Raw genomic sequence first — 57671 nt, 5'->3', positions numbered from 1 at the left:
TAGTTGCTCAATATGGCCTGTTTTTGGCCAAAATCGCGACCATCGTTGTCGCAATTGCGGTTATCGTCGCCATTATTGTTAACCTGACTCAGCGCAAAAAACAGCGCGGCGAGCTGCGGGTAACCAATCTTAGCGAGCAATATAAGGAGATGAAGGAAGAGCTGGCGGTTTCGTTGCTCGATGCGCCGCAGCAGAAGCTGTGGCATAAAGCGCAAAAGAAAAAGCTTAAGCAGGAAGCTAAGGCGTCTAAGGCGCGGGCGAAGCTGGGAACGCCTGAGCCGGACGCCAAACCGCGCGTCTGGGTGATCGATTTTAAAGGCAGCATGGATGCGCATGAAGTCAGCAGTCTGCGCGAAGAGATCACCGCGGTCCTGGCGGCGGCAAAGGCGCGCGATCAGGTGGTCATTCGCCTCGAAAGCCCCGGCGGCGTGGTTCACGGCTATGGTCTTGCCGCTTCACAGCTGCAGCGTCTGCGCGACAAACAGATCCCGCTAACGGTGGCGGTAGATAAAGTCGCGGCCAGCGGCGGTTATATGATGGCCTGCGTGGCGAACAGAATCGTCTGTGCGCCGTTTGCTATCCTTGGCTCTATTGGCGTCGTCGCGCAAATCCCGAACCTTCATCGCTTCCTGAAGAACAAAGATATCGATATCGAGCTGCATACGGCAGGCCAGTACAAACGTACCCTGACGATGCTGGGCGAAAATACCGAAGAAGGGCGACAGAAGTTCCGCGAAGACCTCAACGATACCCATCGACTGTTCAAAGATTTTGTTCACCAGATGCGTCCCGAACTCGATATTGAACAGGTAGCCACTGGCGAACATTGGTACGGCGTTCAGGCGCTGGAGAAGGGGCTTGTGGATGCGGTGGAAACCAGCGATGAGCTACTGTTGGGTCTGATGGATAAACACGAGGTGATCGGCGTGCGCTATCAGCAGCGTAAGAAAATGCTCGATCGTTTTACCGGTAGCGCCGCGGAAAGCGCTGATAAACTCCTGCTGCGCTGGTGGCAGCGCGGGCAAAAACCGCTGATGTAATCCAGACAACGCGAGGCTTCGGCCTCGCGTTTTCGTCAGGGTCGGGCAGAAGTGTTAATCCGCCAGGTGATACTTATCAGACAGTTCGTGCGCGAGGTATTTAAACATATTAAATACCGCCGTACTTTTCGCCGTGGGCAGTCCTTGCTCATCAAGATAAAACTCGCCGCTGAACACCAGCACGCCGTTACGCTGCACGACGTCGGTGGCCTCGATCCCGGCTAACGTATCTTCATGTTCGCGAATGAGTTTGTTGGCTTTTTCCAGAAGCGTCTGGCGATCGATGGGTTGGGTTGTACCTTGCATAAATGCCTCCTGTGATTCTTCGCGGGTAGTCTACGCCGCACGACGGCGAGGGGCAAATTTTCCATTGATCTTACAGGGGTAATTGCAGGCACCGAATAAACATCAGTTAGTGGCGGGATTTGCTTTTGCATGCTAATAAAGTTGCGTAACGAATTTTATCAGGTACAGTGTGACGCTTTCAGCGATCTGGCAACAGATTTGCTTGACATTCGGCCAAAAATTATTCGTGCTATGTCGCCTGGCAAGAAAAAGCCAGCAAACTCAGCTATCTGGTTTTATGGATGTGAAACCGGTGCAAAGGGTTGATATCCATCGACAACGACGCAACATAGGTTGTGACGTGTCGCCAGTGGATGGTGAATCAATGTGCGATGTATTCCTGGATGAATCAAATTAGGTAAAGGTGAATATGGGTAAAGCTCTCGTTATCGTTGAGTCCCCGGCAAAAGCCAAAACGATCAATAAGTATCTGGGTAATGACTACGTGGTTAAGTCCAGCGTCGGTCATATCCGCGATTTGCCGACCAGTGGCTCAGCATCTAAAAAGAGCGCCGACTCTACCTCCACCAAAGGGGCTAAAAAGCCTAAGAAGGATGAACGCGGCGCTCTGGTCAACCGTATGGGCGTAGACCCATGGCATGACTGGAATGCGCACTATGAAATACTCCCGGGTAAAGAAAAGGTCGTTTCTGAACTCAAACAGTTGGCGGAAAAAGCCGACCACATCTATCTCGCAACTGACCTTGACCGCGAAGGGGAGGCCATTGCATGGCACCTGCGGGAAGTTATCGGTGGTGATGAACAGCGCTATAGCCGCGTGGTGTTCAACGAGATTACCAAGAATGCTATCCGTCAGGCTTTCGAAAAGCCGGGCGAACTGAATATTGACCGTGTTAACGCTCAGCAGGCGCGTCGCTTTATGGACCGCGTGGTGGGCTATATGGTTTCTCCGCTGCTGTGGAAAAAAATTGCCCGCGGTCTGTCCGCAGGCCGCGTCCAGTCGGTTGCGGTACGTCTGGTGGTCGAGCGCGAGCGCGAAATTAAAGCGTTCGTTCCGGAAGAGTACTGGGAAGTTGACGCCAGCACCACCACCCCAGGCGGCGATGCATTGCCGCTGCAGGTAACGCACAACGGCGATAAGCCGTTCCGTCCGGTAAGCCGTGATGAAACCATGGCGGCCGTCGCGCTGCTTGAAAAAGCCAGCTACAGCGTGCTGGAGCGTGAAGACAAACCGACCAGCAGCAAGCCGGGCGCGCCGTTTATCACCTCCACGCTGCAGCAGGCCGCCAGCACGCGTCTTGGCTTCGGCGTGAAGAAAACCATGATGATGGCCCAGCGACTCTATGAAGCGGGACACATTACCTATATGCGTACCGACTCGACGAACCTGAGCCAGGATGCGCTGAGCATGGTGCGCGGCTACATTGGCGATAACTTCGGCAAGAAGTATCTGCCGGAGAGCGCGAATCAGTACGCCAGCAAAGAAAACTCGCAGGAGGCGCACGAAGCTATTCGTCCTTCCGACGTCAACGTGCTGGCCGAAACCTTAAAAGATATGGAATCTGATGCGCAGAAACTGTATCAGCTGATCTGGCGCCAGTTTGTCGCCTGTCAGATGACTCCTGCGCAGTACGACTCCACCACGCTGACGGTAAAAGCCGGCGATTTCAAACTGAAAGCCCGCGGCCGTACGCTGCGCTTTGACGGTTGGACTAAGGTGATGCCAGCCCTGCGTAAAGGCGATGAAGATCGTACTTTACCGCTGGTCAATAAGGGCGACAGCCTGAGCCTGGTCGAACTGACGCCAGCGCAGCACTTTACCAAGCCGCCGGCGCGTTTTAGCGAAGCCTCGCTGGTTAAAGAGCTCGAAAAACGCGGCATCGGCCGTCCGTCTACCTATGCGTCAATCATTTCGACCATTCAGGATCGCGGCTACGTACGAGTGGAAAACCGCCGTTTCTATGCGGAAAAAATGGGCGAAATCGTCACCGATCGACTGGAAGAGAACTTCCGCGATCTGATGAACTACGACTTCACCGCGCAGATGGAAGACCGTCTTGACCAGGTGGCGAACCATCAGGCCGAGTGGAAGCAGGTGCTCGACAGCTTCTTCGGGGACTTCACTTCGCAGCTGCAAACGGCAGAGAAAGATCCGGAAGAGGGCGGCATGCAGCCGAACCCTATGGTGCTGACCAGCATTGACTGCCCAACCTGCGGGCGCAAGATGGGGATCAGGACCGCCAGCACCGGCGTGTTCCTTGGCTGCTCGGGCTATGCGCTGTCGCCGAAAGAGCGCTGCAAAACCACCATTAACCTGGTGCCGGAAAACGAAGTTCTCAACGTGCTGGAAGGCGATGACGCCGAAACCAATGCACTGCGCGCCAAACGTCGCTGTAAAAAATGCGGCACGGCAATGGACAGCTACCTTATCGATCCGAAGCGCAAGCTGCACGTCTGCGGTAATAACCCGACCTGCGATGGTTACGAGATTGAAGAGGGCGAATTCCGCATCAAGGGCTATGACGGTCCGATCGTTGAGTGTGAGAAATGTGGCTCCGAAATGCACCTGAAAATGGGGCGTTTTGGTAAGTACATGGCCTGCACCAACGACGAGTGTAAAAACACCCGTAAGATCCTGCGTAATGGGGAAGTGGCTCCGCCGAAAGAAGATCCGGTGCCGCTGCCGGAACTGCCGTGCGAGAAGTCAGACGCCTATTTCGTCCTGCGCGATGGCGCGGCGGGCGTATTCCTTGCCGCCAATACTTTCCCGAAATCCCGCGAAACTCGCGCGCCGCTTGTGGAAGAGCTGTTCCGCTTCCGCGATCGTCTGCCTGAGAAGCTGCGCTATCTGGCCGATGCGCCGCAGCAGGATCCGGAAGGCAACAAAACGCTGGTGCGCTTTAGCCGCAAAACTAAACAGCAGTACGTTGCTTCTGAGAAAGAGGGTAAAGCGACCGGCTGGTCAGCCTTCTATATCGACGGTAAATGGACCGAAGCGAAGAAATAACCTCTCCTGAGGGCCGCGTTGCGGCCCTTCATTCATTTCCCAGGTGACTGATCTCCCACGTTAATCTGCTTTTTTATCTCCCGCCTTATAACTGTCTTATTATTTTTTGTTAGTATCTATACATAGTAGATATAAATGATATAGTGGTTATAGCTAATCTCTTTTTTATTATCAAATCGTCTTATACATCATCGTCTTCAGGATACGTTGTGGCGTCTAAATGGCGAGTCGCAGAGAGGCAGAGCCAGACTGGATTGCCAGCCGGATCGTCGCCTGAACGTAAAATGTATTAAGCGGGTTCATTTTACGCGCTATCGGATATCAGCCATGAAACTACAGCAGCTCCGCTATATCGTTGAGGTTGTTAACCATAATCTGAACGTCTCCTCTACTGCCGAAGGTCTGTATACCTCACAGCCGGGCATCAGCAAGCAGGTTCGCATGCTGGAAGATGAGCTGGGAATTCAGATTTTCGCCCGCAGCGGCAAACATCTGACCCAGGTTACTCCTGCGGGCCAGGAGATCATCCGCATCGCTCGCGAAGTACTGTCGAAGGTGGATGCGATTAAATCGGTGGCCGGAGAGCACACCTGGCCTGACAAAGGTTCGCTGTACGTGGCGACCACGCATACCCAGGCGCGCTACGCGCTGCCGGGGGTTATCAAAGGTTTTATCGAACGCTATCCCCGCGTCTCGCTGCACATGCATCAGGGCTCGCCAACGCAAATCGCCGAGGCGGTGTCGAAAGGCAATGCCGACTTCGCTATCGCTACGGAAGCGCTTCATCTCTATGATGATTTGGTCATGCTGCCGTGCTATCACTGGAACCGTTCCGTGGTCGTGACGCCTGAACATCCGCTGGCGTCGCGAGAGTCGGTATCGATTGAAGAGCTGGCGCAGTACCCATTGGTGACCTACACCTTCGGTTTCACCGGTCGTTCTGAACTGGATACCGCCTTTAATCGCGCTGGTTTAACGCCGCGCATCGTGTTTACCGCGACTGACGCCGATGTGATTAAAACCTATGTCCGCCTGGGGCTTGGGGTAGGGGTAATAGCCAGTATGGCGGTCGACCCGGTTTCCGATCCGGACCTGGTCAAGCTGGACGCCAACGATATATTCAGCCACAGCACCACCAAAATAGGCTTCCGGCGCAGCACCTTCTTACGAAGCTATATGTATGATTTTATTCAACGATTTGCACCGCATCTGACCCGAGACGTGGTCGATACCGCGGTCGCTCTGCGCTCAAATGAAGATATTGAGGCCATGTTCAAAGATATTAAGTTACCGGAAAAATAACCGCAGAAAAAATGATGGCATCCTCACGGGGATGCCAAAACCTATAATGACCTGAATTTGAATATCTAAACGTTGTCTGAATCACAATTTTCGTTAACTCCTCATACCAGATTTGCAAATATACCTGTCGCGATCAAAATAATGATTAAAGATATCTGCCGGGAAGCGAATTCGCTGGATTAATAGCGCATCCATAATTAAGATTTATCTGTGGTTAGCAATTCTTAGCGATTGGTGGTGAAAAAATGATTAGTGATATCGATTATATGAAGTTTACGATGTCACAGGAACGTGACAAGACTGAGATAGATCCGGTTTTGAGAAGTAAGGCCTGGAGCGCCGTTATCCTTGGGCTTGCGATGTTCTGGAGCGTCATTGCTCTGGTTATCTGCAACGTTTGGTTTCTAAGCTAGAGCACCTGCCAGTCAAAATGGTTGTGTCAGTTTTATGACAAGTGAAATATTGAGAATAATTTCCATCTGATAAAAATAGCGGCAATAAGGAGGATATAATCTTTCTCTTTTTAGATTCGCTCAATAAATTTTCTCTATTGGACTAATCGGCAAAATAATGGCGATTAGTCCTTCTTTGTACTGGCGTACTAATACACCTCGGTTGTTGAAGTAAACGCACCTTCTTCAATGCTTCTCAATATTACCACCCTCTATTATTCAAATTTCCTGTCTTAATCCGCTTAACCAATTTTAGCAATTTGAGTTGTTATCAAAGTGTTACATCAAAGATGTGTTATCTTTAATAATGACCCTGAGGAGGATCAGGGGATGCTATCCCTAAGGTAAAGGAGGAGCTATGTCGTCAACCCTACGAGCAGCCAGCAAGGATACGCTTCAGGTTAAAGATAAAACCTGGCATTACTACAGCTTACCGCTGGCCGCCAAAGAACTGGGCGATCTCTCGCGCTTGCCCAAATCACTTAAAGTGCTACTGGAAAACCTGCTGCGCTGGCAGGACGGTGATTCCGTCACCGCCGAAGATATTCATGCCCTTGCCGGATGGCTGCAGCATGCCCATGCCGACCGGGAAATTGCCTACCGTCCAGCGCGCGTTCTGATGCAGGACTTCACCGGTGTTCCCGCCGTCGTCGATCTGGCGGCGATGCGCGAAGCGGTAAAACGCCTGGGAGGCGACACCGCCAAAGTGAACCCGCTTTCTCCTGTCGACCTGGTCATTGACCATTCGGTTACGGTAGACCGTTTCGGCGATGATGATGCCTTTGAAGAAAACGTCCGGCTTGAGATGGAGCGTAACCATGAGCGTTATGTCTTCTTACGCTGGGGACAACAGGCTTTCAGCCGCTTCAGCGTGGTGCCGCCGGGCACCGGGATTTGCCACCAGGTTAACCTGGAATATCTCGGTCGGGCGGTATGGGGCGAACAGCAAAACGGCGAGTGGGTAGCCTTCCCGGACACGCTGGTCGGTACCGATTCACATACCACAATGATTAACGGTTTAGGCGTACTCGGCTGGGGCGTGGGCGGTATCGAAGCGGAAGCCGCCATGCTTGGACAGCCGGTATCCATGCTGATACCGGATGTCGTCGGCTTTAAGCTGACCGGCAAGCTACGTGAAGGCATCACCGCGACGGACCTGGTCCTGACGGTCACTCAGATGCTGCGTAAACATGGCGTAGTAGGTAAGTTTGTTGAATTCTACGGCGATGGCCTCGATTCCCTGCCGCTGGCGGACCGTGCGACTATCGCTAATATGTCGCCGGAGTATGGCGCAACCTGCGGCTTCTTCCCGATTGATGCGGTCACGCTTGACTATATGCGCCTGACCGGGCGCAGTGAAGAGCAGGTGGCGCTGGTGGAAGCCTATGCGAAAGCCCAGGGGATGTGGCGTCAGCCCGGAGATGAACCGGTCTTCACCAGTACGCTGGCGCTGGATATGGGTAGCGTCGAAGCCAGTCTGGCAGGGCCGAAGCGTCCCCAGGATCGCGTGGCTCTCGGCGATGTGCCTCATGCCTTTGCTGCCAGCACCGAACTGGAGGTGAACCACGCGCAGAAAGATAAACGACCAATCGACTATACCTTAAACGGGCAGCAGTACTCGCTACCGGACGGGGCGGTGGTGATTGCCGCGATCACCTCCTGTACGAATACTTCCAACCCCAGCGTGCTGATGGCCGCTGGCTTGCTGGCGAGGAAAGCTGTCGAGCTGGGCCTCAAACCGCAGCCGTGGGTTAAAGCATCGCTGGCGCCGGGATCGAAGGTGGTTTCCGACTATCTGGCCCATGCAAAGCTGACGCCCTATCTGGATGAGCTGGGATTTAACCTGGTCGGTTACGGCTGTACCACCTGTATCGGTAACTCTGGGCCGCTGCCGGATCCCATTGAGCGGGCAATCAAGCAGGGCGATCTGACCGTCGGGGCCGTGCTTTCCGGCAACCGCAACTTTGAAGGACGTATTCATCCGCTGGTAAAAACTAACTGGCTGGCTTCACCGCCGCTGGTGGTCGCCTACGCTCTGGCGGGTAATATGAATCTTGACCTGACGCGTGAACCATTAGGGACCGGTAAAGAGGGTCAGCCGGTGTATCTGAAAGATATCTGGCCGAGCGGCAGCGAAGTGGCCCAGGCGGTTGAGCAGGTCTCAACGGAGATGTTCCGCAAAGAGTACGCTGAAGTATTTGAAGGGACCGCCGAGTGGAAGGCGATTAAAGTGGATCGCTCTGATACCTACGACTGGCAGGATGATTCGACCTATATTCGTCTGTCGCCCTTCTTTGATGAAATGGGCGTTGAACCTGAACCGGTGGAGGATATTCATGGCGCGCGCATTCTGGCCATGCTGGGCGACTCGGTTACCACCGACCACATCTCACCGGCGGGCAGCATTAAAGCCGACAGTCCTGCGGGGCGTTATCTGCAGAATCACGGCGTCGAACGCATCGACTTTAACTCCTACGGCTCACGTCGCGGCAACCATGAGGTGATGATGCGCGGCACCTTTGCCAACATCCGTATACGTAACGAAATGGTGCCCGGCGTGGAAGGGGGAATGACCCGCCATCTTCCGGATAGCCAGCCTATTGCTATCTACGATGCTGCAATGCTCTATAAAGCGGAGGGCACGCCGCTGGCGGTCATTGCCGGCAAAGAGTACGGTTCCGGCTCCAGCCGCGACTGGGCGGCTAAAGGCCCGCGTTTGCTGGGCGTCAGGGTGGTGATTGCCGAGTCATTCGAGCGTATCCACCGCTCCAACCTGATTGGTATGGGGATTCTGCCGCTGGAGTTTCCGCAAGGGGTAACGCGCAAAACGCTGGGGCTGAACGGCGAGGAGCGGATTGATATCAGCAACCTGCAGGCTCTACAGCCAGGTATGACGGTACCGGTCAAGCTCACCCGCGCGGACGGTAGTCAGGAGGTCATTGAGTGCCGCTGCCGTATCGATACCGCGACTGAGCTGACCTACTATCAGAACGACGGTATTTTGCACTATGTGATCCGCAATATGCTCTAAACCTGCGTCTGATATAAAAAGGGCCAGCATATGCTCTGGCCCTTTTCTTATTAATGCGGCGGATTATTTACTCAGCAGGTGGCCCATTTTCGCCGCCTTGGTATCGAGATAGTGGGCATTTTTCGGGTTGCGGCCCACGATCAGCGGCACGCGTTCGACAATGTTGATTCCGGCTTCGGTAAGGATCTCAACCTTCTTCGGATTGTTGGTCAACAGACGCACCTGTTCAACGTTGAGCAGCTTAAACATATCCGCGCACAGGGTAAAATCACGCTCATCGGCGGCAAAGCCCAGCTGATGATTAGCCTCGACGGTGTCATAGCCTTGATCCTGTAAAGCGTAAGCGCGAATTTTATTCAGCAGGCCGATATTGCGCCCTTCCTGCCGGTGATACAGCAGGATACCGCGCCCCTCTTCGGCAATATGCGACAGCGCCGCTTCCAGCTGAAATCCGCAATCACAGCGCAGGCTAAAAAGGGCATCGCCCGTGAGACACTCAGAGTGTACGCGGGCCAGCACCGGGGATTGCCCCGAAATATCGCCGAAAACCAGCGCGACGTGATCCTGCCCGGTTGCCAGTTCTTCAAAACCCACCATGAGAAAATCGCCCCATGGGGTTGGCAGTTTGGCTTCTGCCACACGTTTAAGCTGCATGTGATTCTCCAGATTCTATCAGCACCTGACTGTGCTTCTGTTTGCCGCTATTTTGCCACAACGGCGCGACGTTCTCCTAATTGCGTACGGTTACCTGCGCGCAAAGCGCACAAACGAACTACTTTCCGTTATGATATTGAGGTCAAAGAATAAGGAGATGAAATGCTGTTGATTGCCAGACGAACCGCCGTTGGCGCGGCCCTGCTATTGATTATGCCTGCTGGGGTGTGGATTTCCGGCTGGAAATGGCATCCGGAACTGTCGGCAGGCATGATGAAGCTGCTGTACTGGGTGACCGAGACGGTGACGCAACCCTGGGGCATCATCACGCACGTTATTTTATGCGCCTGGTTCCTGTGGTGTCTGCGATTTCGTCTGCGCGCCGCGGTAGTCCTGTTCCTGATTCTGGGCGCCGCGATCCTGCTGGGCCAGGGTATGAAGTCGTGGATTAAAGACCGCGTTCAGGAGCCTCGCCCCTTTGTCATCTGGCTGGAACAGGCCCGGCAGGTGCCGGTCACCCAATTCTACACCTTGAAACGCAAAGAACGCGCTAAACTGGTGCATGAGCAGCTGGCCCAGGAGCAGCAAATTCCGCACTTTTTGCGTAAGCACTGGCAAAAAGAGACCGGCTTCGCTTTCCCTTCTGGTCACACCATGTTTGCTGCCAGCTGGGCGCTGCTTGGCGTAGGTCTGCTGTGGCCCCGGCGTCGTTGGGTAACCATGGCGCTGCTGCTGACGTGGGCCGTAGCGGTGATGGGGAGCCGCCTGGCGCTGGGCATGCACTGGCCGCAGGACCTGATCGTCGCGACGCTCATTTCCTGGCTGCTGGTGACCCTGGCGACCTGGCTTGCCCAGCGGTTCTGCGGTCCGCTATCGCCGCCGGGTGAAGAGGCGCAGGATATTAAAAAAAGGGCGGCAGCGCCGGAATAGTGTTGATATTGCCAGCTTCAGGCCGCATATCCTGTACTGGCGTCATGCATTTCCATTTCACCGCTGCGGCGAAAATGATACTTTATAGGGCTGAACGCGGGATTCTTACGCGCAACCCACATAACGGGAAGTCATGTGAAATATTTTCTAATTTTATTATTGGTGTTAGCAATCTTCGTCATTTCAGTGACGCTGGGAGCGCAGAATGACCAGGTGGTCACGTTCAACTATTTGCTCGCGCAGGGTGAATTCCGTATCTCAACGCTGCTGGCCGTGCTTTTTGCTGCCGGTTTTGCCATCGGTTGGTTGATTTGCGGCCTTTTCTGGCTGCGCGTCCGCGTCTCTCTGGCGCGTGCCGAGCGCAAAATTAAGCGTCTGGAGCATCAGATTGCGCCAGCCGGCGCTGCGCCCGCTGAAGCCGGTGTTCCTGCGGTGAAGGAATAATCATTTATGCTGGAGTTGTTGTTTCTGCTTTTGCCCGTTGCCGCAGCATATGGCTGGTATATGGGGCGCAGAAGTGCACAACAGTCCAAACAGGACGATGCGAGCCGTCTGTCGCGTGACTACGTTACAGGGGTTAACTTCCTGCTGAGCAATCAGCAGGATAAAGCCGTCGATCTGTTCCTCGATATGCTGAAAGAGGATACCGGCACCGTCGAAGCCCACCTTACGCTGGGCAATCTGTTTCGCTCGCGCGGCGAAGTTGACCGCGCTATCCGCATTCACCAGAGCTTAATGGAAAGCGCCTCGTTAACTTACGATCAGCGCCTGCTGGCGGTTCAGCAGCTGGGGCGCGATTATATGGCAGCCGGGCTGTATGACCGGGCGGAGGGGATGTTTAAACAGCTGGTGGATGAAACGGATTTTCGCCTTGGTGCATTACAGCAGCTGCTGCAGATTTATCAGTCAACCAGCGACTGGCAGTCGGCGATTGAAGTGGCGGAACGCCTGGTTAAGCTCGGTAAAGAGAAGCACCGCGGCGAAATCGCCAACTTCTGGTGCGAGCTGGCGCTGCAGCAAATGGCGGGCAATGACCTGGATAAGGCCATGGGGCTACTGAAAAAAGGGGCCGCTGCGGACAAGAACAGCGCTCGCGTCTCCATCATGATGGGCCGGGTGTGGATGGAGAAGGGCGACTACGCTAAAGCCGTCGAGAGCCTGGAGCGGGTAATTGAGCAAGACAAAGAACTGGTCGGTGAAACCCTGGAGATGCTGCAAACCTGTTACCAGCAGCTGGGGAAAATCGACGAGTGGGAAGCGTTTTTACGCCGCTGCGCGGATGAAAACACCGGGGCGACGGCCGACCTCATGCTGGCACAAATCCTTGAGCAGCGAGAAGGAATTGAGTCCGCGCAAAACTATGTGACGCGCCAGCTGGAGCGCCACCCGACGATGCGCGTATTCCATAAGCTGATCGATTACCATATTAATGAAGCCGAAGAGGGGCGTGCGAAGCAGAGCCTGGGTGTTCTGCGCCAGATGGTGGGCGAACAGGTCCGCAGCAAGCCGCGTTACCGCTGTCAAAAATGTGGTTTCACCGCGCATACGCTGTACTGGCACTGCCCGTCGTGCCGCTCGTGGTCCACCATTAAGCCAATTCGCGGCCTGGATGGGCAGTAAATTTAAAAAAACGCGCGTTTTAGTTACAACATACTAATGGATTTATCTTCATCATCTCCTCCGGCTACGGTAGCCGAATTGTCCGGCAGACAGGGAAATGCAGCCTGTTATTTTTGCCTTATCGCAGGTAGAATGCTGCCCGTTTACCTTTTTTGCGCCGAACCGGCGCTCATCAACAATTAAGGTCCGGTCATGACGTCTACTGCTACATCTTCTTCCCGCGTTGTCACATCTTCTCCCGTCGTCGTTGCTCTTGATTATGATAACCGTGATAAAGCGCTGGCGTTTGTCGACCGTATCGACCCGCGCGACTGTCGCCTGAAGGTGGGTAAAGAGATGTTTACTCTACTGGGGCCGCAGTTTGTTCGCGACCTGCATCAGCGCGGTTTCGAGGTCTTTCTCGATCTAAAATTTCACGATATTCCGAATACCACCGCCCGCGCGGTCGCCGCAGCGGCTGAGCTCGGCGTCTGGATGGTCAACGTTCACGCTTCCGGGGGGGCGCGTATGATGACCGCCGCACGTGAAGCCTTGCAACCTTTCGGCAAAGACGCCCCGCTGTTAATTGCCGTCACCGTGCTAACCAGCATGGAAGCCAGCGATCTACAGGATCTGGGGATTACGCTTTCTCCAGCCGACTACGCCGCGAAGCTGGCGGAGCTGACCCAGCGCTGCGGTCTGGATGGCGTGGTATGCTCGGCGCAGGAAGCGGTTCGCTTTAAACAAGAACGGGGCCAGGCGTTCAGGCTGGTGACGCCGGGCATTCGTCCACAAGGCAGCGACGCCGGCGACCAGCGGCGAATTATGACGCCGGAGCAGGCGCAGGCAGCTGGCGTGGATTATATGGTCATTGGTCGTCCGGTCACGCAGTCTGCCGATCCTGCCGCTACGCTGCGCAGCATCAACGCATCGTTGAATAAGGAGGCATGATGAGCGATTCCAATAGCCGACTGGTGTACTCAACGGACAGCGGTCGTATTGATGAACCTAAACCGGTACAAGCGCGCCCGAAAGGGGACGGTATCGTGCGCATCCAGCGGCAGACAAGCGGTCGTAAGGGTAAGGGCGTCTGCCTGATTAGTGGGATTGATGAAAATGATGAAGCGCTGGCTAAACTTGCCGCCGAGCTGAAAAAGAAATGCGGCTGCGGTGGGTCGGTAAAGGACGGTGTGATTGAGATTCAGGGCGATAAGCGCGAGCTGCTAAAAACGCTTCTTGAAGCCAAAGGAATGAAGGTTAAGCTGGCTGGCGGTTAATCAATAATAAGGCCACGATAATTATCGTGGCCTTCAATTTTTTGCTGGTGTACTGGTCAGCTAATATAAACTTTAATTTAATTGCTTGCGGTTAAATTATTTACCTACCTGGTGGCCAATAATACCGCCGACTGCCGCGCCGCCCAGGGTACCCAGGGTGCTGCCATCGGTAAGCACCGCGCCACCGAGCGCACCGGCGCCTGCGCCGATAGCGGTATTACGATCGCGTTTAGACCAGTTCGAACAAGCGCTCAGAGACATTGCAACAGTGACGGCCAGAACCACAGCGGCCATTTTTTTGTTCATTGAAGTCATCATTTTTTTTCTCCTGAATAATCTATTCATGGATACAACTTCCCTTAAGCATAGCTTGTTACGCCAGCTCGGGGAGTATTCCATGAAGCTTTAGTTGCGCAGGTGTTGCTCTATTCACGCAGGTGATAGTTACTTCCTGTTATATCGCTAACATTAATTCTACTTTCAATAAATTTTTCAGGCAGGTAAAAAGTCTGAATTCAGCGGTCAGATAAGTCTCAGACGAGAGCTATGCCGGGTACGGCCCGGCATACTAAAGGCAAAGCAGGGAGAACGATCAGGGATGGTTGACGATATTTACGGTTAAGCCGCACTGCGTTAACTGGTTATGCACGGCATCGTTTAGATTGTCGTCGGTAATAATGCGGTTGAATCGGCCGATCGGCCCGAGCGGATATGGGTGCACAACGTTGAACTTCGAGCTATCGCTCAGCACAATCGCCTCACAGCCCTTTTCAAGCACCGCGTTCACCACATCGGCGCGCATCATATCTCGTCCGGTAAATCCGGTTTCGGCCTGCCAGCCGTCGATGCCGATAAAGGCCTTGCTGAAGTGAACCTGCTGAATAAACTGCCGCGTGAGAGGACCAACCATGCTTTCGCTGCGCTTCTGGTAGATTCCACCCAGCAGGATCACTTCTCCGGGCGTCTCTTTCAGTAGGTGAGCGATATAGCTGCTGACGGTGATGATAGTGATATCGCCGCGCTCGGCGAGCGTACGGGCGAGCAGGGCGTTGCAGCTGCCGTTTTCGATAAATACCGTTTCCCCGGAGGAGACGAGCGTAGCGGCCCGCGCAGCCAGCTCTCGCTTAATGGCGAAATGGGTCATCATGCGGGTTTCCACATCTTCGCTGTCCAGCGGAACGGCGAAGCCGTGGGTACGTCGCAGGTAGCTCTGCTTTTCTAATGAGTTTAAATCCTGGCGAATGGTGACTTCAGAGACACCGGTCATTTTCGCGAGATCGGCCACGCTCATACGGCCTTTATCGATGACCATTTGCAAAATACTTTGTTGTCGGGCGTTCATAGCAACTTCGCAGTTAAGGGCTGTTTGGGCGAGCGATCGGGCCAGGATGCCCGATTGCGGCGGTGTAGATTATCAAATTTCCCACGGGGCCTTAGGCTGACCGGGTTTGTTTTCCTGTTCGTCGTTCGAAAGCGCCTGAAGTTCAGCTTTCAGAATTTCGAGGTTATGGATCGCGGAGTGATAATCCCCGGCAACCAGAATATCCAGCACGGTATCGATACGTTGGGCGAGCAGGCGAGCATTCAGATCTGACATGGCGTTATCCTGGTTACAAATGTGAATAAAATCAATGATGCTAAAAACGGATGAAAAAGAGAAGCGAAAAAAACGCACAACTTTACTCATCGACGATAATTAGCGGACAACGCGCGGAACACCTACGGGAAGGGCTAAAACGCGGCTCCGGGTAAGGGAGCCGCATTGAACAGTCTATCAGGCGGCAGGGCGCGCAATCACGCTACGGGTTTCCATGCGGACTTCGGCAATCGTGACATCGATAACATCCGTCACCTTATACACGACCTCGCCTTTAATTTGCACGGTACCGCTTTCCTGGCTGCAAACCAGCTCATCGCGTACGGCGTGGAGGAATGGGGCCGGGATAAAGGCAACCGCGCCGTTATCAACCAGTCGCACACGCATACCGCCGCGGCTGACATCGATAATTTCAGCAGCAAAGCGAGTATTAGTGCCGGCCTGCGGCTTCAGATAGCGGGCGTACAGCCAGTCGCCGACGTCGCGCTCCGCCATGCGGTTGAGACGGCGACGTTCCGCCATTTGCACCGCAACGTCATCCTGCGGACGAGAGATGGTTTCCCCTTTGATAATCGCTTTCAGCAGACGATGGTTGATCATATCGCCGTACTTACGGATCGGGGAGGTCCAGGTTGCATAGGCTTCCAGACCCAGGCCAAAGTGCGGGCCCGGCTCGGTGCTGATTTCGGCAAAGGACTGGAAACGGCGAATACGGCTGTCGAGGAAACCGGACGGCTGCGCGTCCAGTTCGCGACGCAGCTTGCAGAAGCCCTCCAGCGTCAGTACTTCCACCGGATCAACGTGAACATCGTGGGTTTTCAGCAAGGCCGCGAGCTGCTCGGTATTGGCCGGATCGAATCCGGTATGGACGTTATACACGCCGAAACCGAGCTTATCGCGCAGCACGCGGGCGGCGCAGATGTTGGCGGCAATCATCGACTCTTCAACGATGCGATTAGCGATACGACGCGGTTCGGCAACGATATCCAGCACTTCGCCTTTTTCGCCCAGCACAAAGCGATAATCCGGACGGTCCTTGAACACCAGCGCGTGGTTTTTGCGCCATTCGCTACGGCGCAGGCAGGCATCGTGCAGCAGGTTAATTTGCTGCGCGATTATCTCGCTCTCCGGCTGCCAGCCGCCGTTATTTTCCAGCCAGTCGGACACATCATCGTAGGCCAGCTTCGCTTTCGATTCGATGGTCGCCGCGAAGAACTGAATATCGTCTTCGATGGCCCCGTCAGCAGCCAGGATCATACGGCAGGCCAGAACCGGACGAACTTCGTTGGGGCGCAGGGAGCAGAGGTCATCAGAGAGTTCGCGCGGCAGCATCGGAATGTTGAAGCCCGGCAGATAGTTGGTAAAGGCGCGAATTTTTGCCGTATTGTCCAGCTTGCTGCCTTCGGCAATCCAGGCGGTTGGATCGGCGATGGCGACGGTCAGGTGCAGCTTACCGTCAGCGGCCAGCTCGGCGTACAGCGCATCGTCCATATCTTCGGTGCTGGCGCTGTCGATGGTCACGAAAGTCAGCGCCGTTAAATCGCGGCGTTCCAGACCCTCATCAAGCATCTCGGTCGCTACCCCATCCGGCGCTTCTTTTTCCAGATTATGGCGCGCCAGGGTGACCCACCATGGTGCGAAATGATCGTCGCCGAAGGTAATGTACTGGGTGAGCTCAGCGTAGAAACCGCGGTCACCTTTCAGCGGATGACGGCGCATTTCGGCAACGGCCCAGTCACCCTCTTTAAAATCATGCTCTACGCCGCGAGCAGCGCGGCAGGGAATGGCATCTTTCAGCAGCGGATGGTCAGGAACGATGGAAAGACGGTCGTCTTTCTTATGAACTTTGCCGACAAAACGCGTCAGGAACGGCTCAACCAGTTCTTCCGGCTCAGCGCTTTCGCGTTCTTTTTCAGTATTGACCACGGCAATAATACGATCGCCATGCATGACTTTTTTCATTTGCGGCGGCGGAATGAAATAGCTTTTCTGAGAGTCGACTTCGAGGAAGCCAAACCCTTTTTCCGTCCCTTTAACGACCCCTTCAACGCGCGGAGTCTGGGAATGCAGTTGCTGTTTAAGCTGCGCTAGCAGCGGGTTGTCCTGAAACATAATTTCTTATTTTCGTGGCTAAAAGAGCGGCTGACATTTTTACGCGAATATGCCTGCCGCAGCAAGCGCTGTTTCAGCATTTTACGTCTGCTGACATCCATTGCCGAGGGCGATTTTCAGACGATTCATCCAACCGCATAGCCCGCACCAGGCGAGAAGATCGATGGCGGCGGTGCGGGAAAGCCCGCATTCCGTCAATGGGCTTAGGTGGGCGGCGCTAAAACGGTCAGGGGAACGGGTTAAAAGCTGTACGGACTGTAAAAGTCGGTGCTCGATGACATGCTCTTCTTTGCGCGACTGCGCGTCAGGAACGATACCGCGTAAAGCATCGGCAAAATCCGGACATCGCGAGGCCCAGGCGTTGAAGCAGCTGATGCTGCCGTTAATCCGCGCTGCGATCAGCGCCACCTGCGCGGCGAACGGCGGCTGATCGCTGAGGTGGCTCAGGAGCAGTTCCTGCAGATCCAGTGGCGGTTCCTGGGTCGCCAGGAGCGGTGCCAGTTCAAACAGGCCGGGATACTTTTGCCATTTTGCCAGCAGCGACTGACGCTCATCATCGGCATAGCGTAAATCTGAGTCGTCGAGTCCGGGCCGCCAGTCGCTCTCTCGGGCAACGAAAAGCGCCTCTGGCGCATCTTCCTGCTGCGGCATCCCGGGGATCCAGCGCACCGGGTAACCCAGCGCGGCGTGAAAGGCGGCGATAGCGCGCGCCTGGAAGCCGATAAAGCCAATAATCTGATTGATAAGAATAATGTCGCGACTGGTCAGGCCGACTTCGTCAAGCTGGCTGCGGGAGAGCGCGTTGATCAGTGAAGGAGAGCTCGCCAGCTGGCGGGCGTATTGGGTAATTTGCGCCAGGCGTCGATTGCTTTCACGCGAGGAGTCCGGGCCGGGAAGCGGCGCCAGGCGGGCTGCGTAGTGATTGCATAGCCGCTGAACGCCATAAACCTGGGCGACGGTCAGCGCCGTGCTAAGCCGGTCATAGGCGCTAAACGTCTGTAGACGATTTACGCTCACAGAAGCGGGGAACAGGGCATCAGCCAGCCGTCTGGCGGGTGCCAGCCAGCGCGCATGCGCCTTAAGCAGATCTTCAGGTAGCGTGAGATCGAGGAGAAAACGATCTTCGACATGGGCGGCTTCAGGGACGAGCGGCAATACATCCACCGGGCAGATTGTTGACTGGGTCTCATGATACCAGTGGTTTTTGCCGTAAACGCGGCGTTGCTCCATGGGCGTTCCTTGTTCGGTATGTGGCAAACCGCCGTTTCGCGGTCATGCTATGCGGAACTATCCTGGCTTAACCCTGGGGCCGGAGAAAATATTGATACGTGCTAACAAATAGCGGATTGGAATAACAGAAGGGTAAATATGCAGAAAAGACCCCTCCTCACGGACGCGAGGAGGGTGAACAACTTATTTGATTTCCAGCTCGTTCATGGCGGCGATGTTGAAGCCGCCGTCAACGTGAACGACTTCGCCGGAGATGCCGGCAGACAGGTCGGAGCACAGGAATGCTGCGCTGTTACCCACGTCTTCAGTGGTGACGGTGCGACGGATCGGAGTGACCGCTTCGCAGTGCGCCAGCATTTTACGGAAATCTTTGATACCGGAAGCCGCCAGGGTACGGATTGGACCGGCAGAGATGGCGTTAACGCGCACGCCTTCCGGACCCATGGCGTTAGCCATGTAGCGGACGTTAGCTTCGAGGGAGGCTTTCGCCAGACCCATCACGTTGTAGTTCGGGATGGCGCGCTCTGCGCCCAGGTAGGAGAGCGTCAGCAGGGCGGAGCCCGGGTTCAGCATACCGCGGCAGGCTTTCGCCATCGCCACAAAGCTGTAGGCGCTGATATCGTGAGCGATTTTGAAACCGTCGCGGGTAACCGCATTAACGTAGTCGCCGTCCAGCTGATCTGCCGGAGCATAGCCGATAGAGTGTACGAAACCGTCAAACTTAGGCCATACTTTTGCCAGCTCGGTGAACAGAGACTCGATGCTCTCGTCTTCCGCCACATCGCACGGCAGGACAATGTTAGAACCCAGCGCGGCGGCAAATTCTTCCACACGACCTTTCAGTTTTTCGTTCTGATAGGTGAACGCCAGTTCAGCCCCTTCACGGTGCATTGCTTGCGCGATGCCCCAGGCGATGGACAGTTTGCTGGCAAGGCCAGTCAACAGAATGCGCTTACCGGAAAGAAAACCCATAGCTTTTAATCCTTATCGTTATTGCGTATTTTTACTTTAACAATCATCTGGTTAGCGTTGTTAATTCAAAATAACTCAAATTTAGCCGGGAATTATATCCCACTGACGACCCCTTGTGTCACGATATTTTTCTGCCATTTGCCACGGTCTGGCGCGCTTTGGCTACCGTGCGTACAAGAGTATACCATCTGATATTACGGCGATCTGGGGTTAGCGGCGCTCGATTTCCGCCAGTAAAAGCCGGGCGTCCTCAGAGTGCGGGATCAGCTCGCCAGGCGGTTGATTTTGCCACCAGATCCCCGAGCCGGCCTGGTAAATCGTATCCGCCATCCGCCAGTGGCCCCGCAGAACCCATGCGATACCCTCCGCGCCGGGCCGCTGCGGCTCAGCGACGACGATAACCCGCGAGGCGGCACGCGCGCGCTGGGTCATAATATTGAAATCGAGACCGCGTCCGCTAATGCCTTCGCTGGCAAGAGGCCATTCGCCGGCAAAGGCCCATGGCTGCCAGAGCATCAGGCGCTGAGCAATATTGTCGCCCCGTAGCCACAGCGGCTGGCCCTCAAGAAGGGTGATGACCCGGTCAACGCCGGGAAAAGGAGAAAACGGGCCATCCTTTTCCAGCGTAGCGATACTGGCGCGCCAGAGAAACGGCGCATCTGGCGAGGCAACGCTGACAATTTCACGCGTTTCCCCACCGCCGTTTTTCCACGGCGTGACCGGCAGGGTAGAAAACTGAACCGGAACAATCATCGCAATTTTCGCCTCGGATTATTTACCGTCTTTACGCCAGGCATCGGCGGTCAGCGCCTCGCCGAAATGGCCGGCAATCAGACGTTTTGTCAGATCGTGCAGCGGAGAGGCCAGTACGTCGGCGGTGCTGCCGCGTTCGACCACTTCACCCTGGTGCATCACCAGCACCTGATCGCTGATGTGCTTCATCATGCCCAAATGCTGGGTAACGTAAATGTAGGAGATACCCTGTTTTTCCTGCAGCTCCAGCATCAGGTTAATCAGTTGAGAGCGCATTGACATATCCAGCGACGCCAGCGCTTCATCGCAGACGATCACTTTCGGGCGCAGGATCAGCGCCCGCGCCAGGCCCAGACGCTGTTTTTGGCCCGGTGCCAGCATATGCGGATAATAGCTGACGTGGTCCGGCAGCAGACCAACCATGCGTAACGTTTCGATAATCTGTTTCTGTCGCGCCTCGGGTTCGAGGTCGGTATTGAGACGCAGAGGGAAATCGAGGATTTGCGAAATTCGCTGCCGTGGATTGAGCGAGGTCGACGGATCCTGAAAAATCATGCGAATCTTCTGGCTGCGGAAAGAGAAATCGCCAAACGCCAGCGGATGGTCATCAATCAGCAGTTCGCCTGTGCTGGGTTCGACCATCCCGGCGAGCATTTTCGCCAGCGTCGATTTGCCGGAGCCGTTTTCGCCGATAATCGCCAGAGTCTGGCGCTCGCGCAGGGTAAAGCTTAACGGCTTAACCGCCTCTACCGTTTGCCGGTGAAACCAGCCGGTGCGGTAGCGAAAGGTCTTACTCAGATTGCGTACTTCAAGCAATGTTTCGACCATTTCACTCTTTCTCCATGTTCAGCGGGAAGTGACAGGCATAGAGGTGGTTACGCGCGCCCACCAGCCGGGGCGTTTCGATACATTCACGCTGGGCGTAAGGGCAGCGCGGCCCGAGCCGGCAGCCGATAGGCAGCTGTTCGAGCAGCGGAATAGCGCCCGGCAAGGTATTGAGCCGACTTTTGTGCGGCATGGCGCTGCCGAAATCGGGAATCGCCCGAATCAGGGCCTGGGTATAGGGATGATGAGGAATCGTCACCAGCTCCTCGCTCGGCGCGGTTTCCACCGTCTGCCCGCAGTACATGACGTTAATTTTGTCCGCCCATTTACTGAGCATCTGCATATCGTGACTGATCAACAAAATCGTGGTGTTGTTGTTTTGGTTCAGCCGCGTCAGCAGGCGGATGATTTGCGCCTGCGTCGTCGGCTCCATGGCGTTAGTCGGTTCATCGGCGATCAGCAGCCGCGGCTGGTTAGCCAGCGCGATGGCGATCATGACCTTCTGACACTCACCATCCGTCAGCTCGTAGGGGAAGCTGCGCATCGCATCTTTATGGTCTTTAATCCCCACGCGGTGCAAGAGCTCAATGGCGCGCCGCTTGCGCCAGCCAAAACGTTGCCACCAGCGGCCTTTAAAGGTCCAGCCGGGGATATTCTGCGTGAGTTGTTCGCCGATACGTTCGGAAGGATCGAGACAGGATTGCGGCTCCTGAAAAATCATCGAGACGTTGTGGCCCACCAGTTTACGCCGTTCGCGCACTGAGAGACGCAGCAGATCGATATCGTCGAAACGCATACGGTCGGCGGTCACCCGCCAGTTGTCTTTGGTGACGCCGCAAATCGCTTTGGCAATTAAGCTTTTACCCGAGCCGGATTCTCCGACCAGGCCGCGAATTTCCCCCTCAGCGAGGGTCAGGCTGACGCGATCGACGGCTTTCACCCAACCTTCGTTGGTTTTGAATTCAATGGTTAAATTTCGGATATCGAGTAACGGCATTATTCCACCCCGGCGATAATTGCGCGGCGGATCCCGTCGCCCAGCAGGTTAACCAGCAGGACGCTAATCATAATGGCCGCGCCTGGCAGCATCACCGTCCACGGCGCAACGTAAATCAGCTCCAGCGCGTCGCCGAGCATCGCTCCCCACTCCGGGGAAGGTAGCTGAGCGCCGAGGTCGAGGAAACCCAGCGCGGCGATATCCAGAATCGCCATCGATAGCGCTCGGGTGATCTCCGTAACCAGCCCAGAGGTAATATTTGGCAACACCGCGAACCATAAAATATTCAGGGTTGACGCTCCGTCAAGGCGGGCGGCGATAACATACTCTTTTTCCAGCTCGTCGTGCACCATGCTGTAAACCGAGCGTACCATGCGCGGCAGAAGCGCCAGCCAGACGGCGAACATCGCGTGGCTGAGGTGAGGTCCGGCGAAGGCGACCACGATGATGGCCAGCAGCAGTGACGGGATCGACAGCAGGGTATCGAGAATATGGTTCATTACTGCCGAGCGCAGGCCGTGGGTCGCACCGGCAATCACGCCAAGCACCAGACCCAGTAGGGTAGCGCCCAGCGTCACCACAAACGCGCCGCCGACCGTTGGCGCCGCGCCGCTCAGCAGGCGGCTAAGAACGTCGCGGCCCAGATCGTCGGTACCAAGAAAGAACGAGACTTCGCCGTAGCGCGACCATGACGGCGGCAGCAGTTGATAGCCAAGGAACTGCTGATCGATACCGTAAGGCGCGAACCAGCTGCCGAAAACGCACAGTAGCACCAGCGCCGCGCAGCCGTACAGGCCGATCATAGCGGTAGTATCGCCATAGAATTTTCGCCAAACGGTGCGCAGCGCACCCGGCGGGCGCTTCTCCAGATAGACGCTATCGTAGGGCATACCATTCCTTATGTTTCAGTGGGTTAGCCATAGCCCCCAAAATATCGGATATCACGTTCACAATAATCACCAGCGCGCCGATGACCATCACGCCCGCTGAGATTGCGGCGTAGTCCTGTTGGCGAATGGCGTTAATGAGCCAGCGGCCCAGTCCCGGCCAGCTAAAGACCATTTCGGTAATCATCGCCAGCGTTAGCATGGTGGAAAACTGCAGACCCAGGCGCGGGATCACCGGCGGCAGGGCGTTATGCAGTACGTGACGGTGTAAAATTGTCCGCCGCGATACGCCGCGGGTGGCCGCAGCTTTGACATAGTTGGTGTCGTACACTTCGCTGGTGCTGATGCGCATCAGACGGATCACTTCCGTTGTCGGCGCCACTGCGAGGGTCAGCACCGGCAGCACCATATGGCGCGCCGCGCTGACGATCATTTCATGACGCCACGGCGAATCGGAAAGCCACGCGTCGATCAGCGCAAAGCCGGTGACCGATTTCACTTCGTACAGCAGGTCGAAGCGCCCGGAGACCGGGAACCAGCCCAGGGTGAGGGAGAAAAACAGGGTCAACAGCAACGCCAGCCAGAATACGGGGATCGAGAAGCCCAGCAGCGCCAGGGCGCTAATCAGGGTATCTTGCCATTTGTTGCGCATAATCCCCGCCAGCATGCCGACGGGGATCCCGATCACCAGCGCGAAGCCGAAGGCGAGGATACACAGCTCCATCGTGGCAGGGAATACCTCTTTAAGCTGCTCGGAGATCGGCTGCCCGTTGATGCTGGAGACGCCAAAATCCCAGTGCAGCACGCCCTCAAACCAGAACCACCAGGCGTTCCACAGCGAGGCGCCCTGCAGCGGCGCGTGAGGCGTAAAATAGCTCAGGCTAAAACCGACAAACGTCAGCAGAAAGAGCGTAATCAGCAGCAGCAGCAGGCGACGCAGGGTAAAAATAATCATGGTTTTTGCACCTCGTCTTCTTTTTCCCGCGAGACGCCGGCAAAAGAGGCGTTGCCAAACGGACTCAGCACCAGGCCTTTCATGTCGTAACGATAGGCCTGAAGACGCAGGGAGGAAGCCAGCGGCAGTACCGGCAGTTCATCAGCAAGAATGCGTTGGGCCTCTTTATAAGCTTCAATGCGCGAAGCCAGCTGCTGGGATGTCAGCGCTTTTTGCAGTACGTCGTCGAATTCACGATGACACCAGTGAGCATAGTTGGTTTGTGAGGCAATCGCCGCGCAGCTCAATAGCGGACGGAAGAAGCTGTCCGGATCGTTACTGTCCGTTGCCCAGCCGGAAAGCGTCAGATCATGACTCATATCCATTAATCTGGCTTCCTGAAAACGCCCTTCGACCGGCACAATGATCACCTTCACGCCAATTTGCGCCATATCCGCCTGGATAAGCTCGGCGGTTTTCAGGGGGCTGGGGTTCCAGGCCTGCGAACTGGTCGGAACCCATAGTTTGAGCGTCAGCTGTTCCAGCCCCAGCGCTTTAAGCCGGGCGCGAGCTTCCGCAGGATTATATTCGGTGATTCTGGCGTCGTTATCATAGGCCCAGGAGGCGCGAGGCAGCATTGAAGCTGCGGTTTCCGCCGTTCCGTAATAGATTGACTGCATCAGACGCTGATTATTGATGGCCAACGCCAGCGCGTGACGGACCTCCGGATTATCGAGCGGCGGCTTAGCGGTATTGAACGCCAGCCAGGCGATGTTCATTCCCGGGCGCAGGGTCAGGCGAAGGCGCGGGTCGTCACGCAGAATAGAGAGCTGGCTGGCAGCCGGCCAGGCCAGCACATCACACTCGCCGGTCAGCAGTTTTGACAGTCGTCCGGTACCGCCGGAGCCCAGATCGACCACCACCTGCGGCATCAGCGGTTTACCTCGCCAGTAGGCCGGGTGGCGCTGCAGACGAATATATTGCCCGCTGCGGTATTCCTCAAGCTGGAACGGGCCGGTGCCAACAGGTTGACGATCGATCAGCTCCTGACGATCGCTCTGGGCCAGCTTTGCGGCATACTCCGCCGACATCACCGAGGCGTAGTGGGTAGCCAGGTGCCACAGGAAGGAAGCATCCGGTCGTTTGAGGCGAAATTCAACGGTGTGGTTATCCAGCTTACGCACGCTTTCGACGCTGTCGGCGAACTGTAAGCTATCGAAATAGGGGAAGTTGCCGCCGTTCACGTTGTGCCACGGATGGTCGCGGTTAAAAATCCGGCCAAAGGTAAAAATCACGTCGTCAGCGTTGAAATTGCGGGTCGGCTTAAACCAGGCGGTGGTCTGGAACGGCACGTTATTGCGCAGGTGGAAGCGGTAGGTGGCGCCGTTATCCAGCACCTCCCAGCTTTCTGCCAGTTCCGGGACCAGGCGGTAGGTATAGGGGTCAACATCAAGCAGTCGATCGTACAGCTGGGCGGCAAGAGTATCGACAATCAGACCGCTGCTGACCTTTTGTGGGTTGAAGGTGTTAACCTGGCCGCTTACGCAATAAACAAAACCGCTATCGCGAATATCCGCGTTAGCAGGCAGGGCGGGCGCGGCAAAAGCTTGCCCGTACAGCATAGACACCGCTGCCAGGAGAGAAGACAATTTCAGGCGCATAGTTTCTTATTGATTATAGAGCAAGGCTCTATCTTATTAATATTAAATAACATTTACCACCACCTTATTGCTTATGGAGATAATGTAAGCGATGGTTGCGTCGGTTATTTGACCAACTAATTCAAATTCATACCGCTTATTAACTTCGAGTATACCTCTTAATTCACCCTGCGTTTGGCAACAGGCGAAGAGACGGGAAGCGCAAATATGAATTTCATCGATTCAAATGCAGAACGGCTCGCGGGCACGTATTGTCGTAAGCATAGCGCTTCTCTGCGCCGCAGACGCCCAGATGTTTGCCACATGGTAGCTTTTTATTTGCGGATTCTCCAGCGAGCCGTGCCGGCACGACCGCCGGAGAAAGGGGCGCTACAGCGGCAGGAGCCGGTTATAACGTGCAATATAGTCTTTTGGGGTGATTTCAAGCTTTCCTCCATCAGGATGGTTCGCGACATACGTACGCAGCACCAAGCCGCTTTTTTGCGGCGTGATTTCCCAGCCTTGCAGACGATAGGAATCTTCGGTTGAACGAATAAGCAGGTCTGAAAAGATCATCATGACCGTGAGCGCCGGGGCTTTGTGGCTTTTCATGGTATGAACCAGGCTGACGTGCGCGGCATAGCGGCCAAGCGTTGAGGAATTAACCGGAATCATCTGTATTTTCAGTCCATTGAGTCATCATGTGCCGATGATAGTTCACATCAGGGTATCTTACCAGTTACAAATGTTTAACCATAATGACGGCTCGGGCGCATCCAAAACCCTTAACTTTGTCCCTGTCTGCCGCCGCAGGTCATGGTAACCATCCACGTGACACTGTCACTTCATGTCATTAAGTGGCGTAAATTCATACAGCGCCAGCGCGTTGCTCTCCAGCGAATCGACGAGCTGCCAGCGATCGCTTGCGGGCGTTTCTTCGCTCACGCGCAGGGCCGGGCGCGCCTGGTGCATCAGCCAGCGATACTCTTCTTCATCCGGGCCACTCTGGCTGCGAAAAGCCTCGAAAAGCGGAAAGAGCGCGCCATGATGCCGATCGAAGAGATGATGTTTGATGCGCCAGCGTCCATCAAGGCCGAGCAGGCGCACGCTCCATGGCTGACTAAAGCGCTGGATAAACGCCTCCTCGCTGGAAAGCCAGGGATTGAAAACCACCGTATTGCGCAGCAGCAACTGGTAATGGCCGTTATCGCGCAGCAGCAGCAAATTTTTTTCGTTAATCACCACTTCGCCTCGTAGCCTGCGCCACAGCCACAAGACCCAATACACCGGTCGCGGCAAACCGTGGAGATAGTGCAGCGCCAGGCTGGAGGTATCAAGCTTGCCGTTAGCGCCAGCCTCCCCCTGCAGCCCGGAATTCAGCCAGAACCCCGCCAGCCACACCTGGTCTGCCAGCCCCAGCAGATTATCCATCAGTAGCGCGCCGCGAAAGAAACGGCCGTTGGTGTCGCGAGTATCGCCGGTCAGGGTATTCCAGGACAGTAGCCAAAGCGGTAACAGCAGCTGCCGCTGGCGCAGCGCGCTGTGGAGCTTGCGCATTTTAAGCACCGGGTAATTCTCGCTGGCGGCCAGCCTCTGGCTATCAATCTGCGCCAGATCCAGCAGTTCATTCGCATCTGCCTGGCAGGCAAGAAAATCCGCCTCGGCCAGCAGCGGTGAACAGAGGAGGGGATCGTCCTCCATGTTTTGTGAAAAACGGTGCCAGATCCCCAGCGCCGACTGCGGCGAAAGCGCCTGGAGGATCGTTTTTTGTTGCCGCCAGGCATGCTGGCGCGCCTCATCGCTGGCCTGCGGGGACCAGTGCCAGACAAAACGCCAGCTGGCGAGGGTTGCCGGTGGAAAATGGTTGGCGGACAGGCGCAGAAAACGCTGTAGCAGATCGCCGCGGGTGGTGATACCGGTATGCAGTATTACTGCCCAGCCCATCGACGCCAGCCAGCTAAAAATGCGCTGCAGATTATACCAGCAGGCATACCCGGCCAGCTGCGCATCGTCCCAGCCGGTACCGAACAGGCGGCTACTGAGAAACGGATCGTGAACGTCGATGGCGAATATCGGCAGCGAGTTGTGCAGTTCTTCGAGCTCCTGACGGACATCCTCGCGCAGCAGGTCATCCAGTTCCCGAACGGTAACGACGATGCGCGTGTGCCGCAGCGGCGTACCGCGCGCCGGTAGCTGGCGCACATCAAGATGACGGGTTTGCTGGGGATTGAGCCGCAGCGGCGGGCTATCCAACCCATTGATCTGCGGCGCATTGAGCCGGGAATATAGTCTGTCTATAGACACTGGTTGCCACAGCTCAGCCCGTTGAACGCGTGGACGAGGGGATTCAACCGCCGTTTGCGGATGCTGCTGGCGAAACTGGCGCGGCGTCAGACCGTGTTCGCGTTTAAACAGGTCGCTCATCACCCGGCTGCTGGCAAAGCCCTGTTGCTGAGCGATCTGCTGTATCGATTTACGCGTCATCGTCAACTGCTCAGCAGCTTTACGCAGGCGAAGCCCGGTGATGTATTGCATAAAGCTGACGCCCACCTCTTTGCGGAACAGACGCGATAGCCAGGCCTCAGAAACAAATTCGGCGGCGGCTATCTCCTGCAGCGACAGGCGCCGTTGATAGTTGGCGTCGATTCGCGCCACTACCCGATTTATTCGCTGACTCCAGCGTTCGGCTCCGCGAGGCGCCAGGGCGGTGAGGGGACGGCTGAAGCGTGACGCCAGCAGAAGAGCAATTTCGCTAAGCCAGCGGTTGGCCTCCAGCCGGTAGTGGGCCTGCGGATTGACCAGACCGAGGACCAGCAGCTGGCGCATCAGGTAGCGCAGGGTATCTTCGGCATCGCGGGTTTCGTTGCTGCTCTGGTAGGCAGAGGCAAAAAAATCGCCGTCGAGGCGGGTCAGCCATCCAGCGCTCAGCGACAGCGCCATCACGACGTTCGCCGTCTTGCTGTGCAGGCTCCAGGGGCGATGGCGATTCACTATCGCCAGTTCATCAGCCTGCAGGTTCCGGCCCGACTCGCCATCGCGGAGTTCGACGCTGCCCTCAAGCAGCCATAGTAGCGTCAGCGTCTCGTTTTCCTGCTGGCTCAACTGGCGGATATCGCGAACCGTAACCTGAAAGTCGCCTGAATGATGATCCACACCGCCTCCTGAAGACAAAAAACAGCGTGTTGTTTTTTGTCATAACCGTTTTGTATGAAAAACACTCATTAATAATCCGTCACTATAAAACAAAAAAGCGCATTTTAAAGCCGCCATGGATGCATAAACTCGAAAGTGTCGTGCAAACACAACACAGGAATAATAAAAATGACACACCCGATTATTGAGGCATTACAGGTTAATGAGGCGCAGTTTGTCGCTCTTCGTCGCCGTTTCCACCAGCAGCCGGAAATCGGTTTTGAAGAGCATAAAACCAGCGAAGAGGTGGCCCGACTGCTCGGCGAGTGGGGCTATCAGGTCCATCGTGGTCTGGCGGGAACCGGCGTGGTCGGTACCTTACGCGCAGGCGACGGTCAAAAACGGTTGGGACTTCGGGCGGATATGGACGCGCTGCCGATGCAGGAGATGAGCGGCAAAGCGTGGGCCAGCCAGATAGAGGGGCGTTTTCATGGCTGCGGCCACGACGGTCATACCACCACGCTATTGTACGCCGCGGAATATCTGGCGCGCACGCGGCAGTTTAACGGCACGCTGCAGCTTATTTTTCAGCCGGCTGAGGAACTGCTCTACGGCGGTCGGGTTATGCTCGAAGACGGCCTGTTCGACCAGTTCCCCTGCGATGCCATTTTTGGCCTGCATAATATGCCGGGACAACCGTTAGGCAAAATCGGTCTGCGCGACGGGGCGATGATGGCCTCATCCGACACTCTCCATATTGAAGTCAAAGGGGTTGGTGGACACGGCGCGCTGCCGGAGCATACCGTCGACGCTACGCTGGTGGCCTGCCATATCACCCTGGCGTTGCAATCCATTGTCTCCCGCAATATCACGCCGTTTGAGCCGGCTGTCGTGACCGTGGGCAGCATCCAGGCCGGGCATGCGCCGAATATTATCAATGACAAGGCCTTAATGAAGCTCACTGTGCGCACCTTAAACGAACAGGTTCGCGAGACCGTACTGCAGCGCATTCACGATATTGCCGTCGCTCAGGCCGAGAGCTTTAACGCCAGCGCCGCCATTACCCACGTTAACGGCAGCCCGGTTTTAAGAAACGATCCGGCAGCCAATGAGATGGTTCGGAAGGTGGCGACTTCGCTATTTGGCGAGGAGCTGGTCGGCGAAGTGAAGCCGTTTATGGGCAGCGAAGATTTTGCTTTTATGCTCGAGCGTAATCCGAACGGCTGCTATTTCACCATCGGAGCGGGGGATGAAGCGGATCGCTGTATGGTGCATAACCCGGGATATGACTTCAACGATGCCCTGTTGCTAAAAGGCGCCGCGCTGTGGTGCGCCCTGACGGAACACTATTTGCGTTAATCTCCGCAACGAAGAGGACCCTGCTATGAGTTCTGTATCGCTAAGCGAAGCGCAGTTCGTCGGCACCGATCGCCTGCTGGCGGGTATTGTATTGAGCGTTCTGACCTTCTGGCTGTTTGCCCAGTCGGTGATTAACGTGGTTCCGGCAATGAAAAGCAGCCTTGATATTTCGCTGGAAACCCTGACCCTGGCGGTGAGCCTGAGCGCCTTGTTCAGCGGCTGCTTTGTGGTCGCCAGCGGCGGGCTGGCGGATAAATTCGGCCGCATGCGCATGACCACCCTGGGCCTGATTCTCAGCATTGCCGGCAGCGCAATGCTGGTGCTCTCCCAGGGACCCGCGCTGTTCCTGGCCGGACGCGTTTTACAGGGGCTATCGGCCGCCTGCATCATGCCGGCGACGCTGGCGTTAATAAAAACCTGGTATGAAGGTAAAGCGCGCCAGCGGGCGGTCAGCTTCTGGGTCATCGGCTCCTGGGGCGGCAGCGGGCTGTGCTCGTTTGTCGGCGGGGCGATTGCTACCGGACTGGGCTGGCGCTGGATCTTTGTTTTCTCCATCGCGGTAGCGCTGGCGGCGCTGTTTTTACTGCGCGGTACGCCGGAGAGCCGCAGCGCCAGCGCGCAGCAGCATAAGCTGGACATCAGCGGCCTGCTCAGCCTGATCCTTGCGCTGGTGCTGTTAAATCTGTTTATCAGCAAAGGCCACGGCTGGGGCTGGAGCAGCGGAACCTCGCTGACGATGCTGGGCGGCGCGGTGGCGGCGGGGTTATTTTTTATCCGCAGCGGTAGGCGTAAGGGCGACGCGGCGTTGATTGATTTTGCGCTGTTTCGTAACCGGGCCTACAGCGCCGCGGTGCTGTCGAATTTTCTGCTCAACGGCGCCATCGGTACCATGATGATTGCCAGCATCTGGCTCCAGCAGGGGCACCATCTAAGCCCGCTGGAGAGCGGAATGATGACGCTCGGCTACCTGGTCACCGTGCTGGCGATGATCCGGGTGGGCGAAAAGCTGCTGCAACGCTACGGCGCGCGCTTGCCGATGATCGCCGGCCCGGTTTTTACCGCGCTTGGCATCCTGCTTATTTCCTGCACCTTTCTCGATAAATCGACCTATATCGTCACGGTCTTTTTCAGCAACGTGCTGTTTGGCTTTGGACTGGGCTGCTACGCTACTCCGTCAACGGACACCGCGGTGGTCAACGCTCCCGAGAATAAGGTCGGGGTGGCGTCGGGAATTTATAAGATGGGTAGTTCGCTCGGCGGGGCGATGGGTATAGCGGTGACAGCGTCACTTTTTGCGCTGTTTTTACCGCTGGGAATGGCCAGCGCGGCGCAGTATGCGCTGTGGTTTAACGCCGCGCTCTGTCTCGGTTCAATGACGCTGAGCGCGCTGCTGCTGCCGCGCATAGCTCAAAGCTGATGCTTTTTCAGCAGCGCCCGCAGCTGGTGATAGGTTAGCCCCAGTAGTTCGGCCGCCTGCTTTTGATTGTACTTCGCCTGCTCAAGGCTTCTCTCGAGCAGGCTTTTTTCTTGCTCCTGCTGGAAAGCGCGCAAATCGAGCGGCAGCGTGGGGCCGGGCGCCTTTTCTGCTGCAGCGGGCGGGGCAGTTTGCTGCTGGCGGAAGGGGTTAATAATAATATTATCCAGCTCGCTTTCACTGCTGCCGTGACGGTAAACCGACCGTTCCACCACGTTTTTTAATTCACGGATATTCCCCGGCCAGCGGTAGTTCTGCAGCGTCATGGCGGCGCGTTCGCTAAAGCCGGGAAACAACGGCAGTCCGAGTTCGCGGCACATCTGGATAGCAAACTGGGTGGCGAGCAGCATAATATCGCTCTGGCGTTCGCGCAGCGGCGGCAACTGCACCACATCGAAAGCCAACCTGTCGAGTAGGTCAGCGCGAAAGAGCCCATCTTCCACCATTTGTGGCAGATCGGCGTTGGTCGCGCACACCAGGCGGACGTTAACCTGCAGCGGCTGGCTGCCGCCGACGCGCTCGAGTTCGCCATACTCAATCACGCGCAGCAGCTTTTCCTGCACCAGCATCGGCGCGGTGGCCAGCTCATCAAGAAACAGGGTACCGCCGTCGGCGCGCTCGAAGCGCCCCGGATGGCGTTTACTGGCCCCCGTAAATGCCCCGGCTTCATGACCGAATAACTCGGAATCGAGCAGGTTTTCATTCAGCGCAGCGCAGTTCAGCGAGATAAACGGCCCCTGCCAGCGGGAAGAGAGGAAGTGCAGGCGGCTGGCGATCAGCTCTTTGCCGGTTCCGCGTTCGCCAATCACCAGCACCGGTTTATCGAGCGGCGCCAGTCTTGAGACCTGTTCCAGTACTTCCAGGAAGCTGTTGGCCTCGCCGAGCAGGTTGTCCTTGTATTCCGCCATGATGAATTTCGCCATTAAGTAGTGTGATTCACCAGGTCACTTTAGCAATGCGTTGGCCAGATAACAACCACTCCTATTAAAATCAATAAGATAAAAAGTTGGCACGGCATTTGTATTAGTGATGGCACAGGCCGGTGCCTGATACCAGAACTATGAGGATTGAAATTATGGGTATTTTTTCTCGTTTTGCCGACATCGTGAACGCCAACATTAACTCTCTGCTGGAGAAAGCGGAAGATCCGCAGAAGCTGGTTCGACTGATGATCCAGGAGATGGAAGACACGTTGGTTGAAGTGCGTTCGACCTCGGCGCGGGCGTTGGCTGAAAAGAAACAGCTGACCCGTCGTATTGAACAGGCCGTTGCGCAGCAGGCGGAATGGCAGGAGAAAGCCGAACTGGCGCTACGTAAAGAGAAAGAGGATCTGGCTCGTGCGGCGCTGATCGAGAAGCAGAAGCTGACCGACCTGATCGCTAGCCTGGAAAATGAAGCGCAGCTGGTCGATGAAACGCTGGCGCGGATGAAAAAAGAGATTGGCGAGCTGGAGAATAAACTGAGCGAAACGCGCGCCCGTCAGCAGGCGTTGATGCTGCGCCATCAGGCCGCAAGTTCCTCCCGCGACGTTCGTCGTCAGCTGGACAGCGGCAAGATTGATGAGGCGATGGCGCGCTTTGAATCGTTTGAACGCCGTATCGATCATATGGAAGCCGAAGCCGAAAGCCACCGCTTCGGTAAAGATAAATCGCTGGATCAGCAGTTCGCCGATCTGAAAGCGGACGATGAAATCAGCGAGCAGCTGGCGGCGTTGAAAGCCAAAATGAATCAAAATAACCAGTAATGTATTCGGGCGGCACCGAGACGTGCCGCCGCCATCTGCAAGGAGTTCACATGAGCATGCTTTTTCTCGCCATCCCTTTGACGTTGTTTGTGCTGTTTGTTTTGCCGGTCTGGCTTTGGCTGCATTACAACAACCGCACCGCCAGCGGCAGTTTATCGCAAAACGAGCAGCAGCGCCTGCTGCAGCTGACCGATGACGCAAAGCGCATGCGCGAGCGTATTCAGGCGCTGGAAGCCATTCTTGACGCTGAGCATCCGAACTGGAGAGAAAAATAATGGGCGGACTGGATCTGAGTAAAAAACTGTGGCGCATTCCACAGCAGGGCATGGTCAAAGGCGTTTGCGCCGGTATCGCGCAGTACCTGGACGTGCCGGTTAAGCTGGTGCGCCTGATTACCGTACTGGCAATGATTTTTGGCCTGTTCCTGTTTGTGGTGGTGGCCTACATCATTCTCTCGTTTGCGCTGGATCCTATGCCGGAAAGCGAGCTGTATAGTGAAAAAACGCCGAGCAGCGGAGAACTGCTGGCTGCTGCGGATAAGGAGCTGGCTGCAGGGGAGCGCCGTCTGCGTGAAATGGAACGCTACGTCACCTCTGACACCTTTTCGCTACGCAGTCGTTTTCGCCAGCTATAACTGAAAGTTGAGGTTAATAATGAACATGAAATGGCAGCAGGCCGGGCAAAAAGTTAAACCGGGTCTGAAAATCGCAGGCAAGCTGGTGTTGCTCACCGCGCTGCGCTACGGCCCGGCGGGCGTCGCTGGCTGGGCGGTAAAATCCGTCGCGCGTCGGCCGCTGAAAATGCTGCTGATGCTTGTTCTGGAACCGATGCTCAGCCGGGCGGCGCAGCGGTTTTCTAAACGTCGTGGATGGCGTATGTTATGAGTGCCTAAAAACTCACTCTATCAGGATGATAAAATGCGAAAATTGTTTCTGGGTTTAGCGCTGGCGATGGCTTTACCCGCCTTCGCGGCGGAGCACTGGATTGACGTCCGCGTTCCGCAGCAGTATCAAAAAGAACACGTTGACGGCGCGGTGAACATACCGCTGGCGGATTTAAAATCGCGGATTGCGGCTGAAGTGCCGGATAAAAACGATACCATTCACGTCTATTGTAACGTTGGCCGACAGTCGGGTCAGGCTCAGCAGCTGCTGAGCGAAATGGGCTACACGCAGGTGGTGAATGCCGGCGGCCTCAGTCAAATAGCGATGCCGAAAAGCGCCAGCCACTAACCGTCAGCCCCGCCGCAGCGGGGCTATTGCACTTTATTGATTAGCCCTCATGTCTATTTCCCTCGTTCTTCAGGCTCAACAGGATGGCGATGAAGCGACTCAAAACAGAATTTAATGCGCTGGTGAATCGTGGGGTTGACCGGCATCTCCGTCTGGCCGTCACCGGTCTTAGCCGTAGCGGCAAGACCGCGTTTATCACCGCACTGGTCAATCAGCTACTGAATATCCACGCCGGGGCACGGCTGCCGCTGCTTAGCGCGGCCAGAGAAGAACGCCTGCTGGGCGTCAAGCGCGTCCCGCAGCGGGATTTTGGCATTCCGCGTTTTACCTATGACGAAGGGCTGGCCCAGCTCTATGGACAACCTCCGGTCTGGCCGACGCCCACCCGCGGCGTCAGCGAAATCCGCCTCGCTCTGCGCTATCGCTCTAACGATTCGCTGCTGCGCCATTTTAAAGAGACTTCGACGCTCTATCTGGAGATTGTCGATTATCCCGGCGAGTGGCTACTGGATCTGCCGATGCTGGCCCAGGATTACCTGACCTGGTCACGACAGATGACCGGACTGCTGCAGGGGCAGAGGGCGGCGTGGTCGGCGCGCTGGCGGCAGCTTTGCGAAGGGCTGGATCCGCTGGCGCCCGCCGATGAAACCCGTCTGGCGGAGATCGCCGCGGCGTGGACCGATTATCTGCACAGCTGTAAGCGCGAAGGGATGCATTTTATTCAGCCCGGGCGCTTTGTGCTGCCCGGCGAAATGGCCGGCGCGCCGGCGCTGCAGTTCTTCCCCTGGCCGGACGTTGATGCCGCCGGTGAGGCTAAGCTGGCGCAGGCGGACAAACAGACCAATGCCGGAATGCTGCGCGAGCGTTTTAAATACTACTGCGAGAAAGTGGTGAAAGGCTTCTACAAAGATCATTTTCTCCGCTTCGACCGGCAGATTGTGCTGGTGGACTGCCTGCAGCCGCTTAACAGCGGGCCTCAGGCGTTTAACGACATGCGTCTCGCGCTGACGCAGCTGATGCAAAGCTTCCACTATGGCCAGCGCACGCTGTTTCGTCGTCTGTTCTCACCGGTTATCGATAAGCTGCTGTTCGCCGCGACCAAAGCCGATCACGTCACCGTCGATCAGCACAGCAATATGGTATCGCTGCTGCAGCAGCTGATTCAGGATGCCTGGCAGAACGCGGCGTTTGAAGGCATCAGCATGGATTGCCTGGGTCTGGCGTCGATTCAGGCGACGCAGAGCGGGCTTATTGAGGTGAACGGGGAGAAGATCCCTGCGCTGCGGGGGCATCGGCTAAGCGACGGACAGCCGCTGACCGTCTATCCCGGGGAAGTGCCCGCGCGCCTGCCGGGTCAGGCCTTCTGGGAGCAGCAGGGCTTTCAGTTTGAAAACTTCCGCCCGCAAGTGATGGATGTTGATAAACCGCTGCCGCATATTCGCCTCGACGCGGCGCTGGAATTTTTGATCGGAGATAAATTGCGATGACCGAACCCTTAAAACCGCGTATTGATTTCGACGGCCCGCTGGAGGTGGAAAAGGCGCAAATTCTGAAATCCGCGCGCGCTTTTGACGGCGCGGATGCGGAGAAGTTCGCCCCTGCGCGCCTTGACGCGCCGGAAGAAGAAGAGGGGGCGGCGGAAGCGGTGGTGGAATCGGTGCTGCGACCTAAGCGCAGCCTGTGGCGAAAGATGGTCAGCGCCGGGCTGGCTATCTTTGGCGTCAGCGTCGTAGCGCAGGGCGTGCAGTGGACGATGACCGCCTGGCAAACGCAAGACTGGATCGCCCTCGGCGGCTGCGCAGCCGGCGCGCTGATTGTCGGGGCGGGCGTCGGCTCGGTAGCGACCGAATGGCGCCGTCTGTGGCGGTTACGCCAGCGCGCGCACGAGCGCGATGAGGCTCGGGACCTGATGCACAGCCATGCGGTCGGCAAAGGGCGTGCCTTTTGCGAAAAGCTGGCCCGGCAGGCGGGTCTCGATCAATCGCATCCGGCGCTGCAACGCTGGTATGCAGCGATCCACGAAACGCAAAACGATCGCGAAGTGGTAAGCCTGTACGCGCAGATCGTGCAGCCGGTGCTGGATGCGCAGGCGCGGCGTGAGATTAGCCGCTCGGCGGCGGAATCGACGCTGATGATTGCCGTCAGTCCCCTGGCGCTGGTGGATATGGCGTTTATCGCCTGGCGTAATTTACGCCTCATCAACCGCATCGCCACTCTGTACGGTATTGAGCTCGGCTACTACAGCCGCCTGCGCCTGTTCCGTCTGGTGCTGCTGAATATCGCTTTTGCCGGCGCCAGCGAGCTAGTGCGGGAAGTCGGGATGGACTGGATGTCGCAGGATCTCGCGGCCAGGCTATCGGCGCGCGCGGCGCAGGGGATTGGCGCCGGGCTGTTGACCGCGCGGCTGGGTATCAAGGCGATGGAGCTCTGCCGCCCGCTGCCGTGGATCGTCGATGATAAACCGCGGCTGGGGGACTTCCGCCGCGAGCTGATCGGCCAGCTAAAAGAGACGTTGCAAAAGAGCAAAAGCGGCGCGGAAAAATAAGTCGCTTAAGCATTCCCGGCTTGCGGCGTGAACGCCTTAGCCGGGTTACCGCTCCACAGAAGGCTGTCACTTGTCTCACGGCGATGCGCAGCGCAATCGGGGGAGAAAAGCAGCGGCGATGACGACCGGTTTTTATTGCCATTTTCCTCTCTGAGCGCATAACTTTACGGCAGAAAGGCCATTTTTCCGCCATACTGTCAATAATTGTTGACAGCTATCTTCACGCCAGCAAATAACTGTCCTATTATTCATCCGTTATTGGCCTCTTTAGGGTGAAAACTCCTATGCGTCTTGAAGTCTTTTGTGAAGACCGTCTTGGTCTGACTCGTGAATTGCTCGATTTACTGGTGCTGCGCGGTATCGACCTGCGGGGTATCGACATTGACCCTATTGGCCGAATTTATCTCAATTTCGCCGAGCTGGAGTTCGCTAGCTTCAGCAGTCTGATGGCGGAAATTCGTCGTATCGCCGGCGTCACCGACGTGCGCACCGTGGCGTGGATGCCGTCAGAACGTGAACATCTGGCGCTCAGCGCGCTGCTGGTAGCGATGCCGGAGCCTGTGCTGTCTCTCGACACCAAAGGAAAAGTCGAACTGGCTAACCCGGCCAGCTGCCAGCTGTTTGGCCAGAGCCAGGAGAAGCTGCGCAGCCATCCGGTCGCACAGCTGATTACCGATTTTAACGTCCAGCGCTGGCTGGAAAATAGTCCGCAGGAGTCCCACGCCGAACACGTGGTGGTTAACGGGCAGAACTTCCTGCTGGAGATCACCCCGGTTTATCTCGAAGGCGAACACGGCGAGAAGGTACTAACCGGCGCGGTAGCGATGCTACGTTCAACGGTCCGTATGGGGCGTCAGCTGCAAACGATGACCATTCAGGATACCAGCGCCTTCAGCCAGATCCTCGCCGTAGGCCCGAAAATGCGCCACGTCGTCGAGCAGGCTCGCAAGCTGGCTATGCTCAGCGCGCCGCTGCTGATCGTCGGCGATACCGGTACCGGTAAAGATTTGCTCGCCCACGCCTGCCACCTCGCCAGCCCGCGAGCGGGGAAACCTTATCTGGCCCTGAACTGCGGCTCCATTCCGGAGGACGCGGTGGAGAGCGAGCTGTTTGGCGACGCTATCCAGGGCAAAAAGGGGTTCTTCGAGCAGGCTAACGGCGGTTCGGTTCTGCTGGATGAAATTGGCGAAATGTCGTCGCGAATGCAGACTAAGCTGCTGCGCTTCCTCAACGATGGAACCTTCCGCCGGGTCGGGGAAGATCATGAAGTCCACGTAGATGTACGGGTGATCTGCGCGACGCAGAAAAACCTGGTGGAGCTGGTGCAAAAAGGGCTGTTCCGCGAGGATCTCTATTATCGTCTTAACGTGCTGACGCTCTATCTACCGCCGCTGCGCGATTGTCCGCAGGACATCATGCCGCTGACCGAACTGTTTGTGGCGCGTTTCGCCGATGAGCAGGGTATCCCGCGGCCGAAACTTTCTGCCGATTTAAACAGCGTATTGACGCGCTATAGCTGGCCAGGCAACGTGCGCCAGCTCAAAAACGCGATTTACCGTGCCCTGACTCAGCTGGACGGTTTTGAACTGCGCCCTCAGGATATCCTGCTGCCGGATCACGACGTCTCGTCATTAGCGGTTGGCGAAGAAGCGATGGAAGGCTCGCTGGATGATATCACGCGCCGTTTCGAGCGCTCGGTGCTTACCCAGCTTTATCGTAGCTTCCCCAGCACGCGTAAACTGGCCAGGCGGCTTGGCGTCTCGCATACCGCCATCGCCAATAAACTTCGCGAGTACGGTCTGAGCCAGAAAAAAGGCGACGAGTAATTCCCGCCGACCGGCTGCCTGCGCCGTCGGTCGGCATTTCCAGAACATTTCCAGAAAAAGGAGGGGGACTGGCGGCGAATGAATCTGTATATACTGCGTTTTTACCCTCTTTTTTGCAGGAATACGCATGTGGATCTGGCGTAGTCGTTTTTTTCAGTGGATGAAACTGCTGGTGCTCTCCAGCGCGATCTCTTTTGCGCTGTTCTGGTTTCACCTCCCGGCCGCGCTGCTGCTGGGGCCGATGATTGCCGGCATTTGCCTGAGCCTTCGCGGCGCGGAAATCCGCGTTCCCCGACCCTTTTTTATTGCCGCTCAGATGATTATCGGCTGCATGATCGCCCGTAGCCTGACGCCCTCGATTTTCGGTGTTCTGCTGGCAAACTGGGCGCTGGTGCTGCTGATTCTCTTCTCCACGCTCGCCATCAGCGCGCTGGCGGGATGGCTGCTGGTGCGCTATAGCGCGCTACCCGGCGCCACCGGTGCGTGGGGAAGTTCGCCGGGCGGCGCTTCGGCGATGGTTATCATGGCCCAGGAGTACGGCGCCGACGTTCGACTGGTGGCGCTGATGCAGTATTTGCGCGTACTTTTTGTTGCCGGTGCCGCGGCGCTGGTGGTTCGCGTTGCGCTCGGCGGCGAAGCCCAGGAGATGACTCAGCAGGTCGCCTGGTTTCCCCCGATAAGCTGGCAGCTACCGCTTACGCTGCTGGTGACGGCGGCAGCGGGCTGGCTGGGGCTGCGTCTGCGCTTTCCGTCCGGTGCGATGCTTTTCCCGATGCTGATCGGCGCGCTGGTGCAGGGAGAAGGCTGGCTGCAGCTTGAACTCCCTGAGTGGCTGCTGGCGCTGGCTTATGCCGCCGTTGGCTGGAGCGTTGGTCTAAAGTTTAATAAACAGATCTTCCTGCTGGCGTTAAAAACCCTGCCGCAGATCCTGGCATCGATTATCGGCCTGATTCTGCTATGTGCGCTGATGGCTTATGGACTGACGCAGGTTTTACCGCTGGACTTTATGACCGCCTATCTGGCGACCAGCCCGGGCGGGCTGGACACGGTAGCGATTATCGCTGCCGGCACGCGGGCGGATATGTCGTTTATTATGGCGATGCAGACGTTGCGCCTGTTCACTATCTTGCTGACCGGCCCGGCGATTGCGCGCTTTATCTCCCGCTATGCGACGCGGGAATAAAAAAAGCCCCCGTTTAACGAGGGCTTACGTTACCTGGTGGGGATATTACGCTTTCAGCGCGGCCAGGGCTGCGTCGTAGTCCGGCTCTTCGGTGATTTCATTCACCAGCTGGCTGTATACCACCTGGTCGTTTTCATCAATCACGACCACAGCACGCGCTGCCAGACCGGCCAGCGGGCCTGCGGAGATCGCTACGCCGTAGTCGGCCAGGAACTGCGCACCGCGCAGAGTGGACAGAGTCACGACGTTGTTCAGGCCTTCAGCGCCGCAGAAGCGTGACTGGGCGAACGGCAGGTCGGCGGAAATGCACAGCACTACGGTGTTGTTCAGTTCTGACGCCAGTTGGTTGAATTTACGTACCGATGCCGCGCAAACGCCGGTATCGATGCTTGGGAAAATGTTCAGCACTTTACGGGAGCCCGCAAACTGGCTCAGCGCGACGTCAGAGAGGTCTTTGGCCACCAGCGTAAACGGCTGCGCTTTAGCGCCTGCCTGCGGAATGGTGCCTTGAACAGAAACGGGGTTGCCCTGGAAATGCACGGTTTGTGACATGGTTATCTTCCTGTTTACATATAGTTAACGTCGCGGCTAGTGTATGACATCCGTCATCGGCACGGCAAATCCTTTTAATACTTACCTGCGAGGTTCAGGGAATGCGAAATCTGCGAGTCTATGAAGAAGCCTGGCCGCTACATAGCCCTTTTGTGATCGCCCGCGGCAGCCGCAGCGAGGCAAAAGTCGTGGTGGTGGAAATTGAAGAGAATGGCGTCAAGGGCACGGGGGAATGCACGCCTTATCCTCGCTATGGAGAGAGTATCGCCTCGGTGATGGCGCAGATTATGGCGATCGGCGAACAGATTGAGCGGGGCGTCACTCGAGAGCAGATTCAACGCCTGCTGCCGCCAGGGGCCGCGCGTAATGCAGTGGACTGCGCGCTCTGGGACTGGCAGGCGCGCAGCGCGGGTAAAAGCATCTCGCAGCTGTTAGGCGTGACGCTGCCCAACCGGGTGGTTACGGCGCAAACGGTGGTGATCGGCACCCCCGAGCAGATGGCGGCCAGCGCGTCGGCCCTGTGGGAGAAAGGTGCCACGCTGCTGAAAGTGAAGCTTGATGACCATCTGATTAGCGAGCGGTTAATTGCCATTCGCGAGGCGGTTCCGCAGGCAACGCTCATCGTCGATGCCAATGAAGCCTGGCGCAGCGACGGTCTGGCCGAGCGCTGTCAGCTGCTGGCGGACGTCGGCGTCGCGATGCTGGAGCAACCCCTTCCGGCTGGGGCCGATGAAGCGCTGGCGAATTTTATCCATCCGCTGCCTATTTGCGCTGATGAGAGCTGCCATACTCGCGATAGCCTGGCGGCGCTGCGCGGCCGCTATGAAATGGTTAATATCAAGCTGGATAAGACCGGTGGTCTGACTGAAGCGCTGCTGCTGGCGGAGGAGGCAGAACGCCTGGGATTTGCGCGGATGCTGGGCTGTATGCTGTGTACGTCGAGAGCGATTAGCGCGGCGCTACCGCTGGCGCCGCTGGCCCGTTTTGCCGATCTTGATGGTCCAACATGGCTGGCCGTGGATGTTGAGCCGGCGCTGCACTTCAGCACCGGGGTGCTTCATCTCTGAGAGTGCCAGTGCAGCAGCTCCGTCATGGCCTGCAGATATTTCTCCGTTGCTTCGTCGGCGGATATTGCCGGGAATTCGGCGGTGATACAGGGCAGGCCGATATCGGCGCACCAGCTGCCAAAAGAACCGGGCGTTTCATAGCCGACGCTACCCACCAGCGGCAGGCTAAACGCATCGGCCAGCCAGTGCCCCAGTTCGCTGTGGCCGGGGTCTTCAATGCAGGCCAGCGGATCGTGAAATGAGATTACCCATGCCGGGTGGATCTGATGGATCAACTGGCACAGCGCCCGGGTCTCGGGTTCCGAACCTGGCTTTTCGCCGGTGAGTAGAACGACATCGCGCTGCTCTGCCGCGCTGTTCCAGCGGTAGACGGTTTCTCCTTCCTTCCAGTTCGCCGCTGGAAAATTCCGGTTCAGGTCGATACCGCGTGCGTTAGCCCGCAGCCCCAGCTGACAGCCGTCAGGGTTGACCGCCAGCACCACGTGATGACGGCGCAGCTCTGGCTTGAGGGTTCGTAGCGCACAGGAGAGGGTGACGATGGAGGCGTTTTCATCGCCGTGAGTACCGGCAAGGATCAGGCCGCTACGGCTATCGGCCAGCGGCGCCGGAAACCACAGCAGCGGCGCGCCCAGGTAAGACTGGCCGTAGCGTTGAGTTCCAGGCGGAAAATCACCGCGCTGGGGGCGAGGACGAGAAACGGGCATAGGGCATCCTGTTATCAGGTTATTTTTCAGCAGTGTTGTGTAAAACCGTCCCGGAATCAAATAGTTTCCAGCAATGTTGAAATCAGCATATATGTCAACTTTCTTTCACAAGCTGTTTGCAATTTCAGGTGATGAAACAAATAATTATCGCACTGCCAGCTCTGGTTTTTTTATTTTAAAGGGGATCTTATGAAGTATCCTGTCAAATTGACATGCGGCGCGCTGTGGTTAGCCAGCGTCTCTTCTCTTGCCTGGGCGGCGGATGTCCCGCCCGGCACCGTATTAGCCGAAAAACAGGTGCTGGTGCGGCACATAAAAGATGAGCCCGCCACCTTAGATCCCGCGAAAGCCGTCGGCCTGCCTGAAATTCAGGTTATCCGCGATCTTTTTGAAGGTTTAGTCAATCAGGATGAGAAAGGCAACCTTATACCAGGCGTGGCGACTCGCTGGCAGAGCAATGATAACCGCGTCTGGACGTTTACCCTGCGCGATAATGCCCGCTGGTCCGATGGAACGCCGGTGACGGCAGAAGATTTTGTCTATAGCTGGCGACGGCTGGTTGACCCCAAAACCACTTCACCCTTTGCCTGGTTTGCGGCGCTGGCCGGTATCGCCAATGCGCAAAATATCATTGATGGTAAAGCCGCGCCGGATACCCTTGGCGTCACCGCCGTAGACGCGCGAACGCTGCGCGTTCAGCTGGATAAACCGCTGCCGTGGTTCAGCAATCTGACCGCCAGCTTTGCGTTTTATCCGGTCCAGAAGGCGAATGTTGAGAGCGGCGACAGCTGGACCCGTCCGGGAAGCCTGATTGGCAACGGCGCGTACGTTTTAAAGGATCGCGTGGTGAATGAAAAACTGGTGGTGGTTCCCAATACGCACTACTGGGACAACGGCAAAACGGTGATCCAGCAGGTCACGTTTACGCCCATTAATCAGGAGTCAGCGGCAACTAAGCGCTATCTGGCCGGTGATATCGATATTACCGAGTCGTTCCCGAAAAATATGTATCAGAAGCTGATGAAGGATATTCCGGGGCAGGTTTACACTCCGCCACAGCTGGGCACCTATTATTACGCATTTAACACACAGAAAGGGCCAACCGCCGATGAGCGCGTCCGCCTGGCGCTGAGTATGACTATCGACCGCCGTCTGATGGCGGAAAAAATTCTGGGTACTGGTGAGAAACCGGCCTGGCGTTTTACTCCGGATGTTACTGCCGGCTTCACTCCCCAGCCGTCGCAAATCGAGAGCATGAGCCAGGCTGAGCTGAATGCCCAGGCCAAAGCGCTGCTGCAGGCGGCGGGCTACGGCCCGGGTCGCCCGCTGAAGCTCAGCCTGTTGTATAACACCTCGGAGAATCATCAGAAAATCGCCATTGCGGTAGCGTCTATGTGGAAGAAGAATCTTGGCGTCGACGTGAAGCTGCAAAATCAGGAGTGGAAAACCTATATCGACAGCCGTAATACCGGCAACTTCGATGTGATTCGCGCTTCGTGGGTGGGGGATTACAATGAACCTTCAACGTTCCTGTCGCTGCTAACCTCGACGCACAGCGGTAATATCTCCCGCTTCAACGATCCGGCCTACGACAAAATTCTCACTCAGGCGGCGCTGGAAACGTCGGAAAAGGCGCGCAATGACGATTACAACGCGGCGGAAAAAATCATTATGGCGAAAGCGCCTATCGCGCCGATTTACCAGTATACCAACGGGCGACTAATTAAACCGTGGCTGAAAGGGTATCCGATTGCCAATCCGGAAGACGTCGCCTATAGCCGCACGATGTATATCGTGAAGCACTGATGAGCACCGGTTGCCTGCGGGCGTCAGGCAACCATCACATCTCTCCAGAGCGCGGCCCGCAGCGCCAGCTAACCTTTATTCTATTTCCCGCCGCAGCGGCAAACCTCACTTTCGCCAGCTCTCACTCGCCTGGTCAATGAACAGCGTAGAGGCCATCAGATATTATTTTTAAAATCTATATTTATCCTATCTAAAATTATTGATATCTATATTTAGCGTCGGGGTTGGGCTGGCTGATGGCTTGCGAGCGATCAAACGTACTCAACATATTTTTTTGGATACGCGCAATCTTTTCCGCCTCGGAATGGCCTGATTGCCTTCGCTCATTGATTAGCATCAATAAACTCCGTTTGTTTATATGTGAATTTAATATTTATTCATTTGTGAGATGTGAATTTTTTATTTATCGCAGTCAGATGATGAATGTTTTTGTTGATTTTGTGCGCATAATGCTTATTATTTTTTGTATTTTCATTTAAATACTTAAGCAAAGTCTTATATTTTGCCTGAATACGGATGAGTTGCTCTATTCTGATGTCTGGCCCTGCGATGATTGTGCAAAGAAAATCGTTATGTTTGGCCCATACGCCTCCAGGGAAGGAAGCGCTATGGCCAGGATATTGCGAGTGCGGCTGTAAGGCGGCCTCTGATTTAAGCTGAGGCTGCACGTCAGAGAGGCGCGAATAGCGGCGTCGCATTTCCGCTTATGCGCTGCATCGTTACTGGCTTAAGTAATGGCAAAGCGGGGCGTCTTTTATCTGGAAGATGAAAAAATTCAACGCCAATGGGAGCTCTTTTTAGCTGCGCGTTTTCATAATGTCGTGCAGAAGAGCGTTTATCTGGGCTGAGCAGGCGCTAAAAGAACGGGCGGGAAATAATATGCGTCAGAGTGTCTAAGTTTTTAAAGGCCTTGAGTACGAGCAGGATGCATGCGAGAAACTTTAACTTCATGCCATGCTGGCGATACGTCAATTATCCCGTGCCCTCAAATACAGACTTTGATATCGCTATATTCAGAAAGGCGTTTGAATAAATTCTAAAAGACGCCGCGTTGACTCAGAAATTATGAGCCGAAATGAACACGCTGGCCCCAGAATTAATCGGGTGCGTTGTTTAATCAATTATCCGGAAATGGCTGATGTTGGTAAATATCAACACCGCTTCGCGAAAGGCAAGCCGCAGTACTGGAAACAGAGAGTACTCGTTGTTTTCTGTTTAAAAAACAACCTAATCCGGGCGTGCTGTTGGGGTGAGATGAATCCCTTTCTGGATATGGCGGCGCTTTCTGTCGCCCCTCAGGCGAGGGTCTGGAAGCGTTATAGAAAAGTTTAAGGGTGAGGGCCGTCAATCGGAAAATAGCGCGGAGCAGCCCGACAAAGCCCTGGAAGACACGGACGTGCCCCTGTCGCAGGTGGGTCTGATATCAAAAGCGTAATACAGGAGCAGGGATGAAAACAGTACGACCGTTATGGGGACGGGGACAGATGATCTCTCCCCAACATTTTCAGCAGGAAACCGCGCAATCGGCCTGGCAGACAGAGTATGTCGCCCGGCTGGGGGCAATTCATCCCTGGGGAGTGGCGCGGGCGGAGTTTAATACCGCGCTGCTGAAGCAGGGGAAACTGAAAGCCGACCACCTGTGCGTGCGTTTCGCCGACGGCACGCTCATTGATAGCGATAACGCCGATGCGTTGCCGCCGGTGATGAACCTGCCGGAAACAGAACATCACGAACTGACGGTGGTTCTGGCGCTGCCCCATGAGCATGAGAACGGTGGCAACTGTCTGCAACCGGAGCAGAGAGCGGAGCGTCCCGTGCGCTGGCGTCTGGCCTGGCGGGAGGTGCGAAACCGCTATGGGGAGGACTGCCGCCAGATTGCGGTAATGCAGCCGGAGCTGACGCTGCGTGAGGCCGATAGCGACAACGCTGATTACCAGACCGTCGCCGCGATCCGTCTTACGCGCGATAGCCAGGGACACTGGTCGCAGGACGAGTCTTTTCTGCCGCCGCTGCTGAACGTACAGGCCAGCCGTTGGTTGAGGGAACAAACCGAACAGTTGACGGGTCAGCTCCGTGCGCGCCTGCAGCGCCTGATGTCTATGCGTCGGGAAAGCAACGAGCGAATGGCCGACTTCGCGGTAGCGGACGTGTCGCTGTTCTGGCTGCTGAGTGCGCTCAACAGCGCTGAGCCGGTGCTCAGCCATTTTGTTCGTCATCCGCAGGTGCATCCGGAACGTCTGTATACAGCGTTGGCCGGTCTGGCAGGTAGCCTGCTGACTTTTTCTCTTGAACACACTACAGCCGATATTCCGGCCTATCGTCATGAGCAGTTAACGGCGGTCTTTCCTCCATTGTTTGACTTGCTGGGGGGACTGCTGGAAGCCAGTCTGCCATCGAGGGTGGTGGCGATTGACATGGTTCATGATGAACGACGCAAGCGCTGGCATGCCCGTCTGCACGATCCACGACTGCGTGAAGAGGCGGATTTTTATCTCTCGGTACGATCGGCGCTGCCGGTAGCGCAGCTACTGGAGCAGTTTCCGCTTCAGTGCAAAGCGGGCAGCCCGGATGAAGTCGACCGGGTCGTTAACGGTTCGCAACCCGGCATCCCTCTGCGCGCGATGAGCCACGTTCCGGCGGCCATCCCGCTGCGCCTGGAGAACCAGTATTTCACCCTTGATATGGCCCATCCGGCGGCGCGAGCGATGCTGTTGGAAGGCAGTTGTGTCTTTTACGTCCCCGGTCTGCTGGGCGCCCCTGAACTCGAACTCTATGCGGTACTGCGCTCATGAAACAGGATACGAATATCGACGCCCTGATGGCTGACGCCTGGTTGACGGTGACGGAACTGCGGTGCGGGGCGAGACTGGCCGACGGGGAGGGCGAACGCCTCTGGCGACATTGCGTAGAGCATATTGAAAAGGTCATGGCGGAACTGGAGACCGCGGGCCTCAGCGAGGCGAGCCGTCGGCATATTCTCTACGCCTGGTGTGCGCTGCTGGATGAGACAGCTAAAGGACGTGAAGGTGAGGATGATGCCTGCATCGTCTGGTATGACCGTCCGCTGCAGGCGAAATACTTCGGTGCCCTGGACGCCGGCGATGCGCTGTATGAGCGGATGCGACAGGTTCTGCATGAGCCCGCGCCGGATGTGGCGGTACTGACCTGCTTCCATCGCGTGTTGATGCTGGGCTTTAAGGGATGTTATGCCCTGGATGAGCCGGTTCGCGACCAGCTTATCACCAGACTGGCGGAGCGCGTTTCGCCGTTTGAAACCGACCAGAGCCAGCCTGTACTGGCGGGTATATCCGGGCGTAGCGGCCTGGCGGACGGGTTGCGACGCTGGCCGGTTTGCCTCGGGCTGTCGCTGGTTGCGATCGCCGCGCTGTGGCTGGGGCTAAATCATTGGCTTGATTCCCTGATTACAACCCTGCTGCCCGGGGCGGAAAAATGAGCGTGAACCATTTGCGCCTGTTATGGCTCTGGGCCGGGATCCTTGCGGTACTGCTCTGTTTGCTGTTTCTGCCGCTGGCTACCGGCGGGCGGATTCTGGCTGTTGCGCTGATCCTGACCGCAGTCATCGTTGCCCTGATTGTCGCCGGGCGCAAGGGGGAATGGGGACTTACAGAGGATGCCTGGCTGGATGACATTCCGGACGCGCCGTACCGCCTGCCGGTGGTGCTGGTCTGCGGTGATATCGCCAGGTGGCCGGAGTGCGGGGTGGTTTTGCGTACGGCTCAGGGCTGCTGGTTAAATGTTCCTACCGCCGAACTGCAGCAGACGGTACGTACTCTTCTGCGTAAACGCCCGGATCTGATATCGCAGCTGGCGGTGATGGCCTGCGTTTGCCCGCAGTTGCACGGTGATGAGGCGGCGCTGGCGGTCGGGCTTAATGAGCTGCGCTGGCAGCTGAACCAGGCGCGGAGCGACTGCCGCCGCTCGGTGCCTTTACTACTGAGCAGTCACGTGGCAGGGGCGTCTGTTCCTCACTCGCTATGGCAGACAGCGCAGACCGGGGAAGCCATGCAGGTGTGGCAGGCGAATGACGCGCCTTGCTGCACCGGGACCTGGCTGGCGCAAAAGAACGGAAGGGAGCGTCTGGCCACACAGGTGAGGATGAATGCGCTGGTTCGCCTGACGCACGAGACGGCGCTGGCTATGCTGACGGCGCCCTCTGTTGATACGCCCCCGGTGATACCCGCTATGATGCTGTATCACATGACGCCGTCGGGGGCACCGGTTCTGCCTCAGAATCTGTGGCAGCGCTGGTTGTCTCATCATACCGCTCTGGGCTCACTACCTGGCTGGCAGCCTGATACCTCATCAGCGGATGTCCTGTTACCGGATTTTATTCTGCCACTGTTGCCATTGGGCGTCAGCGAGACGCCACGCGCCAGGATTTTACGCCGGGCGTTCTGTCTGTTCACCCTTGCCATTCTCATCGCACTGTGCGCCAGCGCGTGGAACAACCGCCAGCTACTGCAGCGGGTGGGGTTCGATATTCAGCACTATGAGCAGATTGCGATGGTTGACTACGCCTCGAAAGCCCGCGCCCTGCAAATCCTGAGTGGGGATGCGGTTCAACTGGATCAGTGGGCGCGCCGCGGTGAGCCGCTGAACCTGAGTCTCGGTCTGTATCACGGGGCCTATTTACGCATACCGGTGTTGGCCGCGATTCGTTCCTGGGAACCCCCACCTCCGCCACAAAAACCAGCACAAAAAACCGTGCCGAAAACCATCCGCCTCGACAGCATGTCGCTGTTCGATACCGGGAGGTGGGCGCTTAAGCCCGGATCGACAAAGCTGCTGGTGCACTCGTTGGTTGGCATCAAAGCAAAACCCGGCTGGCTGATTGTCGTTGCGGGCCATACCGACAGTACCGGTGAGGAAAAAGCCAACCAGATACTTTCGCTGAAGCGTGCCGAATCGGTGCGCGACTGGATGCGTGACACCGGAGATGTACCGGAGAGCTGTTTTGCGGTGCAGGGCTTCGGCGAGAACCGTCCTGTAGCCACCAATGAAACGGTTGAAGGGCGTGCGCTGAACCGCCGTGTCGAAATCAGTCTGGTACCGCAGGTGAATGCCTGCCAGCCACCGGGCATGCCTTCGGCCTTATCGCGGGAGAGCGGCGCGTCAATCAATGAAACGGAGAAGTAGCATGGCAACTCCGGTCTGCCTGTTGCTGAAGAGCAACGGCGGAGCGGATATCACAGACTCCCATTCGCCAAACGTAGGTGTCACTACTTGAGCCTGAAACGGGCAGGTTTTCCTGTCCGCAGTTATTTTGCTGAGCAGCCGCGGGGCAAGTGTTCAACAACGACAAAAATTGGTCTGCTGGCCTGATGCGCTTTGGTAAGTGAACAGCGACGGGCGGTAGCGTACCTGAAATGATTGAAGAGAAACTCTCATGGAAAATCCCGCCATTTTGTTACGTCGTCTTCACCCAAACTGCGCCCGCGCAACAGAAAGTCTCTTCTGCCTGCCGCCTGACGCCGGAAAAAGCCTGCTCTGCCAGCAGATATTACCGGCGGTAAGCCAGCTGCGCTTAAGCCCTGTGGCTGCAGGACAGTTGCCTCAGCGCCCTTCTCCGGGTCGGGACGATAAGAAAATGATTGCGATGACGTTTGAGAAAGAGGTGAACGAATGAGTGATATCCCGGCACAGCAGTTCAGCCACAACCATCCTCTGTTAACGGTGCGCGGCTGCCGCGCCCTCCTGGACGTGCTGGCCTTTGAAGGCGATGAGGCCCTGAGCGAACCGTTCAGCTACCAGATTGAATTCACCAGCGCCGACAAAACCCTCACGCCGCAGCAGATGCTGATGCAGGATGCCGCCTTCACCCTGCAGGCCCCGGTTGACCAGGGCTTCGGGGTAAAAATCCGGCAGCCGGTACGCACGATTCAGGGCGTGGTGACGGCGTTTGAGCGCCTTTCCGCCTCCCGGGACGAAACGCATTATTCCCTGACTCTGCAGCCTCGTCTGGCGCTGCTCTCCCGGAGCCACCAGAACCGGATTTACCAGGATATGTCGGTGCCGGATATCGTGGAGCATATCCTGCGCACCCGCCACGGCATGCGCGGGGAGGACTTTATCTTCACGCTGGCGCAGGCGTACCCGCGTCGCGAGCAGGTGATGCAGTACGGCGAGGACGACCTGCGCTTTATCACCCGCCTGCTGAGTGAGGTGGGTATCTGGTTCCGCTTTACCGCCGACACCCGGCTGAACATTGACGTGGTGGAGTTTTACGACGACCAGCGGCACGACGGGCAGGGGCTGGTTCTGCCGTCGGTGCCGCCCTCCGGCCAGCACGACAGCGGGACGGAATCCGTGTGGGCGCTGAAAAGCCGGCATCGCGTGGTGCCGCAGTCGGTGTTCACCCGGGACTATAACTACCGCAACGCGCCGGCGGAGATGAGCCTCAGCATCGATGTCAGCCGGGGCGACAGCACCACTTACGGCGAGGCGTACCACTGGGGGGATAACTACCTGACGCCGGGCGACAGCCATCCGCGCGACCCGGCGCCGGAGAGCGGGGCGTTTTATGCCCGCCTGCGTCACGAGCGCTACCTGAACGACCAGACCCGGCTGAGCGGAAAGAGCAGCTGCACGACGCTCGCCCCCGGTCAGGAACTGAAGGTGAGCGGCGGCGAAGAGGTCACCGGCACCTTCCGTGAGGGGGTGGTGATAACCCACATCCACAGCCGCGCCCGGCGCGACCGCAGTTTTGTGGTGGCCTTCCACGCCATCCCGTATTCGGAAGATTACGGCTTCCGCCCGGCCAGTATCGCCAGGCCGGTGATGGCCGGGACGCTGCCGGCGCGGGTCACCAGCACGAAAAGCAGTGATATCTACGGCCATATCGACCGCGACGGGCGTTACAGGGTCAGCCTGCTGTTCGACCGCGACCACTGGCCGCCGGGGGAAGAGAGTCTGTGGGTACGCCAGGCGCGCCCGTATGCCGGTGACACGTACGGCCTGCATCTGCCGCTGCTGGCGGGAACCGAGGTGGCCATCGCCTTTGAACAGGGCGACCCGGACCGGCCGTATATAGCCGGTGTCCTGCACGACTCGGCGCACCCGGACCCTGTCACCATCCGGAACTATAAACGTAACGTGCTGCGCACGCCGGCGAACAACAAAATCCGCCTCGACGACGCGCGGGGAAAAGAGCACGTCAAGGTCAGCACGGAGTACGGCGGCAAGAGCCAGCTGAACCTGGGGCATCTGGTGGACGGCGGAAAACAGCCGCGCGGGGAGGGATTCGAGCTGCGTACCGACAGCTACGGAGCGATACGGGCCGGGAAAGGGATTTTCATCACCGCTGATGCGCAGATGAAAGCGCAGGGGCAGCAGCTGGCGATGGAGCCTGCGTTGTCGCGGCTTTCAGCGGCGCTGGTGGAAATGCAGTCGCTGGCTGCCGGTGCACAACAGGCACAGGCGCTGGCTGCAGATGTGGGGCGTCAACAGAAGTTGCTGCAACAGAAAATAGAACAGATTCAGAAGGAAATATTGCTGGCGACGGCCTCTCAAGGCGTGGCGCTGGCAAGTGGTGACGATATGTTGCTGTCAGCGCAGGAGAATCTGACGCTGATCGCCGGTAAACAACTGGATCTGGGTGCGCAAAAGGACTTCACACTGGCAGCAGGAAAACAAATTAGCCTCTGGAGCCAGAGGGGGGCTAAATGGTTCGCATCGCAGGGGGATATTGATATTCAGGCGCAGAGCGGAAATATTACCACCTGGTCAACGCAGGACACGTATATTTCGAGTGGTAAGAGACTGGTAATAACGGCACAGGATGAGCTGACGCTGATATGCGGGGGCGGATATATCAAAATCAAAGGAGGGAATGTTGAAATTGGCGGTCCTGGAAAGTTGCTGATAAAAAACACCGGTATTAAGAAAGCAGGTTCGGGTAGTATGCAGGCAGTAATGAAGTCGTTTGAGTCGGGAAGTTTTGATGAGAAGTTTATTATTACTCATCCGGTTTCTGGAAAGGCTCTGGCAAATCAGAAATATGAGATTCACTTGCCGGACGGAAACGTAATGTCTGGCATGACGAATGCGATGGGACATTCTTCGCTTATAAATTCACAGACAATTGATATGCTGAAAATTATCCTGAAAAAATAACAGGAAGAAGAATGTACCACATAAATTAACTATGTGGTTTCTCCAGCCGCTGTTAAGTGGTGTTCCGGGAATAGAGCGCGTAAGGATGACTATTTATTACGCCCAGGAGGCTCTATTCGGTAAGTTCAATTATATAGTGAAGCAGGGGTGGGTCTTGATTATAAAAAACACACGGGCTGATTGTATTGCGAGGACCGTTATTAAATTGTCCAATTACACATTATGAATTTTTTTAGATAACGAAGCAGATATGTCAGTCATAATTCTGGTTATGCTTGTCCCCTTATTCGCTTGCAACCTCGAAATCAATAGATGGAATGAAGACTCTTTTGAATAAATAACTGGGGTAAGAATATGATAAATAAATTAATCGTATTATTTTTGGAACTAGTGTTGTTAAGCTGTTCTCTTTTTTCATTAAGCGGTTGCGTTACTGAAGGCGCCGCATTCGGTCTGGGGGCAGGGAGCCTGCATGAAACGGTAATGACAGAAAAAGACAAAAATGCACCGTCACCGGTATATGGTCTGCCGCAGGTGATCTACCGGATAGATAATAATCGTTATTTTACATTGGAGAATTATACCCGCTGCGAGAATGGGCAAACGTTTTATAATAACAAAGAAAAAGATATTCATGTCAAAGTATTGGACGGTTCAGGATACCTGTTTAAAGGCCGTTTATTCTGGTTGTCCATACGTGATGATTATCTGGCATTTCCAGCAACAATAGATACAAATCATGCAGCTTGTATGGGAGCAGATAAAGGTTGTATGAATGCCGTCATTGTCACAACTGATAGTGGAAAAACACTCTACGGCGTTGAATATGGCAGCCATACTCAGGATCCAACAGGTGATACAAAAGATTATGATATGTTAGTCATGGATGAGGGATTTTATTTGATTGTATATCATTCTTCTAAACGATCGCCAACGAATGCTTATGCCCTAAAATGGACATTTTACCCAAATGCAGAGTCTGCCAAAAAAATAGGCTATCCCGGAGTGACTGGACCAGTTTATCAACCAGAACTTTCTATAGATGTATCTCAAATTCTTCAGGAAAAAATGCAATGCGACCGACGATTAGAACCCGTAAAATTTTCAGGGATAGTCTCTCATGAATAATAAATCCTCACCAACCAGAAAAGTAGAGGTGCATACAACCGATAATGGCACGCCATTTTCCTACTCAATGACTTCCCATAAAAATATAAAAGTGAAAGCGGAAGTTCAACCGCCATTGCAGTTGCCTGGATTAATTATATTCGTACATGGAGTTAATTCAGAAGGCGAATGGTATAAAGAGGCTGAAGTATCATTATGTAATGGTTTGAATAATCGACTTGGGTTATCTGACAAAGATACTGTACATCAATTGCAAGCTAACGAATACGCAGATGCTCACTGGAACAAAGATGGCACCAAATGGATTGTTCCTGCCAGGAAAATTATCAAAGAAAACCGCTCCCCAGTTATCCGCTTCTACTGGGGTTATCGTGCTGCTAATAACGAAACCGATAGATACGCCATTCCGTTAAAAAACAAGAAAGGTGATAATTACTATGATCTTTCTCCCGAAGAGCGCAAAACGAAAGGCCCATGGTTCTGGGGCGGCGGGCCGTTCCAGAACGGCTGTAATCAATTGGTCAGCCTGTGGAGTGAGAAGGGATTTGACAACTGGCCGAATGTGCTGGGTACGCCGATCCCCTTCAGCACTCAATTGATGAATGGTGAGCGTGATCGCCTGCTGACCGCGGCGCCGCCGCGCCACTATTATGCGCACGCCGCCGGGCGTCTGGCGGACCTGATAAAAACCATCCGCAGTAAATATCCTGAAGACACAGTTACGGTGCTGTCGCACAGCCAGGGGACAATGGTTGCGCTGGCGGCAGCAGCCATTGAGGCACCGGATGCGCTGTTCGTCATGAATTCACCTTATGCGCTGGAAAACGAACTCACCACCTATATTTCCTATCCGGTGAAAGAGATCATCAGTAGGGAAGCCCGGGAGGCTACGTTTGCCGATATCGTTAGAAAGGTTGCGGAAAACAAAACCCGCCTTGCGCAGCAGGGCTACGATCGCCTGTTGGCAGGCGTCAGCAGCGATGGCGAAAGCTGGACGCCGGAAGGGAAAACCCACGCTGGACTGCCGGAGCGCGATAACCACGGTACCACGTGGATTTACTGTAATCCGCATGACCGGGTGATGGGCTCGGCTCCGCTGCGAAGTATTGGCTGGCAGGGGTTACCTAATACAAAAGAAAGTGATTATAGTGAATCCCATTCTTTATTTAAGCTGGCAGGCGACACACTTTATGTCCGTATGCTGGGGCGTAATACACCGTGTGGAAATGCACCGGATACACAAACCCATTTCAGTAATCTTGGGGATGGTAAGCCATTCTGGGACAGTACGACCACGGTGCTTCAGAAGATGACCTGGCCGGAACCAGACAAAGGACAAATGCTGACGGTTAATGCGCCACAGGTACCAGAACCACTGACTTCTGAGGAACTGAAAAATTTTGACCAGGATTATGCCAGCACTGAAAAGCAAACTGGCTCAATAGGATACGGCTACGGACAGATTAACCCGACGACGAAAAGACCCGTTGACATAGACTACCGTTATTACATTTCACTATACGGTTATTTTGACCAGAAGATGGTGCCTAAAACACCTTCCTCCTGGTATCAACCTGGGCCGGGATCGAAAGAGGATCGGGTGAAATATGAAAAACAGTCGAGAACTGAAATGCTGGAAGATATAAGGACCTATGTTCAGCGCCCGACCGATCACAGTACCCTGCCAATGAATGAACATTTTATGAGTCGAGTTGTGGCCTATGATCTACCGCTAGGGTATTGCTGGCATTCATGGGATCGGGCAAGCCTGGCAGAATTGCGCAGGCAGGCGGACTGGTTGGAAAGTGATGATTATTATTTCACAGGCGAACTGAATAAGCCGGATATTCCCCCGGCAATCCGGCAGGATGTGGCAGAAGATGCGGTGAAGAGAAAGGCCGAAGAAATAGCCCGATGTATCGGGAAGAAATGAAAAATTATCATCGCTGAAAGTAGTTACTGTATTTACCAGCAATGGAATTAATCACATACATATTCTATGACTTAAAGTTTATTAACTGAATGTCGTTGTGTGAGACATTTTATTGCCTGATATGTCAATCGAGAAGTTTAATTATGAAGGTTTTTACGGTTGGTAATTATTGCATTAATGTTTCATGGGTTTTTTGGTATGAACGCAGGGCTCATGAGTGAAAATAAATATTAGGAACAGTTAGTAATAGGTGGTAAATATGGCTAGACGTGTTGTTGTTATCAATGATGTCACTTCTCATGGCGGAAGAGTTATTTCAGCATCGTCCACTTTTAATATTGAAGGAAAAAACGCGATGTTGCTGAATGACCAGGTGTATTGCCCGGAGCACGGCGCTAACCCGATAGTGGAATGTGATATGAGTTATGAGGAAAACGGCAGGGGGATCGTGGTGCATGGCTGTAAGAGTGCCTGTGGTTCTGTGGTCTACGCTAGTTTGCCGGATGTGGAGATAGGTTGATGGGCTGGTCATTACCAGAGGTTCCCGCGAGGCCTGATGCACAACCCTGGTCACCCTGGATATGCCTGTCAATTACTTTCGCCGGTGTATTTATCGCGTTAGTGCGGGTGGTACTGTATTCACCCTCCGGTGATTTACCAACGCTTGCAAGCGGTTACTGGCTACCACTGACCGGATATACTTTGGTGGGTGTTACTGTTGCCGTAACCTTTTATTTGTTATGGTGGGAAATACAGACTTTCCGCGTCCGTAACTGGAATAACTGGCGACGAAATATGCATCTGGCATGGCGGCATCAAGCACACCTGCATTTATGCGTGACCAGATGTGTGGTATTAACCGCAGACCCACAATTGCTTTCTCGACTGGCGGGTGTTATGCCTGAAAACAGTGACGAAACTCCTTTATTAACATTGCTCCCTGAGGAAAATTTAATTCCTGGTATTTCACGCTTTGAACAACTTTGTCGTTTGTTAATAAACCAGATTAAAACAATACTTTTCCAGTCCTGTCCTTCAGGTCCGTTAACGGTGGTAATACAGACATCTGCTCCTGATAAAGAACAGGAGCTCCAGTATTTTTCCCTTCTCTGGGAAGATGAAGAATTACCATGGATGCCAGATATTCATGCCTTACCCAGTTCGTCAATTTTTAATAACTGGAATAAATTCCTGTCTACTGCTCGTTATCCACTACTGGTGCTGGCGCTGCATTACCGCCAGCCGGAAGAAAACTTACCGGAATTTGCCTGTGCGTTGCTGCTGTTGCCCGATGCGATGCTGAAATCGTCAGAACAGCGCGATGCGGTGCGAGTATTTCGCGCCATGCCGCTGAATACTGATGCATTGCCCCGTGAATTGACGGAATTACGTGATATGGCGCAGCAGCCTCCCGGGGTAAAACATCTGGTCTGGCACAGTGGGTTATCTGCGCCGTCCGCGCAGGCGCTGGGGCGGGTGGTTAATGAGTTACCTTTGCCCCTGCAGGCTGATATCGCCGCCGGTGGTATTGTCGATTTTGCGAAAATCAGCGCTAACTACGGGCCCCTGGCCGGATGGCTGATGGTGGCTGCGGCAGCAGAGATGGTCAGTTACGGTCCGGGGAGCCACTGGCTGCTACAGGCGCATGGCAAACAGGCCAGTGCGATGGTTGTCGGCAACAGTCTGCCGGTTACCCATGATGAAGATGTAAGATTGGCTCCGTTACCTTATCCGGCTGGGTCGCTCAGCCTTGCGGTATTGCTCAATATTGCGGTTTTTGGAGCAACTGTCAGTTTTTTCCCGGACTGGCTGTTTTCCTGGTACGGCGTGTTCAGCGTGCTGCTGTCGCTGGCCGTGTCTCTGCCCGGCGCTGTTTTCCTGCTGCGCCGTGCCCTCACTGCTCTGCAACGCCCCCACTTTATTCAGGCAGCCGGACTTGCCCGCAAGGAATAATCCAATATGAAAAGGTTTTTATACATCCAGGGAGCGGGTCTCTGTATCCTGGTTGTTTTGTTGGCTCTGTTGTTTATTCTGGCCCAGACAACTCATCTTTTTTTTGAATGGACGGGTGAACGCGTATTCTGGATTTCGCTGCTGGGTACGGTTTTTCTGACCAGTTCGTTAAGCGTGCTTATTTTTTTCCTTATCCCTTTCCAGAAAAACGACATCCCGTTGACGCCGCATGACCCTCGCCTGACAGGCGAGGTGGCCGGGGCAGAGGAACGAGATGTACCTCTTTCTTCACTAAGACAATATCTCCGCCGCCGCTATACCCGTTTCTGGCGCCACAAAGTCCGCCTGCTGCTGG

Annotated in this window: 51 protein-coding genes and 1 pseudogene (1 of these 52 running past the window's edge); 33 read left to right on the top strand and 19 right to left on the bottom strand. The window is 55.7% G+C overall.

The features are described from left to right. On the top strand, positions 1–1040 hold the 3' portion of the coding sequence (sohB, locus tag ABLV11_RS26685; protein ID WP_016808521.1) for a protease SohB. The gene continues 7 nt to the left of window position 1, outside the view; the window shows 1040 of its 1047 coding nt (coding positions 8–1047); the start codon falls outside the window, past its left edge; its stop codon occupies positions 1038–1040. 54 nt (positions 1041–1094) lie between these two features. On the opposite strand, the gene ABLV11_RS26680 is transcribed toward sohB, so the two are convergent. Next, positions 1095–1346 carry a YciN family protein gene (locus tag ABLV11_RS26680; protein ID WP_004101388.1) on the bottom strand — a complete coding sequence of 84 codons (252 nt, stop codon included), beginning with the start codon at positions 1344–1346 and terminating at the stop codon, positions 1095–1097. A 409-nt stretch (positions 1347–1755) separates the two neighbouring features. Between ABLV11_RS26680 and topA the strand changes: the two genes are divergently transcribed. The 4 genes from topA to acnA all read left to right on the top strand — a co-directional run bounded on the left by topA (position 1756) and on the right by acnA (position 9138). Then, positions 1756–4353 (top strand): type I DNA topoisomerase, encoded by a 2598-nt coding sequence (gene topA / locus ABLV11_RS26675; RefSeq protein ID WP_004101389.1) that lies wholly within the window; start codon positions 1756–1758, stop codon positions 4351–4353. 327 nt (positions 4354–4680) lie between these two features. Continuing rightward, positions 4681–5655, top strand: a complete 975-nt coding sequence (gene cysB / locus ABLV11_RS26670) for an HTH-type transcriptional regulator CysB (RefSeq protein ID WP_004101390.1) — start codon at positions 4681–4683, stop codon at positions 5653–5655. Positions 5656–5900: 245 nt separating this feature from the next. Beyond that, positions 5901–6068 carry a YmiA family putative membrane protein gene (locus tag ABLV11_RS26665; protein ID WP_004101391.1) on the top strand — a complete coding sequence of 56 codons (168 nt, stop codon included), beginning with the start codon at positions 5901–5903 and terminating at the stop codon, positions 6066–6068. A gap of 397 nt (positions 6069–6465) precedes the next feature. Further along, positions 6466–9138 carry an aconitate hydratase AcnA gene (acnA, locus tag ABLV11_RS26660; protein WP_016808523.1) on the top strand — a complete coding sequence of 891 codons (2673 nt, stop codon included), beginning with the start codon at positions 6466–6468 and terminating at the stop codon, positions 9136–9138. Positions 9139–9201: 63 nt separating this feature from the next. Here the strand turns inward: acnA and ribA are convergent, their stop codons facing one another. Next, on the bottom strand, positions 9202–9792 hold the full coding sequence (gene ribA, locus ABLV11_RS26655) for a GTP cyclohydrolase II (RefSeq protein WP_004101393.1): 591 nt from the start codon (positions 9790–9792) through the stop codon (positions 9202–9204). A 162-nt stretch (positions 9793–9954) separates the two neighbouring features. On the opposite strand from ribA, the gene pgpB reads away from it, so the two are divergent. The 5 genes from pgpB (at position 9955) to yciH (ending at position 13598) form a co-directional block, all read left to right on the top strand. Continuing rightward, entirely contained in the window at positions 9955–10722 is a 768-nt protein-coding gene (gene pgpB, locus ABLV11_RS26650) for a phosphatidylglycerophosphatase B (RefSeq protein ID WP_126488991.1), read from the top strand. Positions 10723–10857: 135 nt separating this feature from the next. Beyond that, a complete protein-coding gene (locus ABLV11_RS26645) occupies positions 10858–11166 on the top strand; it encodes a LapA family protein (RefSeq protein ID WP_126488992.1) in 309 nt (102 codons plus the stop codon). A gap of 6 nt (positions 11167–11172) precedes the next feature. Further along, complete coding sequence (gene lapB, locus ABLV11_RS26640; protein ID WP_023320768.1) at positions 11173–12342, top strand: lipopolysaccharide assembly protein LapB; 1170 nt, start codon at positions 11173–11175, stop codon at positions 12340–12342. 192 nt (positions 12343–12534) lie between these two features. Further along, complete coding sequence (gene pyrF, locus ABLV11_RS26635; protein ID WP_017146059.1) at positions 12535–13272, top strand: orotidine-5'-phosphate decarboxylase; 738 nt, start codon at positions 12535–12537, stop codon at positions 13270–13272. Further along, positions 13272–13598 (top strand): stress response translation initiation inhibitor YciH, encoded by a 327-nt coding sequence (gene yciH / locus ABLV11_RS26630; protein ID WP_004112434.1) that lies wholly within the window; start codon positions 13272–13274, stop codon positions 13596–13598. The genes pyrF and yciH overlap by 1 nt, the downstream gene beginning before the upstream one ends. Before the next feature lie 96 nt (positions 13599–13694). Here yciH and osmB read toward each other — a convergent pair whose 3' ends face one another. From osmB to ABLV11_RS26560, 14 genes are all read right to left on the bottom strand, one after another. Then, a complete protein-coding gene (osmB, locus tag ABLV11_RS26625) occupies positions 13695–13913 on the bottom strand; it encodes an osmotically-inducible lipoprotein OsmB (protein WP_004139496.1) in 219 nt (72 codons plus the stop codon). Positions 13914–14190: 277 nt separating this feature from the next. Continuing rightward, positions 14191–14940 carry a DNA-binding transcriptional regulator YciT gene (locus ABLV11_RS26620; protein WP_004101403.1) on the bottom strand — a complete coding sequence of 250 codons (750 nt, stop codon included), beginning with the start codon at positions 14938–14940 and terminating at the stop codon, positions 14191–14193. Positions 14941–15012: 72 nt separating this feature from the next. Next, positions 15013–15195 (bottom strand): hypothetical protein, encoded by a 183-nt coding sequence (locus ABLV11_RS26615; protein ID WP_004101405.1) that lies wholly within the window; start codon positions 15193–15195, stop codon positions 15013–15015. Between the two features lie 177 nt (positions 15196–15372). After that, positions 15373–17307, bottom strand: a complete 1935-nt coding sequence (locus ABLV11_RS26610) for an exoribonuclease II (protein ID WP_016808529.1) — start codon at positions 17305–17307, stop codon at positions 15373–15375. An 81-nt stretch (positions 17308–17388) separates the two neighbouring features. Next, positions 17389–18537, bottom strand: coding sequence for a CMD domain-containing protein (locus tag ABLV11_RS26605; RefSeq protein ID WP_224330427.1), 1149 nt, complete (start codon positions 18535–18537; stop codon positions 17389–17391). A gap of 183 nt (positions 18538–18720) precedes the next feature. Further along, the gene (fabI, locus tag ABLV11_RS26600; RefSeq protein ID WP_004101419.1) at positions 18721–19509 is read right to left on the bottom strand and encodes an enoyl-ACP reductase FabI; all 789 of its coding nucleotides are present in this window, start codon (positions 19507–19509) and stop codon (positions 18721–18723) included. A 210-nt stretch (positions 19510–19719) separates the two neighbouring features. Then, the gene (locus ABLV11_RS26595) at positions 19720–20262 is read right to left on the bottom strand and encodes a HutD family protein (protein ID WP_004101421.1); all 543 of its coding nucleotides are present in this window, start codon (positions 20260–20262) and stop codon (positions 19720–19722) included. Between the two features lie 18 nt (positions 20263–20280). Continuing rightward, on the bottom strand, positions 20281–21090 hold the full coding sequence (gene sapF / locus ABLV11_RS26590) for a putrescine export ABC transporter ATP-binding protein SapF (RefSeq protein ID WP_004101423.1): 810 nt from the start codon (positions 21088–21090) through the stop codon (positions 20281–20283). Position 21091: 1 nt separating this feature from the next. Then, positions 21092–22084: a putrescine export ABC transporter ATP-binding protein SapD gene (sapD, locus tag ABLV11_RS26585; protein WP_004101425.1), complete on the bottom strand. Its 993-nt coding sequence runs from the start codon at positions 22082–22084 to the stop codon at positions 21092–21094. Continuing rightward, positions 22084–22974: a putrescine export ABC transporter permease SapC gene (gene sapC, locus ABLV11_RS26580; RefSeq protein WP_004101427.1), complete on the bottom strand. Its 891-nt coding sequence runs from the start codon at positions 22972–22974 to the stop codon at positions 22084–22086. The genes sapD and sapC overlap by 1 nt, the downstream gene beginning before the upstream one ends. Further along, the gene (sapB, locus tag ABLV11_RS26575; RefSeq protein ID WP_004101442.1) at positions 22961–23926 is read right to left on the bottom strand and encodes a putrescine export ABC transporter permease SapB; all 966 of its coding nucleotides are present in this window, start codon (positions 23924–23926) and stop codon (positions 22961–22963) included. Before sapB ends, sapC begins: the two co-directional genes overlap by 14 nt. Further along, on the bottom strand, positions 23923–25566 hold the full coding sequence (sapA, locus tag ABLV11_RS26570) for an ABC transporter substrate-binding protein SapA (RefSeq protein ID WP_070557319.1): 1644 nt from the start codon (positions 25564–25566) through the stop codon (positions 23923–23925). The genes sapB and sapA overlap by 4 nt, the downstream gene beginning before the upstream one ends. A 369-nt stretch (positions 25567–25935) precedes the next feature. Next, positions 25936–26220 carry a hypothetical protein gene (locus ABLV11_RS26565; RefSeq protein WP_016808546.1) on the bottom strand — a complete coding sequence of 95 codons (285 nt, stop codon included), beginning with the start codon at positions 26218–26220 and terminating at the stop codon, positions 25936–25938. Between the two features lie 165 nt (positions 26221–26385). Then, complete coding sequence (locus tag ABLV11_RS26560) at positions 26386–28698, bottom strand: helix-turn-helix domain-containing protein (RefSeq protein WP_224330426.1); 2313 nt, start codon at positions 28696–28698, stop codon at positions 26386–26388. A gap of 168 nt (positions 28699–28866) precedes the next feature. On the opposite strand from ABLV11_RS26560, the gene ABLV11_RS26555 reads away from it, so the two are divergent. After that, entirely contained in the window at positions 28867–30036 is a 1170-nt protein-coding gene (locus ABLV11_RS26555; RefSeq protein WP_163530027.1) for a M20 aminoacylase family protein, read from the top strand. Between the two features lie 25 nt (positions 30037–30061). Beyond that, positions 30062–31453 (top strand): MFS transporter, encoded by a 1392-nt coding sequence (locus ABLV11_RS26550; RefSeq protein WP_004112458.1) that lies wholly within the window; start codon positions 30062–30064, stop codon positions 31451–31453. Here ABLV11_RS26550 and pspF read toward each other — a convergent pair. Further along, positions 31444–32433 carry a phage shock protein operon transcriptional activator gene (gene pspF / locus ABLV11_RS26545; RefSeq protein ID WP_163530023.1) on the bottom strand — a complete coding sequence of 330 codons (990 nt, stop codon included), beginning with the start codon at positions 32431–32433 and terminating at the stop codon, positions 31444–31446. The genes ABLV11_RS26550 and pspF overlap by 10 nt on opposite strands. Positions 32434–32585: 152 nt before the next feature. On the opposite strand from pspF, the gene pspA reads away from it, so the two are divergent. From pspA to ABLV11_RS26500, 9 genes are all read left to right on the top strand, one after another. After that, the gene (pspA, locus tag ABLV11_RS26540; RefSeq protein ID WP_004101456.1) at positions 32586–33254 is read left to right on the top strand and encodes a phage shock protein PspA; all 669 of its coding nucleotides are present in this window, start codon (positions 32586–32588) and stop codon (positions 33252–33254) included. A gap of 50 nt (positions 33255–33304) precedes the next feature. After that, positions 33305–33529, top strand: coding sequence for an envelope stress response membrane protein PspB (pspB, locus tag ABLV11_RS26535; protein WP_004101459.1), 225 nt, complete (start codon positions 33305–33307; stop codon positions 33527–33529). Next, on the top strand, positions 33529–33888 hold the full coding sequence (gene pspC / locus ABLV11_RS26530) for an envelope stress response membrane protein PspC (RefSeq protein WP_134882660.1): 360 nt from the start codon (positions 33529–33531) through the stop codon (positions 33886–33888). Before pspB ends, pspC begins: the two co-directional genes overlap by 1 nt. Positions 33889–33907: 19 nt before the next feature. Beyond that, positions 33908–34138 carry a phage shock protein PspD gene (gene pspD / locus ABLV11_RS26525; RefSeq protein ID WP_004101464.1) on the top strand — a complete coding sequence of 77 codons (231 nt, stop codon included), beginning with the start codon at positions 33908–33910 and terminating at the stop codon, positions 34136–34138. A 33-nt stretch (positions 34139–34171) separates the two neighbouring features. After that, positions 34172–34486, top strand: coding sequence for a thiosulfate sulfurtransferase PspE (gene pspE, locus ABLV11_RS26520; RefSeq protein WP_004112461.1), 315 nt, complete (start codon positions 34172–34174; stop codon positions 34484–34486). An 89-nt stretch (positions 34487–34575) separates the two neighbouring features. Next, complete coding sequence (locus ABLV11_RS26515) at positions 34576–35973, top strand: YcjX family protein (protein ID WP_004101472.1); 1398 nt, start codon at positions 34576–34578, stop codon at positions 35971–35973. Beyond that, positions 35970–37031, top strand: coding sequence for a YcjF family protein (locus ABLV11_RS26510; protein ID WP_224330424.1), 1062 nt, complete (start codon positions 35970–35972; stop codon positions 37029–37031). The genes ABLV11_RS26515 and ABLV11_RS26510 overlap by 4 nt, the downstream gene beginning before the upstream one ends. Before the next feature lie 284 nt (positions 37032–37315). After that, positions 37316–38857 (top strand): transcriptional regulator TyrR, encoded by a 1542-nt coding sequence (tyrR, locus tag ABLV11_RS26505; protein WP_126488998.1) that lies wholly within the window; start codon positions 37316–37318, stop codon positions 38855–38857. 127 nt (positions 38858–38984) lie between these two features. Next, entirely contained in the window at positions 38985–40040 is a 1056-nt protein-coding gene (locus tag ABLV11_RS26500) for an AbrB family transcriptional regulator (protein WP_004101477.1), read from the top strand. A 45-nt stretch (positions 40041–40085) separates the two neighbouring features. Here the strand turns inward: ABLV11_RS26500 and tpx are convergent, their stop codons facing one another. Then, on the bottom strand, positions 40086–40592 hold the full coding sequence (gene tpx, locus ABLV11_RS26495; protein ID WP_004101479.1) for a thiol peroxidase: 507 nt from the start codon (positions 40590–40592) through the stop codon (positions 40086–40088). 101 nt (positions 40593–40693) lie between these two features. On the opposite strand from tpx, the gene ycjG reads away from it, so the two are divergent. Next, entirely contained in the window at positions 40694–41659 is a 966-nt protein-coding gene (ycjG, locus tag ABLV11_RS26490) for an L-Ala-D/L-Glu epimerase (protein WP_070557328.1), read from the top strand. On the opposite strand, the gene mpaA is transcribed toward ycjG, so the two are convergent. After that, positions 41650–42363 carry a murein tripeptide amidase MpaA gene (gene mpaA, locus ABLV11_RS26485; RefSeq protein WP_004112466.1) on the bottom strand — a complete coding sequence of 238 codons (714 nt, stop codon included), beginning with the start codon at positions 42361–42363 and terminating at the stop codon, positions 41650–41652. The genes ycjG and mpaA overlap by 10 nt on opposite strands. Positions 42364–42552: 189 nt before the next feature. On the opposite strand from mpaA, the gene ABLV11_RS26480 reads away from it, so the two are divergent. The 11 genes and pseudogenes from ABLV11_RS26480 to ABLV11_RS26430 all read left to right on the top strand — a co-directional run. Next, positions 42553–44169, top strand: a complete 1617-nt coding sequence (locus ABLV11_RS26480; RefSeq protein WP_004101482.1) for a peptide ABC transporter substrate-binding protein — start codon at positions 42553–42555, stop codon at positions 44167–44169. Positions 44170–45617: 1448 nt separating this feature from the next. Continuing rightward, on the top strand, positions 45618–46961 hold the full coding sequence (gene tssK, locus ABLV11_RS26475) for a type VI secretion system baseplate subunit TssK (RefSeq protein WP_126489000.1): 1344 nt from the start codon (positions 45618–45620) through the stop codon (positions 46959–46961). Beyond that, entirely contained in the window at positions 46958–47623 is a 666-nt protein-coding gene (gene tssL, locus ABLV11_RS26470; RefSeq protein ID WP_004101485.1) for a type VI secretion system protein TssL, short form, read from the top strand. The genes tssK and tssL overlap by 4 nt, the downstream gene beginning before the upstream one ends. Next, positions 47620–49326, top strand: a complete 1707-nt coding sequence (locus ABLV11_RS26465) for an OmpA family protein (protein ID WP_126489001.1) — start codon at positions 47620–47622, stop codon at positions 49324–49326. Before tssL ends, ABLV11_RS26465 begins: the two co-directional genes overlap by 4 nt. A gap of 250 nt (positions 49327–49576) precedes the next feature. Continuing rightward, positions 49577–49816 carry a hypothetical protein gene (locus tag ABLV11_RS26460; protein ID WP_126489002.1) on the top strand — a complete coding sequence of 80 codons (240 nt, stop codon included), beginning with the start codon at positions 49577–49579 and terminating at the stop codon, positions 49814–49816. After that, complete coding sequence (vgrG, locus tag ABLV11_RS26455; protein ID WP_230138175.1) at positions 49813–52302, top strand: type VI secretion system Vgr family protein; 2490 nt, start codon at positions 49813–49815, stop codon at positions 52300–52302. Before ABLV11_RS26460 ends, vgrG begins: the two co-directional genes overlap by 4 nt. A gap of 354 nt (positions 52303–52656) precedes the next feature. Beyond that, positions 52657–53430, top strand: a complete 774-nt coding sequence (locus ABLV11_RS26450) for a hypothetical protein (protein WP_126489004.1) — start codon at positions 52657–52659, stop codon at positions 53428–53430. Further along, a complete protein-coding gene (locus tag ABLV11_RS26445) occupies positions 53423–55363 on the top strand; it encodes a hypothetical protein (protein ID WP_126489005.1) in 1941 nt (646 codons plus the stop codon). The genes ABLV11_RS26450 and ABLV11_RS26445 overlap by 8 nt, the downstream gene beginning before the upstream one ends. A gap of 259 nt (positions 55364–55622) precedes the next feature. After that, on the top strand, positions 55623–55883 hold the full coding sequence (locus ABLV11_RS26440; RefSeq protein ID WP_024274502.1) for a PAAR domain-containing protein: 261 nt from the start codon (positions 55623–55625) through the stop codon (positions 55881–55883). Continuing rightward, positions 55883–57316, top strand: a complete 1434-nt coding sequence (locus tag ABLV11_RS26435) for a hypothetical protein (RefSeq protein WP_126489006.1) — start codon at positions 55883–55885, stop codon at positions 57314–57316. The genes ABLV11_RS26440 and ABLV11_RS26435 overlap by 1 nt, the downstream gene beginning before the upstream one ends. Positions 57317–57322: 6 nt before the next feature. Next, positions 57323–57671 (top strand): annotated as a pseudogene (locus ABLV11_RS26430) (type VI secretion protein VasK); the annotation flags it as partial.

The organism is Klebsiella sp. GW_Kp181, assembly GCF_040062315.1.
Lineage (GTDB): Bacteria > Pseudomonadota > Gammaproteobacteria > Enterobacterales > Enterobacteriaceae > Klebsiella > Klebsiella oxytoca.
This window is presented reverse-complemented; position numbering and strand designations above follow the sequence as displayed.

What these genes read in the sequence shown, in the direction of transcription:
- pspE (WP_004112461.1), top strand. Translation starts at nt 34,172, where the DNA reads ATGCGAAAATTGTTTCTGGGTTTAGCGCTGGCGATGGCTTTACCCGCC.
- ABLV11_RS26440 (WP_024274502.1), top strand. Translation starts at nt 55,623, where the DNA reads ATGGCTAGACGTGTTGTTGTTATCAATGATGTCACTTCTCATGGCGGA.
- pgpB (WP_126488991.1), top strand. Translation starts at nt 9,955, where the DNA reads ATGCTGTTGATTGCCAGACGAACCGCCGTTGGCGCGGCCCTGCTATTG.
- sapA (WP_070557319.1), bottom strand. Translation starts at nt 25,566, where the DNA reads ATGCGCCTGAAATTGTCTTCTCTCCTGGCAGCGGTGTCTATGCTGTAC.
- osmB (WP_004139496.1), bottom strand. Translation starts at nt 13,913, where the DNA reads ATGACTTCAATGAACAAAAAAATGGCCGCTGTGGTTCTGGCCGTCACT.
- ABLV11_RS26450 (WP_126489004.1), top strand. Translation starts at nt 52,657, where the DNA reads ATGATAAATAAATTAATCGTATTATTTTTGGAACTAGTGTTGTTAAGC.
- pspF (WP_163530023.1), bottom strand. Translation starts at nt 32,433, where the DNA reads ATGGCGAAATTCATCATGGCGGAATACAAGGACAACCTGCTCGGCGAG.
- ABLV11_RS26445 (WP_126489005.1), top strand. Translation starts at nt 53,423, where the DNA reads ATGAATAATAAATCCTCACCAACCAGAAAAGTAGAGGTGCATACAACC.
- tssK (WP_126489000.1), top strand. Translation starts at nt 45,618, where the DNA reads ATGAAAACAGTACGACCGTTATGGGGACGGGGACAGATGATCTCTCCC.
- sapD (WP_004101425.1), bottom strand. Translation starts at nt 22,084, where the DNA reads ATGCCGTTACTCGATATCCGAAATTTAACCATTGAATTCAAAACCAAC.
- tssL (WP_004101485.1), top strand. Translation starts at nt 46,958, where the DNA reads ATGAAACAGGATACGAATATCGACGCCCTGATGGCTGACGCCTGGTTG.
- ABLV11_RS26550 (WP_004112458.1), top strand. Translation starts at nt 30,062, where the DNA reads ATGAGTTCTGTATCGCTAAGCGAAGCGCAGTTCGTCGGCACCGATCGC.
- pyrF (WP_017146059.1), top strand. Translation starts at nt 12,535, where the DNA reads ATGACGTCTACTGCTACATCTTCTTCCCGCGTTGTCACATCTTCTCCC.
- ABLV11_RS26465 (WP_126489001.1), top strand. Translation starts at nt 47,620, where the DNA reads ATGAGCGTGAACCATTTGCGCCTGTTATGGCTCTGGGCCGGGATCCTT.
- vgrG (WP_230138175.1), top strand. Translation starts at nt 49,813, where the DNA reads ATGAGTGATATCCCGGCACAGCAGTTCAGCCACAACCATCCTCTGTTA.
- ABLV11_RS26680 (WP_004101388.1), bottom strand. Translation starts at nt 1,346, where the DNA reads ATGCAAGGTACAACCCAACCCATCGATCGCCAGACGCTTCTGGAAAAA.
- ABLV11_RS26620 (WP_004101403.1), bottom strand. Translation starts at nt 14,940, where the DNA reads ATGAACGCCCGACAACAAAGTATTTTGCAAATGGTCATCGATAAAGGC.
- tpx (WP_004101479.1), bottom strand. Translation starts at nt 40,592, where the DNA reads ATGTCACAAACCGTGCATTTCCAGGGCAACCCCGTTTCTGTTCAAGGC.
- pspD (WP_004101464.1), top strand. Translation starts at nt 33,908, where the DNA reads ATGAACATGAAATGGCAGCAGGCCGGGCAAAAAGTTAAACCGGGTCTG.
- ABLV11_RS26435 (WP_126489006.1), top strand. Translation starts at nt 55,883, where the DNA reads ATGGGCTGGTCATTACCAGAGGTTCCCGCGAGGCCTGATGCACAACCC.
- ABLV11_RS26555 (WP_163530027.1), top strand. Translation starts at nt 28,867, where the DNA reads ATGACACACCCGATTATTGAGGCATTACAGGTTAATGAGGCGCAGTTT.
- ABLV11_RS26460 (WP_126489002.1), top strand. Translation starts at nt 49,577, where the DNA reads ATGGAAAATCCCGCCATTTTGTTACGTCGTCTTCACCCAAACTGCGCC.
- sapF (WP_004101423.1), bottom strand. Translation starts at nt 21,090, where the DNA reads ATGGTCGAAACATTGCTTGAAGTACGCAATCTGAGTAAGACCTTTCGC.
- acnA (WP_016808523.1), top strand. Translation starts at nt 6,466, where the DNA reads ATGTCGTCAACCCTACGAGCAGCCAGCAAGGATACGCTTCAGGTTAAA.
- ABLV11_RS26615 (WP_004101405.1), bottom strand. Translation starts at nt 15,195, where the DNA reads ATGTCAGATCTGAATGCTCGCCTGCTCGCCCAACGTATCGATACCGTG.
- ABLV11_RS26610 (WP_016808529.1), bottom strand. Translation starts at nt 17,307, where the DNA reads ATGTTTCAGGACAACCCGCTGCTAGCGCAGCTTAAACAGCAACTGCAT.
- mpaA (WP_004112466.1), bottom strand. Translation starts at nt 42,363, where the DNA reads ATGCCCGTTTCTCGTCCTCGCCCCCAGCGCGGTGATTTTCCGCCTGGA.
- pspB (WP_004101459.1), top strand. Translation starts at nt 33,305, where the DNA reads ATGAGCATGCTTTTTCTCGCCATCCCTTTGACGTTGTTTGTGCTGTTT.
- fabI (WP_004101419.1), bottom strand. Translation starts at nt 19,509, where the DNA reads ATGGGTTTTCTTTCCGGTAAGCGCATTCTGTTGACTGGCCTTGCCAGC.
- topA (WP_004101389.1), top strand. Translation starts at nt 1,756, where the DNA reads ATGGGTAAAGCTCTCGTTATCGTTGAGTCCCCGGCAAAAGCCAAAACG.
- ABLV11_RS26605 (WP_224330427.1), bottom strand. Translation starts at nt 18,537, where the DNA reads ATGGAGCAACGCCGCGTTTACGGCAAAAACCACTGGTATCATGAGACC.
- ribA (WP_004101393.1), bottom strand. Translation starts at nt 9,792, where the DNA reads ATGCAGCTTAAACGTGTGGCAGAAGCCAAACTGCCAACCCCATGGGGC.
- pspA (WP_004101456.1), top strand. Translation starts at nt 32,586, where the DNA reads ATGGGTATTTTTTCTCGTTTTGCCGACATCGTGAACGCCAACATTAAC.
- ABLV11_RS26510 (WP_224330424.1), top strand. Translation starts at nt 35,970, where the DNA reads ATGACCGAACCCTTAAAACCGCGTATTGATTTCGACGGCCCGCTGGAG.
- ABLV11_RS26500 (WP_004101477.1), top strand. Translation starts at nt 38,985, where the DNA reads ATGTGGATCTGGCGTAGTCGTTTTTTTCAGTGGATGAAACTGCTGGTG.
- ABLV11_RS26480 (WP_004101482.1), top strand. Translation starts at nt 42,553, where the DNA reads ATGAAGTATCCTGTCAAATTGACATGCGGCGCGCTGTGGTTAGCCAGC.
- ABLV11_RS26565 (WP_016808546.1), bottom strand. Translation starts at nt 26,220, where the DNA reads ATGATTCCGGTTAATTCCTCAACGCTTGGCCGCTATGCCGCGCACGTC.
- tyrR (WP_126488998.1), top strand. Translation starts at nt 37,316, where the DNA reads ATGCGTCTTGAAGTCTTTTGTGAAGACCGTCTTGGTCTGACTCGTGAA.
- cysB (WP_004101390.1), top strand. Translation starts at nt 4,681, where the DNA reads ATGAAACTACAGCAGCTCCGCTATATCGTTGAGGTTGTTAACCATAAT.
- yciH (WP_004112434.1), top strand. Translation starts at nt 13,272, where the DNA reads ATGAGCGATTCCAATAGCCGACTGGTGTACTCAACGGACAGCGGTCGT.
- ycjG (WP_070557328.1), top strand. Translation starts at nt 40,694, where the DNA reads ATGCGAAATCTGCGAGTCTATGAAGAAGCCTGGCCGCTACATAGCCCT.
- sapC (WP_004101427.1), bottom strand. Translation starts at nt 22,974, where the DNA reads ATGCCCTACGATAGCGTCTATCTGGAGAAGCGCCCGCCGGGTGCGCTG.
- lapB (WP_023320768.1), top strand. Translation starts at nt 11,173, where the DNA reads ATGCTGGAGTTGTTGTTTCTGCTTTTGCCCGTTGCCGCAGCATATGGC.
- ABLV11_RS26595 (WP_004101421.1), bottom strand. Translation starts at nt 20,262, where the DNA reads ATGATTGTTCCGGTTCAGTTTTCTACCCTGCCGGTCACGCCGTGGAAA.
- sapB (WP_004101442.1), bottom strand. Translation starts at nt 23,926, where the DNA reads ATGATTATTTTTACCCTGCGTCGCCTGCTGCTGCTGCTGATTACGCTC.
- ABLV11_RS26665 (WP_004101391.1), top strand. Translation starts at nt 5,901, where the DNA reads ATGATTAGTGATATCGATTATATGAAGTTTACGATGTCACAGGAACGT.
- ABLV11_RS26515 (WP_004101472.1), top strand. Translation starts at nt 34,576, where the DNA reads ATGAAGCGACTCAAAACAGAATTTAATGCGCTGGTGAATCGTGGGGTT.
- pspC (WP_134882660.1), top strand. Translation starts at nt 33,529, where the DNA reads ATGGGCGGACTGGATCTGAGTAAAAAACTGTGGCGCATTCCACAGCAG.